Genomic DNA, 47,730 nt, shown 5'->3' with positions numbered 1-47,730 from the left:
CCTCTTCCCATTCCGAACAGAGAAGTTAAGCCCGCCAGAGCCGATGGTACTGCGGTAACACGTGGGAGAGTAGGTCGGTGCCTATCCTTACAAGCCCCCTTCAGAAATGTCGGGGGCTTTTTTTGTGGCCTGACTTTTAGGAAATATGCTCATACGGGCAACAGCGGGGCAGCGTCCCGTTACCGCAGGCCCCCTAATCCCCCGTGTGCGGGCAATACAGCCGCCGATGCCCGTCATTTCTGTTAATTTTTGTTAAAGTTTTTTTCTAAACCGCACTGTAGCTTCTTTTAATGGTTATTTTTGTATATTAAGATATACACTGAAAGAGTTAAAATGAGAGTTTATAGAATAATTATAATCGCTTTTGCCTTATTGGTTTCTTTTAATCAAGGCTATGCCCAAGATAAAAATGTCAAATTACCTCCCAATTGGTTCAATTTAGATTTAACAGCTGATGGCTATTTCGGGATCAGTACCGAGAAAGCTTATACAGAGCTGTTAAAGAATAAAAAGCCCAAGCAGAAAATTGTGGTGGCCGTTATTGATGGGGGTACAGATATTAAGCATGAAGATTTAAAGGATGTACTTTGGACCAATACGAAAGAAATTCCTGGAAACGGTATCGATGATGATGGTAATGGATACATTGACGATGTGTATGGATGGAACTTTATTGGTTCGAAAAATGGCAATTTAGCTTATGATAATTTAGAGTTAGTAAGGATAAAACGTAAGCTCGAACCTAAATATAGATCTGTTATTAGGAGTACAGTTTTAGATAGTGCAGAGAAAGAAGAATATGCGCTGTATAAAAGAGTAGTGTCCGATTTTGGGAAGAAATATGATGAGGCTAGTGCTGCATTTCCTATCTATATCGCCATAAAAAAGGTAATGGATTCGGTTGCGATGGTTAATCAGAAGAAAATCCCATCACTAGAAGATATGGAGAAATATAAGGCTGATGATGAGTTGGAGGAGTATATTAAAAAGATTGTTCGTAAAGGATCTAAAGATGAAGGAAGTATAGAGAAATTTTACGAAAGCATTCAAAAAGGACATAAAGAACTTGAACAGATGCTGAAGTATAACCTAAATGAAAAATATGATGAAAGAGCAGCGCTTGTTGGTGATGATTATGCAAATTCTAATGAGCGTATTTACGGTAACTCAGATGTGATTGGCCCTGATGCAGATCATGGTACACACGTTTCGGGAATTATTGGAGCAAATAGAAATAATGATATCGGCATTAAAGGAGTTGCGAATAATGTAAGCATTATGACCATCAGAGTGGTTCCACAAGGGGATGAGCGAGATAAAGATGTAGCCAACGGAATTAGATATGCGGTAGATAATGGAGCGAGAGTAATCAATATGAGTTTTGGAAAAGGATATAAGTGGGATAAAAAAGTAGTTGATGAAGCGATAAAATATGCGGAAGCAAAAGGGGTATTGTTAGTACATGCTGCTGGAAATGATAATCAGAATAACGATATAACAGATAATTTCCCGAATAAATATTACGACAGTCCGGAAGCTGAAGCTTATGCGAAAAAAAACAAACCGCAAGTGAGCATGTTTCCTCCAATGCCGCCTACTAATCGAATGAACGGTGGTCCGGCTCCAGCTCCCAAAAAAGATCCTTTTGCTAAGCCTGTTTTAGATAGCGCAAAATATCAACTTCCACATGCTAAAAATTGGATAGAGGTAGGTGCTAGTGCATATAAAGATAATGACGACTTAAAAGCTTCTTTCTCTAATTACGGTAAATATAATGTAGATGTATTTGCTCCAGGTTTTATGATTAATTCTACAGTTCCCAATTCAAAATATGAAGAGTTTGACGGCACAAGTATGGCAGCTCCAGTAGTTACTGGTTTAGCGGCTTTGATTTTGAGCTATCATCCAGAGTTAACAGCGGTAGACGTGAAAGATATCATCATGAAGGCGGTAACCAAAGTTGTGCGAAAAGTGAAATACAAAAATGATAAAGATGAAACCGTACGTGCTAATTTTTCAGATTTATGTGTGAGTGGCGGAATTGTCAATGCATATAATGCCTTAAAGCTGGCAGAGAATTATAAATCTTCTGCTAAATAATTCATATAAAATTGTAAATCCTCAGCTTAGCTGGGGATTTTTTTTGCGTTCTAGTTTTAATCCTTTTTCCATTATTGATGTCTATCTAAATTCACCACAAATGTAAACCACCACAAATGAAGCTATTTTACACTCTTTTGCCCATATTTTTATTGAGTATTGGCGTCAGTGCCCAAAAACTGCCAGATGTGCAAGTTAAAGGTATTTTGGTACCAAGTACTGTTCGTATCGATGGAAAGAACCTGGAATGGGACGCTTTTGCAGCAGAAAACAAAAGAACAAGTTTGTTATATACCATTGCTAATGATGACAAAAATCTTTATCTGGCCATTAAGGCAAGTGATCATGAAACCATTACCAAAATTATGGCGGGCGGAATTTCATTTACAATTAACACCAAAGGGAAAAAGAGAGAACAGGATGCATTTGTGATTACCTATCCACTTATTGTAAGGGCAAGTGGTAATCGAGGGAATATGGGGCAAAATAGACAAAGAGCTGGACAGGAACAGAGCCAAAAGGAAAGAGATTCGATTACGTTAGCGCAACGTAAAACCCAATTAGCCTCAGTAAAGGAAATTAAAGCCTTAGGATTTAAACAAATTTCCGATACCTTAATCTCTATTTATAACGAGTACGGTATTAAAGCGGTTGCTAAGATGGACGAGCAAGGGGCTTATATTTACGAAGCAGCTATTCCATTATCCTTATTGGAAATTGCCGCAGGTAGCACTAATGAAATAGCTTATCAAATCAAACTTAATGGTCTGCCTAATAACGGTAATTTTGCGATGAGAGCTAATGCAGGTCCTGCTTTTGGTGGTGGGAATGCTAGAGCTGGTAATTTTGGTAGTGGAGCGAATACGAATGCTGCTCGCCAAGATTTAATGACAGCTACCGATTTTTGGGGTAAATATGTTCTTCAAAAGTAACCTGTAGCTGCTATGAGAAATCTTAAGAATTACCTGTGTGGACTGGCGGTAGTTGCTATTTTGTTGTTAGCCAATTTAAAACTGCAAGCACAGAGTACACCTAAAGGTAAAAATGTTCCACCTCCAGTAGCTGTTAGGGAAATTAGTGGTATTGTAAAAGACACTACCGATTTGGGTGTTCCAGGAGTTACCATCAGGTTAACGTCGGAGAAAGATACCTTGGTGACCAGTACTAATCCAGATGGGATTTTCGTCTTTAAAAATGTAAAATCTGCCACTTATACGATGAGTTTTACAATGCTTGGTTATAAGCAGCAAATCAATAAATACAAGCAAAATGATGCCATTCCTAGAATTGTGATGGATCCTATTGTTTTGCGTTCTATGTCTAATACCCTAAATGAAGTAGTTATTAATGGAACTCCTTCCATTACCTATAAAACAGATACGGTGGAATATAAGGCCAGCGACTACATTGTAAGAGAAAATGCTACGGTTGATGAGCTCCTAAAAAAAATGGAAGGCATGGAAGTGGGTACAGACGGCAGTTTGGTCCACCAAGGAAATAATGTAACTAAAGCGAAAATAAACGGAAAGGTCTATGCTGGGGGAGATATAAGCACGGCTATACAAAACTTACCTGCTGAAATTGTAGATAAGATCCAAATTGTAGATGATTATGGCGATCAAGCAGCCAGAACGGGTATTAAGGACGGAGATCCCGAAAAGATATTAAATATTGTTACTCGTGCTGATAAATCTGTAGGAAATTCTGCTAACATCACCGCTGGAGGAGGTAGTAATGAACGATATGAAAGTTCGGTGTTTGGAACAAGGCTTAACGGCAATCAGAATATTGCGGTAAATTTAAGGCTAAACAACACCGTAAATGGTGTAGCAAATACGGGTACTATGGGTGGTGATGCGATGCCGAGTAATGGCGGAGGCCGAGGCAATGGAGGAAATACTGGTGGTGGTCGTGGAGGAGCAGCTAGTGGTGGTTCAGGCGGTAACAATGGCAATTCTTCGGGCGGAAGTGGTGGTACCACTAATACAGGTTCTTCAGCATTTTCATACAGAGATCAACTTGGTAAAAAAATACAAATCAATACCAACTATCGCTATAATTTCAGTAATGTAAATTCATTAAACAGTAGTTTATCTGAAATATACAGTACCAATGGAACTATTTTCTCGACCAATGAAAGCGAAAGGGATAATAAAACCAAGGGCCATAATTTTAATTTCGAACTAGAGGCAAATATCGACAGCAATAACTTTTTAAGGGTTACGCCAGAAATTAGCTATTCTTCTACTACTAATAGTAGCCTATCCAGCATAGGACAATCGGGGGCATTAATCACTCAAAATCAATTAGGCAATAGCTCAGGTAAAAACACCAGACCTAATATTGGTGCTACCGTATTCTATCAACATATTTTTAATAAGCCGCGTAGAAATTTCTCAGCTCAATTTAGCTTTAACACGTCTGATCAAGAATCAGATCAGGAACGAAATACCAAGTTCTATAAGGATGATATTAATGTGCTCGATTCTTTGGTGCATCGTTTAATTGAACGAAGAAACTTGACCAATAATTACCGAGGGAGTTTAACTTACGTAGAGCCCTTGGCTGCAAATAGTCAATTGGAATTTAATGGTCAGATTACCTACAATGGCTATGACAATAGGGCAATTACGAGCAATATAGATGCCTTGGATAATAAGCAAGTGGTAGATTCCCTCAGTAATATCTACGATTATTCTTTTACACAAGCTCGTATCGCCTTGAATTACCGTTATGGTTTATCAAACACCTCAAAGGTGCGGTTTTCAGTGGGAATTACTGGGGTACCTGCAGTGTTAAGCGGCACAAAAGTAAGTCTGGGAACGACTACCAATCGTAATAGTTTTAATTTGATTCCTATCGCCAGGTTTCAATACGCTTGGTCGCGAACCCATAGTATACAAATCAATTACTCTGGTAATGCAAAGGAACCAACTTTTGATCAAATACAACCAGTTAGAGATGTATCAAATCCACAAAATACGATTGTAGGTAATCCAGATTTGAAGGTTACTTTTAACCATTCTATTAACACCAGTTATAACAATTACATCGCCAATCAAAAGCTCAATTACTCCGTTAATTTAAATGCAACTTTTATTGATAACTCCGTAGTGAGCAATATGGTGCAGATTTTCAATAACAATAATCAACTGTTGCGCAATGAAACCCATTACGTGAACATGAATGGCAGCTATCGTATTGGCGGTAATTATTCGGTAAGCAAGCAATTGAACAACCGCAAGTACAACCTGTCTTTAAGCGGAAATGTAAATTACAATCATGGCGTTTCCATGAGTAATAACTTGGAAAGCATTACCAGTACCTGGAATATTACCGAACGTTTTGGACCTCGTATCAATCCAAATGAATGGTTGGAAGTGAATCCTAACGTGTCATATAATATTACCAAATCTCAAAATACCATTAGTACAAACAGGGTGAATACTAAAACTTTGGCCTTTAATATAGATGGTCGTTTTTACATGTGGCAATCGCTTATTTTTGGTTACAGCGCCAGTAAAAATTTTGTAAGTGGAATCGACGCCAATATCACCAGCAACCCATTAGTGATTAATGCCTATGTGCAGAAAGAATTTTGGAAGCGTAGGGCATCTATCACCTTTCAAGCTTTTGACCTTTTGAAACAAAACAATTTTGTAAACCTCAATGTTACAGATTTGGTAAAGACGGAAACTCGTACCAATGCTTTGAGCCGATATTTTATGTTGAGGGCTAATGTACGCTTACAAAAATGGACAGGAGCAAGAAACCGTAATGGTAGACCAATGATGCGTAGGGGAGATGGTAGCTTTTATCAATAACAAGCTACTTTAATCCCGCTTTTTCTTTTATGATTAGTGCACGTTGAAAGAAACTTGACCTCTTGATTTTCTCTTCGGCTTCGTTAATGGCTTTCAAGAGGTTGTTCTCATTATCAATGATTTCTTCTAGAGCGCTGTTAATGATAGACCAAACGGGAAGCATTTTTACAATCAGCTCTTCGCCTTTTGTACTTAAAGAAATAATTCGTTTGCGCTCATCGGCCTTGTCCTTTTTGGATTGAACAATTTTTTCTTTTTCTAATTCTTTTAACAGACTGATGGTTGATGGATGGCTATAGCCAATTTCCGTTGCGATTTCGACTACGCTTAGTTCTTTTTTCTGATGAAGTGTGTAAATAACTGGAAACCATTTAGGCTCAAAATTGATGTCGTATTCCTTGTATAATAAGGCACCGTCTTTACGTAACTGTTCACTCAGTACTTGTAAACGAGTTGATAAAGCTAAAGCACCTACACTATTGATAATATTCATCTTTTACCTATTTGAATGATAAACGACAAAAGACATTATCTACGGGCATAATTGGAAAAGCTTTTGGTAATTCGCTCTTTTCAATCAAAGAGAAGCCATTTTTTTCATAAAAGCGTAACGCTGCTTGTAAAACATCTTTTGTTCCCAAGTATAAGCTTTTTAAGCCAATTTCTTTGCTATAGGCCATTAAGGTATCCAATAAAAGCTGTGCAATCCCATATTCTTTGCCTCGATATTCTTTCTTCACAAACATTTTTCTAATGGCGCCAAAGTCATCACTGCACTTAATCAGACCTATGGTCCCCACTAATTCCCCATCAATTTTGGCTCCCCAAAAATGACCTCCGCCATGATGGTAAAATTCTTCAATGGTTAAAAGGTCTTGTTGGTCTTTGATCCCGATGGCGATATTGAACTCATTTTGTTGTATTGGTAAAATGATGTTAATCACAGCCTCGCTGTCATTATTGTAGATTGGAACGATGTTGATATTCATAATGTATAAAACTACGTAGTTAAATACATAAATTCAAATATTTTTTAAAATATGATGGATAATCACAATATTTCGTTAATGTTATGACATTTTCTATGTGTCTATGTGGTTATATTTTTTAATTAAATGAACCACATAGACACATAGGGGAATTAATCTATATGAAAAAGGCCTGAATAATTTTCAGGCCTCTTGTATTTTGATTAGATTTTAGAGAATTCTCTGAAATCCTGACCATCTTTAATGGCCAATAAACTTTCGTAAATCAAGCTGATTACATTGTCAACATCTTCTTTGTGTACCATTTCCACGGTAGTGTGCATGTAACGTAAAGGCAACGAGATTAACGCTGAAGGAACGCCTCCATTAGAGTATGCGAAAGCATCGGTATCAGTTCCTGTTGAACGTGATGAGGCTTGGCGTTGGAATGGAATGTCGGCTTTTTCGGCAGTTTTGATTAACAATTTATTCAAATTTGTTTGTACAGCAGGAGCATAGGATACCACTGGGCCTTTGCCCGCTGATAAATCGCCTTGCGTAACTTTGTTAATCATTGGAGTGGTGGTATCGTGGGTTACATCGGTCACGATGGCTACGTTAGGCTTAATACGATCAGCAATCATTTCGGCACCACGTAAACCAATTTCCTCTTGTACCGAGTTCACTATATACAAACCAAAAGGTAATTTTTTCTTGTTCTCTTTTAACAAACGAGCTACTTCTGCAATCATAAAACCGCCCGCACGGTTATCTAGGGCCCTACCAACATAGTAACGGTCGTTTAATACCATAAATTCGTCTTCGTAGGTAATTACACAGCCTACGTGTACGCCCAGGGCTTCAACTTCTTCTTTAGTGGTACATCCACAATCCAAGAAAATGTTTTTAAGCTCTGGAGTTTGTTCTTTTTCGCCATGACGGGTGTGGATGGCTGGCCAACCAAAAACCGCTTTTACATAGCCTTTTTCAGTATGGATATTTACACGCTTTGAAGGTGCAATTTGGTGATCGGAACCTCCATTACGGATAACGTAAATTAAACCATCATTGGTGATGTAATTCACATACCAAGAAATTTCATCGGCATGTGCTTCAATGACTACTTTATATTCGGCTTTAGGATTAATTACGCCTACAGCAGTACCATAGTTGTCTACAAAATGCTCATCAACATAAGGTTTTAAATATTCTAGCCAAAGTTTTTGACCTTCCCACTCATATCCAGTTGGTGCAGCATTATTGATATATTTCTCGAAAAACTGTAGCGATTTTTTGGTAACTACAGGCACATGTTTTTTATTTTCGTCTTTTTTCTTTGCCATAGTTTTTAATTTCTGTATGCTGGTAAATGTACATATTAAAGACTTATGATGGAACCATTTTCTTGATTTTTGACAGGAAAATCATTATATTAAACAAACTCTAAAACTTATCATTTATGAACGTAATCAAGATTTTTATTCCAGTAGCACTTTTTGTTTTAATGGTGATTGTAGCTTTAATGTGGGGCTTGCCAAGGTATAATGTTTGGCAACAAGAAATGGCAGGTAAAGCCGAAATGGCGAAGGCCGAACAAAACCGTAGAATTTTAGTAGAAGAAGCCAAAGCTCGTTTGGAGGCCGAGAAATTAAATGCTGCTGCCGAAATAGAAAGAGCCAAAGGGATGGCGGAAGCGATGAAAGTGGAGAACGGTACCTTATCTGCTACTTATAACCAGTATCTGTTTATTAGAACTTTAGAAAAATTAGCAGATAAAGGGAGCTTGCCACAAATTATTTATGTACCCTCGGAAGGTTTAACTCCTGTGATGGATTTGAATAAAACATTGCCTAAAAAATAAGCTGCATTTTAATGTAGTCTAATTGGTTTCGTTGATAAGGTGCTCCTTCCGTAACGAAACCAATTTTTGTATAAAAGCCAATGGCGTTTACTCTGGCATTGCACCAAAGTAGTTTTACTGGTTGTTGCTTACAATAATCTATTAAGTATTGCAGTAGTAGTTTACCTAAACCATTTTCTTGCTTATTAGGAAGTACAGCCATTTTTCTGAATTGTGCGATGCCATCCTTTATGAATAAGGAGACTACTCCAGTAAGTTCATGATTAAAATACAGTCCAAAGTGAGTGCCTTCAAAATCATCAGCTAACTCCATTTCCGTGATTTCCTTTTCAGGATACATGGCCTGTTGTCTAATTCGCCAAGTAAGCGAAGGAAAAATCTGTTCTATTTGGATAATTTCACTCAAGAGTTTAAGCTTTTTTATACCACTGATAAATCAACATGTTTAGGATGATGATTGCAGTAACGCCGTAGCAGAACATGGCCCAACCACCTAATGACCATAGCCATAAACCCAAGGCCGAACCGCAAGCAGCGCCCACAAAACTCACCGACATGAAAATGGTGTTTAGCCTGTTTCTGGCTTCGGGAACTAAAGTGTAGATACGGGTTTGGTTGGTGACGTGGATGGCCTGTTGCCCAATGTCTATCAAGATAATACCAACAACAAAAAGGAATACGCTATGGCCAGTGAAATAGAATAATGCCACACTGATCAATTCCAAGATAAAACCTATCATCAAGTTTTTTCGAGGATTTCCCCCACCACTTAATTTACCTACCAATGGCGCTGCCAAAGCACCTGCGGCACCTGCGATACCAAATAAGCCAATTTGATAAGCACTAAAATGATGTGGTGGATTGGAAAGATAAAGAACCATGGTGGTCCAAAAACCCATGATGACAATAAAGGCAAAGAAGTTGATGATGGATGCTTCCCTTAAAACGGGTTGGGTTTTAATATAGGAGAACATAGATCGCATCAGCTCTTTGTATCCACCTGTAAAGGTAGGACGGCTTGTTGGAAATCGTACCGCCATCAGCATCACTAGCAAAGTACAAACGCCGGCAGCAATTAAAAACATGGCACGCCAGCCCAGCAAATCACCTACTGTACCGCTAATGGCTCTTGAAGCTAAAATGCCCACCAATAAACCACTCATTACGATGCCTATGTTATGGCCTCGGCTTTCATCATCGCTTAAAGAAGCGGTGAGAGGGAGAATGAGCTGGGGGACAATAGAGCAAGCACCAATTAAAACACTAGCTATTTCGAGCACCAAAAAGCTGTGCGAAAAGCCAGCAATTAACAGTGATATGATCGCCAAAGCGGTGATGACCAAAATTTGTTTCTTGCGTTCAAACATATCGCCTAATGGCACCAAAAGAAATAGACCAATGGCATAACCAGCTTGGGTTAAGAAAGTGATGCTTCCGGCATCGCTTTCAGCCAGTTTAAACTCCTTGGCAATTAAAACGACCAAGGGTTGGCAATAATAGATATTGGCAACGATAAGACCTGTGCAAAAGGCCATTAAAATTACATCGGCACGTTTTAATGCTTGCATTTTATCCTTAAAGTGGGATATTCCCGTGTTTTTTTCTTGGCGTGTTTACTACTTTGTTTTCGAGCATTTTGAAAGCCTTAATTAGTTTTTCACGAGTTTTAGATGGCTCAATCACTTCATCAACAAAACCACGCTCAGCAGCACGGTAAGGATTGGCAAAAATATCTGAATATAATTTCTCCTTCTCCAACCATTTTTCTTCTGGGTTTTCGGCTGCAGTGATTTCTCTTTTAAAGATGATTTCAGCAGCTCCTTTAGCACCCATTACCGCAATTTCAGCACTCGGCCAAGCATAGTTCATATCGGCACCAATGTGCTTGGAGTTCATCACATCGTAGGCGCCTCCGTAAGCTTTACGTGTAATTACCGTAATACGAGGCACAGTGGCTTCACTAAAAGCATACAATAGTTTTGCTCCGTTGTTAATGATTCCGTTCCATTCTTGGTCGGTGCCAGGCAAAAAGCCAGGAACATCTTCAAAAACTAACAAAGGAATGTTAAAGCAATCGCAGAAACGTACAAATCTGGCCGCTTTTACAGACGCATTATTGTCTAAAACTCCCGCCAAATAAGCTGGCTGATTGGCTATAATACCAATACTACGACCAGCTAACCGAGCAAAGCCCACTACGATATTTTCTGCGTAAGCGGCATGCACTTCCAAAAAGCTATCATCATCGGTAACTTGTACAATCACCTCTCTAATGTCGTAAGGTTGGTTGGCGTTTAAGGGGAGCACCTCGTTTAAACTAGATCTTTCTTCATTTACTGAGTCATAAGCGATAGCAGGAGGTATTTCTTCACAGTTTTGAGGGACGTAGCTCAGTAATTTTTTAACATGGTTAATGGCATCAATTTCATTGGCACAAGCAAAATGGGTAACTCCTGATTTGGTTGCGTGGGTACTGGCACCGCCTAACTCTTCTGAACTCACTTCTTCGTGGGTAACTGTTTTTACTACGTTTGGTCCCGTTACAAACATATATGAGGTATTTTCAACCATCAAAATAAAATCTGTAATGGCGGGAGAATATACTGCTCCCCCCGCACAAGGTCCCATGATGGCCGAAAGCTGTGGCACTACTCCAGAGGCTTGTACGTTACGGTAAAAAATATCGGCATAACCTCCTAAAGAAACAACGCCTTCTTGAATACGGGCACCACCACTGTCATTTAGGCCAATGATAGGTGCGCCATTTTTCATGGCCATGTCCATAATCTTGCATATTTTTTCTGCGTGGGTTTCAGATAAAGATCCACCAAAAACGGTAAAGTCTTGAGAAAAAACATAGGTAAGTCGGCCATTTACTGTGCCATAGCCAGTAATTACACCATCGCCAAGGTATTTCTCGTTTTCCATCCCAAAATCGGTACTGCGGTGGGTTACCAACATGCCAATTTCCTCAAAACTACCTTCGTCCATTAAAAAATGAATACGCTCACGGGCAGTTAGTTTACCTTTTTTATGTTGGCTATCAATACGAGCTTGTCCACCACCCAGATGTGCTTTTTCTATTTTATCTTTTAAGATTTGGATTTTGTTGTTCATCGGTTTATATGGTTTATAGATTTGGTTAAAATTTAAAATAATGAGCTACCAGCGATATTGGAGGCGAGTAGTAAATACATTATCCTTAATGTCATTTTGGTAATTGGTTAGCTGTGTGCCATTATTATGTACATGTTCGTTATAGATCGTAAGTTTTAAACGACCGTTAAGAGCGTAGGTTACGCCGTAGCCTAAAGTACTAAATTTAATGTCGCCGGCAGTGGTGTTACTGCCTACTTTTCCGATTTCAGATTCGTCTACATCGGTGTTTGGATCATAAACATCATAGCCAACAATGGCCGTTAATTTGGTGTGGGCAATTTGTTGGGTAAACCAGATGAAATATCCATTGAAATTTCTAAGATATAAATTGGTAGTAGGTTGGGTAGCAAAACTTTGACTGGCTGCTAATCCCGAAATACTAGATGAGGCCGCTACGCCAGGTTGTTTCCCTTGGATATATTCCGACTTGAGTGTTGTACTCCCAAAGGAGTTGTTGTATTCTAATTGAAGATTGGCCCCATAATAATCTCTTCGGAAATTATAACCTACATTAGACTCATCTGTAACACTTACAAAGCCATTCTCAACAGGTTTCAAGTAAGTGTCGGTATTGCTCCTTACGGTACCTTTATAGATTGAGGCGCCAAATCCCACATGAAGTTTTTTATTGGTTAAACTGTCAAACTTAAAGTTGAGGTTTCCAATAATGTCTTTGTTTGAATCATAATCTCGTGCATTTAAACCACTACCGTTAACTACGGCTAATTCTGCAGTGATAAAATGAAGAATTTTTTTAGGCCTGTAGCTGATCATTGCTCCTAAATCCCTTTCTCTAGGCATTAAAGTTTGAAAAACACGAGCCCTTTCTGGAAAATCCCTGTAGCCTGATGAGTAGACAATGGAATAGCCAAAAGGCCGATTGAATAGACCTGCAGTAAAAAGTAATGACTTATCTTGCGGATTATGGAATTGAATGAACGCATCCATGATTCGAAGACCATCTTGGGTGCCATCAAGCTGAAATACTACGGAAGAAAATTTATCTACACGGTCTACCTTTAAGCGTCCGCGTCTTAGCATAAAGCGACTACTGGAATTTGGACTAAAGTCGCCCCCAGACCATGAGAATATACCTGGGGATTGAGCTACTTGGAACTGTGTTTGCAGATATCCAGTAATCTTAATGTCGTGTATATCATAGGATGAAGGAGCATTGTTATTCTGCGCCAACACAAAGAGAGGCAATGTAATTAGTAAACAAATGAAAAGAATCCTCATTAAATTTTGCTTCGATATGTATAAGAAAAGCTCAAAAATAAATAAAGTTTGAAAATGCCCAATAATTTTGATTTCCGCGCTATAAAATCTTTATATTACAAATTTATTACGCAATAAATTTTGAATTTAACGTTTTTCGGAATTACTTTTGGGGAAATCTAAAAAAGAAGATTTAACAAAAATGAAGCTAAGAAAAAAATATGAGCTTTGGATAGTTGCCATTTTTATGTGCGTTTTCGCATCGAAGATGGTAATTTCTGCTGCACCTATGTTTTTCAAGCATCTGGACGAAGATTTTATGGTTTCTGTAATCATGCAGTTGGAAAATGAAAACAACGGCGATGAGAAAGGAAAATCAAGCGTGAAGTTTGTAGACTATAAAATGATGTTCCAAAAAATTGATCTTAACTATGTCCACTTAGATTTAGATTGTGGCGTGCCTAGTAGCTTTATTGAGCACTCACGACGTTATGTGGATCCATACCATCCTTCGGTTCCAACACCGCCCCCTAATTTCTCTTAAGTTTTACCCGTACTATTTCCGTATGCTTAATACGGAACTGATTTGATAAAAAACTTTAGAAATTAACATAATTCTTTATGAAAAATTCGAATTCGGCTTCTATGGGAAGCGGAATAGGAAAATACTTGCAAAAGAGGAATTTAAAAGCCGATTTGCCCGCAAGTATTGTAGTGTTCTTAGTGGCTTTGCCACTGTGTTTGGGAATTGCTTTGGCTTCTGGTGCACCTTTGTTTGCCGGTTTGCTTACTGGGATTGTAGGTGGCGTAGTAGTGGCTTCCATTAGTGGTTCGCAGTTAAGTGTGAGTGGGCCTGCCGCTGGTTTAACGACCATTGTTTTGGCTTCTATTACCAGCTTAGGAAGCTATCAGGCGTTTTTAATGGCCGTAGTTTTAGCAGGTGTATTCCAACTTATTCTGGGATTAATCAAGGCTGGTACCATTGGTAACTATTTCCCTTCAAGTGTTATTGAAGGAATGTTGGCAGGTATTGGTATATTGTTAATTATGAAACAGTTGCCGCATGCTTTAGGTGTGGATAGCGATTTTTTTGGTGATGAAAGCTTTTTCCAAAAAGATGGGGAAAATACTTTTTCAGCATTAGGGAATGCACTTCAACACTTTAGCATAGCTGCTATTGCAATTAGTGTACTTTCTATTTTGGTATTGGTATTTTGGCCTAAATTTAAGAAACTGGCGGTAGTTCCTGCTCCTTTGGTAGTGGTTGCTTTAGGCATATTGGGAGCCATCTTGTTTAGCGGTTCATCAAGTGCCTTAAAAGATAGCCAAATGGTGAAAATCCCAGAAGTAAATAGCGCAGCGGAGTTTTTTGGCTTGTTCACCATGCCTGATTTTTCTACCATTTTAGACTCTAAGGTACTAATGGTGGCACTTACTATTGCAGTAGTTGCTAGTTTAGAAACCTTATTGAGTTTAGAGGCGGTTGATAAAATCGATCCTTTGAAAAGAGTATCGCCAACCAATCGAGAATTGGTTGCGCAAGGCGTAGGTAATATTACGAGCGGTATGTTAGGGGGCTTGCCAATGACGGCTGTAATTGTACGAAGTTCAGCAAACGTTAATGCTGGAGGCCGTACCAAGGTTTCGGCTATTTCACATGGTTTATTGCTATTGCTATCATTACTATTCATTCCTTCGATCATCAATATGATTCCGTTATCTTGTTTGGCAGCCATTTTATTGGTTACTGGGTATAAGTTAGCGAGAATATCTCTGTTCAAGCACATGTATCACAAAGGTTGGGACCAATTTATCCCGTTTGTAATTACAATTGTAGGTGTAGTAGGTATTGACTTGTTGAAAGGTGTTGGTATTGGTATGGCTGTTTCAATTTTCTATTTATTGAGAACTAACATGCGCAATCCCTTCTTTTACCGAGTACAAGAGGAAGGAAACAAAAAGAACATCAGGATCAAGCTCGCGGAAGAAGTATCATTCCTAAACAAAGCTTCTATTCAGGTGTTGTTATCTGGAATTCCAAATGAAACTAATGTGATTATAGATGGCGCTAATTCTAGATATATCGATCCAGATGTGTTGGAAGCAATCCACAACTACAAACATAATGCTTATACAAAAGGGATTATTGTTACTTTAGAGAATATTAAGAAAACTTACTCGGTACCAAAAATTAATACAAAAATTGTTGAACAAAATTAAAAATAGAGATAAAATAATGAAAGCACATACTTTAGAAACGCAAGCAACCATCACTCCTGAAAGGGCACTTGAAATACTAAAAGAAGGTAATGAAAGATTTGTGCAAAATTTAAAAGCCAACAGGGATTTACTATCACAAGTAAACGATACAAGAGCAGGACAATGGCCATTTGCCGTAATATTAAGCTGTATCGACAGCCGTACCTCTGCAGAGTTGATTTTTGACCAAGGATTGGGTGATATTTTTAGCGTGAGAATTGCTGGAAATTTTGCGAACCAAGATATTTTGGGGTCTATGGAGTTTGGCTGTAATGTGGCAGGTTCTAAACTGGTTGTTGTTTTAGGGCACTCTAAATGTGGTGCTTTAAAAGGAGGGCTGGACGCAGCTGCAATTAGAGAGATGGGAATGGAAAACCTTACACATTTGGTAAATCATTTTAATCCAATTATTGAGGAGATCATTAATGAAGGCGAAGAGCGTTCGTCTAAAAATGATGATTTGTTGGAAAGATTGAACGTACAGAATGTGAAGCAAACCATTGCAGATATCCGCAGTCAAAGTTCCACTTTAAACCAATTGGAAAAAGACGGTAAAATTAAAATAGTAGGCGCTAATTATAATGTAGAAACCGGCGTTGTAAGCTGGTTATAACATTTAATTGCTTGAAAAATTTTTAATCAAAGATTTGGATGCCAAAGCTTCAAGTGCTGAGGATGTTCCTACTTTGTTTAAAATTGACGCAAAATAGTTGTAGGTTTAGTAGTATATAATGTTGGAGAGGGTGCCTGGCGTTTGGGCATCCTCTTTTTTTATGTAATTATTAGCCACATAGACACATAAGGGTGCATTGAAAAGTCGTACAGAGCTTAATAAGTTGTTTTTTGAAAAGCAGGGACAGCAACTTCTATTAAAGCAAGTCGGGCTTTACGCTACAATCTTTTTGACCGCTTTTCTGTCATTCCGAGGAACGAGGAATCTACTTCTGATGTGCAAGAACTTACAGATTCTTCGCCAACGCTCAGAATGACAATCAAAAGAACAAAAAGGATTTTCGCTGCGATCCCATTTATGAAACTCAAGCAAGTAAATTGAAAATCAACGAAGTTAAGCCTAATGATTATTAATGTTATTGAACCTGCTATGTGTCTATGTGGTTCATTTAATTAGCTTTTGCGCTGAATTCACAATGAGAAATATAAACACATAGGCACATAGGGAGATTGTTTTCATCCCTTAAATAGTAAGTAGAAGTAATAACTTTCTCTATTTTTTGCGTTGAATTAAGTAGTAGCATCCATATAGAAACAACATCCATATCGGAATTAGCTCTACAGACATTTTTAATCCTGTAAGCCACATTACGATCAATATGCCCGCTAAAAAGAATAGGCAGATGTAATTACTAATCGGATATAGAAATGATGGAAACTTCGTTTTTTGCGATTGATGTGCTTTCCTGAATTTAATATGGGTATAGCTAATCATCAACCAGTTGATCACAAGTGCCGATACTACGAGCGACATGAGTATGCTTAGCGCTTGTTCTGGGATAATTTTGTTGATTATAATACAAATAGCGGCAAATACTGCAGAAACTAGGATGGCCATTACGGGCACGTAGTTTTTGTTTAGTTTAGATAGAAACTTTGGCGCATTGCCTTGTTGTGCTAATCCGTAAAGCATACGGCTGTTGCTGTAAACACTGCTATTATATACAGATAGTGCTGCAGTAAGTACAATGACATTCAAAACGTTGGCAATTAACTTCGTAAAGTTGATGTTCTGGCCAAAAAAATCAAGTTGAAAACCATTAAGTCTTTCAAAAACCATCACAAATGGACTGCTGCCGTCAGTAATGCTTTTCCATGGTGATAAAGAAAACAAGATGATCAAGGCGCCAACGTAAAAAATTAAGATCCTATAGATAACTTGATTGGTCGCCTTGGGTATGTTCTTCTCAGGATTTTCAGCTTCTGCGGCAGTGATGCCCACAAGTTCTAATCCTCCAAAAGAGAACATGATAAGTGCCATGGCTGCTAAAAGTCCTTCGTAGCCCCCAGTTCCATTAGCGCTAAGCCAGCCTTTTGGAAAGAAGCCGCCGTCGTTCCACAGATTCTTTATTGTTGCCTGTTCTCCACCTGTACCGCTTAACAACAGGTAGCCACCAAATATAATCATCGCTATAATAGCAACTACTTTCACAATGGAGAACCAAAACTCTGCCTCGCCATAAACTTTTACAGAGGCAAGGTTGAGCATGTTGATCACTACAAAAAAGAAAGCACTAGAAGCCCAAAGCGGTATTTCTGGCCACCAAAACTGTACATAAATGCCAATTGCTGTTAGCTCAGACATGCTTACCAAAATATAAAGCATCCAATAATTCCAGCCAGAGGCAAAGCCTGGAAAAGGTCCCCAATATTTATAGGCAAAATGACTAAAACTACCCGATACTGGTTCTTGGACTACCATTTCGCCAAGCTGACGCATAATGAAAAACGCAATGATGCCAGCAATGGCATAGCCTAAAATAACAGATGGTCCAGCCAGTACGGCTGCAGGACCAATGCCCAGGAATAAACCAGTACCAATTGCTCCGCCTAGGGCGATTAGCTGTATATGTCTATTTTGTAAGCCTCTTTTTAGATCGTTTTTATTGTCGGTATTTTCCAAGGTTAATGATTTTGAAGTTGTCGAGTTTTATTTTGGGTGCTAAAATACTCTTTTGAATAAAGAAAGCCCCAAAATTTTGGGGCTTTCTGTTGCTATATGTTTAATAAAAGAATAAACTAATTAAAGTCAAGATTAGTCTTTTGCTAAAAACGGATAAGTATAATCCTTTGGTGGATCGAAAGTTTCCTTAATCGTACGTGGAGATACCCAACGTAATAGGTTGATCATTGAGCCTGCTTTATCGTTAGTGCCGCTACCTCTAGCCCCGCCAAATGGTTGCTGGCCTACTACTGCTCCAGTACATTTGTCATTAATGTAAAAGTTTCCGGCTGCATTACGTAATGCATGAGTAGCTTTGTCAATCGCATAACGATCTTGGGCAATTACCGCACCTGTTAAGGCGTAGATAGAAGTGGTGTCGATGATTTCTAAAGTTTTATCGAAATCTTTATCATCATAAACATATATCGTTAATACAGGGCCAAACAGTTCTTCGCTCATGGTCTTATATTTCGGGTCGTCTACCACTAAAACAGTAGGTTCAATAAAATATCCTTTGCTCTTGTCGTAGTTTCCGCCAGCAATAATTTCAACACCTTTGGCTTTTTTTGCTTCGTCAATGTACTTCGCTAGTTTGTCAAAAGATTTTTCATCGATTACTGCATTGATGAAATTGCTGAAATCTTCGGTTGGACCCATTTTCAGGGTTGCCAAATCTCTCAATAGATATTCTTTAATTTGAGGCCATTTGCTTTTTGCAATGTACACCCTCGAAGCAGCAGAGCATTTTTGACCTTGATATTCGAAAGAGCCTCTCAAGATTGCGGTACTTGATACTTCGGCATCTGCTGAACCGTGAACTAGGATGAAATCTTTACCACCAGTTTCGCCTACTATGCGAGGGTAGGTTTTGTATTTGTGGATGTTGCTGCCGATAGTGTTCCAAATGTCTTGGAAAACTCCAGTAGAACCTGTGAAGTGAATGCCGGCAAAATCAGGGTGAGCGAAAATCACATCGCCAGCATCAGGACCTTTAGCATAAACAAGGTTGATTACGCCATCAGGCAATCCGGCCTCTTTAAAGATTTGCATAATTAAGCTTGCCGCATAAATTTGTGTATCGGCAGGTTTCCAAACTACTACGTTGCCCATCATGGCCACACATGAAGGTAAGTTCCCGGCAATGGCTGTAAAGTTAAAAGGAGTTAATGCAAAAACAAAGCCTTCCAATGGGCGTTGCTCTACTCTGTTCCAACTACCCCTTGGAGAAACTGGAGGTTGTTGCTTGTAGATTTCGGTCATATAGCTTACGTTAAAACGCAAGAAATCTATCAATTCGCAGGCAGAGTCTATTTCAGCTTGGAAAGCATTTTTGCTTTGGCCTAGCATGGTTGCCGCATTTAATTTGTATCTGTATGGGCCTGCAATTAAATCAGCAGCTTTTAAGAAAATAGCGGCTCTTTGTTCCCAAGCTAAATTTTCCCAATCGGCTTTTGCAGCTAATGCAGCATCAATGGCTTGTTGTACATGTGTTTTACTGCCCCTGCTAAAGGTGGCTAAAACATGTTGGTGGTCGTGAGGAGGAGTGATATTGATTTTCTCATCGGTGAACACCTCTTTGTTTCCAATATACATAGGGATGTCTGTTACTTTAGATCTTCCCTCGGCTAATGCCGCTTTTAATAATTCTCTTTCCTTGCTTCCTGGTGCATAACCCAAAATGGGCTCGTTAACAGGGGCTGGAACGTTAAAAAATCCTTTAAGCATAATAAGTAGTAATTTTCACAAATATAGAGGTTTAATTTTGATAGCTGGTTATTGATGGGGAATGATTATAGATTATTATGATGCGATTGCTAAATATCTCGAATGGTGGTTACTATCAGTGTTTTGTATGGATGAAACTGATTTGTGAATAGAGGGGGTAGTAATGCGATTTTAAAGTTGTTTGAATAAAAAAACAATAAAATAATCCCCATTTTTTTGGTGTAAGCCAAGATTTATCTATTAGAGAAAAAAGTTGTAACGTAATCTTTCTTTTTTTATTGTGATTATGTTTAATTTTATTTTTAAATCGCTCTCTCATAGATAAATAGTTCTTTAACCAGATAAATTATGAGAAAAACTCTACTCAGAGCACTACCTATGCTGTTTGTTGGATTGTTAGTTGCCCTTCAGGGCATACATGCGCAAACAAATTATTACGTAGACCCTGTTGTAGGGAATGATGCCAATGCTGGAACATTAATAGGGTCACCTAAGCGGAGTATTCAAGCCGCTGTGGATGCTGCTGCTTCTGGGGATATTGTTACGTTAGCCGATGGTACTTATTCGCCTGTAGGCGCTGTTGCTGGATATTTTGTGAATATCAACAAATCTTTAACTATTCAGGGGACTTCCAGAGCAGGTACTATTATTGATGGAACGGTGGACAATTATATTACGGCTACGAATTACGGATTTAGAATTGCTGCCAATGATGTTTCGATTTCTAACCTTACGGTAACTAATTTTGAAAGAGGTATAGGGTTAGATGTAAATGCTACAAACGTTTTTGTGAACGACGTATCGTCTAGCGGAAATTACCGATATGGTTTTTATGCCAATAAAAGTGCTTCCAACTTGATCATAAGGTTTTCAACTTTTAACAACAATGGAAATAAAGGTGGTGTTCCAGTGGCAAGCAGCGCCAGAGGGATTATGTTCCAAAGCTCTACTGCAAATTTTGAGGGTGTTGAGGTGAGTTATAATGACGTATCCTTTAACCAATTGGTAGGGATTGATTTTGCTGAGTCTGCATACACTAACGGGATTAAAGTAATAGAGAATACTGTAAGTTCAAACGGAGATTCGGGTATTGGAATGTGGTTAGGTAACAACAATCTGGCATCAGCTCAAACTTCTATTTCTAGAAATATTATCACGTTAGCCAATAACTCTAGGTTCGGAATTGAAATCAAAAATGTATTGGCGTCGGGTGCTAGCTCAGGAAACGGTGCGGTGGTGGTTTATCAAAACACAATTACCCAAACGGGTACTCCGACTGATACTAGAGATTTTGCCGCCATTGCTGTGCTGAGAAGAAAAGATATTTACGCAAACATTAACGACCAGCCTTTTGGTGCGTACATCACAAGTAATATCATTTCAAATATTAAGGGCTCGGCACCTAATGAGGGGGATGGTTTTGGTATTGTGGTGGGCGGTACGGGACACACCATTATTGGGAATACAATTACTGGAACAGAGGTGGCTATACAATTGCAGAAGGGTAATATTGGTTATAATAATAATGTTGGTAATAGTCCAAGTGTCCCAGGAGATGCCAATACTTTATATTTTGATAGGGATAACTCGGCTGATGCCTGCGCTTATTTGAGTGGAAATAACCTGAGCTCAAATGCGACAGATTTCAGAATGGTAACCAGTGCCGTTGCTTCTAGTCCAGTTGCGCCAGAATTAGTGGCGAGTAATACCGCCACTTCGGTGCGTTTTTGTTCTATTCAATCGGCTATTGATGCTCCTTCAACACTTGCGGGCAATACCGTCAATGTTTTTGAAGGGACACATAGCTTAACTACGGGGATCAATATTACGAAAGGAATTACTTTGCAGGGTAATGGAGGTTTTTTGGCAAATAAGCCAATCATTACTGGTGGTGACGTCGCAAATAAAGCACTGATTTATGTAGCGGTGCCGAATGTGACGATTTCGAACTTACACCTTCGGTTTCAAGAGAGTAATTTTAATAATGCGACCACTACGACTACGGCGGGTTATGGTATCAAATCAGGGCCAACAGGTAGTTTTAATAATTTAACCATTACCGATAATTTAATAGAAGGTACCAATACCAGCTATGTATTTAATAGTGCGGCAATCTTTTTAGGTGTTCTAAATACCAATGGAAACGATAAGGTGACCATCTTAAGAAATACCGTTGGGCATACCGTGGTGGGTAATGCTTTGGGTAGGGCTGTAAGGGCATCTAATATCAACGGGAATATAGATGACAATAATTTCAAAGCTCATTACGCTACAATACAAGCGGGAGATATGAGCGGCGGAGCACTGATTGTAAATAATAATACCCTACAGGGTAAGTTGGCCATGAACGGGTATGTCAGTCCAGGCAATAAAATCACGAACAATGTCATTACTTCGGGCGGAAATGCTGACGAAATGGGGCAAACAGGTGCCGACAGACAGCCAGCACTAATTGAGGTAATTTCGACCATCAATCCTGGTTCAACAGTTGAGGTTTCAGGAAATACCTTGAATGATTTTAAGCTTTTGGGAATGGCGGTGTTTTATTCGAGCAATGTGAGTGTCATTAACAATACTTTTAATCCACTTTCGGGAAGTTCAAATACGGTTGGGCTTTATTTCGATACCAAAACAACAAACTCGGGAACTCCCGGTGCAAAATCGTTTTCAAACTTAATTGTAAAACAAAATACCTTTAATGTGCCTACTCCTTTGGGTGCGGGACACGTGGGCATTAAGTTTGCCAATTCTTATAGCGATGGAGCTTTAGCCCCACTAACAGGTGCTGTTATTGGTGGCCCAGGTACTGCCGCTAATATTTTCTCGGCTAACCTGAGTGAGTACATCAGGCTTGACGACAGGCCGGCAGGAACTACGGCAGCTGACCCAATTTGGTCTTCTCCGTATTATAATTCAGCTGCGGTTACCAATATCTTGCCTTTCTCTTCAAATATCGTTGCGGAAATGAACGTTTATGGCACTTATGATACCAGAACGGATAGGACTCAAGCTTCTTTTACAACAATAAAGGCTAAAATTCATGACAAGGGCGATGTGCCGGGTTTAGGCGAGGTGATTTTGAATCTTCCGGTAAGAAATGTGAATACGACCGAAGGTTTCGCGACAATACAAGAAGCTATCGACAACTCGAATACGCTAAATGGACATGTGATTAATGTTGAATCAGGAACTTTTACGCTCACTTCTGCAATTGTAGTAAATAAGGAGGTAACGTTAAGAGGTAACAGCATGATTTTGTCCGACAAGCCAATCATCAATGGTAGTACTGGACCAATAATTACTACGGGAGATAGAAAAAATGCACTTATTGAAATTAATGCCCCAAATGTGAAAATCAGAAACTTCGAGTTCCAGATTAATCAGGAGCCAACCTATATTGGTATCGCCAGTACAACCACTGATAATTTCAATAATCTAGAGATTTCCGACAATGTGTTCAAGGGCACCAAGACGCAGAGTGTAGGTGGTTACGAATGGTATAGTCACGCTATAAGATTGGGGAGGAATGACGTTGGTGTTCCGAATAATGCGATTAACGTAGTACGTAATACCGTCACCTATGCTAATTTATTGGCTCCCGAATTGTTTGGAAGAGGTATTTACGCATATAATACCTATGGGATTATTGGTGGCTCGCCTGCTGATAAAAATAATATTGTTGCGGTGTATGGATTGCAGGCAGGCAGCATTGGAGATGGTGTTGGTAATAACTTCGAGTTCTCCTATAATGACCTTCCAGTTGGTTTAGTGTCTGTACTATATGCAAAGGTGGGTAATCATAAGATTAACAATAACAACATTGGTGCTGGCATTCCAAGTTTGGGCCAGGCAAACTTAATTGTAAGAATGTTGGAGGTGAAAGGAAGTAGAACGGCAAATGCAAACATCGAAGTAGCCAATAATGTCATTACCAATTATGCTAATATTGGAATTTTCGTACAACGTTCAAACAATGTAAGTATCAAGGGCAATACTTTAACACCATTTACAGGAGCTACAGCCTTCAGTTCTATTGTGTTTTCAAGTAAAGAGGGAACTACAGGGGCGCAGAGCCCGGTTACTTCAAATAATCTGTCTATTACTGGTAATACCTTTAATGGCACAGGAGGTGTTGGTATAAGTTTCTATAATCATAATGGGTCTGCTGCTGTAAAACCTATTTCCAACGTGAAAATCGGTGGCACTGATATCGATAAAAATATATTTGCTGCTAGTTTGGGCACGTATGTCTTTTTGGATGGCACAACTTCTGGAACTTCGGCGGCCTATGGAACGCTTTATGATGTGGCACAAGATGGAACAAATACTACCAATATCTTCCCTTTTAATGGCGATATAGATGCTTCCTACAATGTATTTGGGGCTATTAATAGTGGAACGGAAACCAATTTTGATAACTTGGTGGGCGTTAAGGCCCAGATTGTAGATGGCGTGGATAACGGCTTGACGGGATATGTGAACATTCAGCCGCAAAAAGCCTTTATTGGAACTTTAGCAACCTTGGACAACGCTTTAAAAACAGTGCCTGATGGATTTACGGTAGTGTTAAAAAATGACCCAGCCATATATGCCACTTTAGGCAATAGAACGCTTAGCAATGCGCATACTTTTGCCATTGACAATAATGCTGTTAGCGAAATTATTTTTGGAGATGTTAGCTTGTCGGCTTTAGCCAAAACAATAACTTTTAACCAGCCGGTAAAAGTAACAGGGAATTTTGTGGTGACCGAAGGTAAGGTAAATGCTGGGGCAGGGTTAACACTTGATGCTGCTAAAACTATCAATTTTGATCTTAGCAAGCCGCAAAATTTCATCAACGGGAAAATTAAATTACTTAATGTAGCCAACGGTACTGCAACTCGTTTGGTGATTGGTAAAGGTACTGCGTCTACGGCCATTGGGCTAACGGATGTTGTAGGTACAGCTTCCGATTTTGAGCTAGAATATTTTCCAATGTCTTATGTTAATGTCACTAATTTTAATCCGGCGGCATTGGGTTATGTTCATAATAAGGAGTATTGGACGATTAATAAGCTGAGCGGCAATGCCCAAGCTAAAGTAGGATTAACCACTTACGATTTTACAACTTCTGGCTTTTCGAGTTTTGCTACGCTGGATGCTGTGGTGACAAGGTTTGATGTTGGTGGTAATGAATGGGTGACTGCTGGCAACGATAGCTATTCCGTGATTGGCAGCACTGGAATGATTACTTCTGGCCTGAACACTGATTTTGGTACATTTACCTTTGCGAAAACCCCAGGAGTGTTGCCAATAGCCTTGGTTGATTTTACAGCGAAAGCCTCCATTAATGGAGCATTAATTAAATGGACGACAAGTTCAGAACAAAACAATGTGAAGTTTGAAATAGAAAAAAGCTTGGATGGTAAAAACTTTAGCGTAATTGATAGCAAACCGGGAAAAGGTAATTCAACTTCTTTGTCTAGCTACGAGGCGATAGATGCCAGTTTCAGGCAATCTGCCTATTACAGATTGGCCCAAATTGACCGTGACGGAACTCGAATAACCTTTGATAGGCTTACCAGATTTGTAAAAGGCCTTGAGCAAGAACTTTCTGTATTGGCATACCCTAATCCGGTTACCACTAAGCTTTATGTAAGTTTAGAGTCATCAACCAAAGAGCATGTTAAATTGCTGCTTACCGATATGGCTGGAAGGACCGTAAAAACAAAAAATGCAGATAATTCTGGAGTGGTAGAGTTAGATGTGGCTGGAATTGGTTCTGGTTCTTATGTCTTGCAAATCATTAAAGATAGTGGGAATGTATCAAAAAAGATTGTGAAACTTTAATCCATAATTAATAACAGTAATGAAAAGGAGGGGCCTAGCTTCTCCTTTTTTTTGTATAAAATGATTTGAAATTTTAAAATATTAACACTGTTAATTATATTTGCTTCGTCATGAGCGAAACAAATACAAAAAGCAAGCGCCTCAAACATAAAGAGGACCTGAGGAGAAAGATTTTAGAAGTGGCCAAAGAGCTGTTTCTAAAGCATGGCTATGATTCCATTTCTATTAGAAAAATTGCTGATAAAATTGGCATAAGCCCTACCACCATTTACCTCTATTATCAGGATAAAAGCGATGTGATCTATGCCCTGCACCAAGAAGGGTTTAAAATGCTTGCTACGCAATTTGCGGTGCTCAGAAATGTAGAAGAACCTTTCGAGAGATTGAAGGCAATGGGTAGGAGCTATATTGAATTTGCAATAGAAAATCGTGATTTTTATGAGCTTATGTTCATTATGCGGGAACCCATTGAGTTTGTAAACAAGAATTACGCCTGTGAATGGGAAGAGGGTGGTGCGGCCTTTGAAGCTTTGCTGGTTACGGTTGCCGATTGTAAAGCAAAGGGTTATTTTAAGCAGGCAGATTTGCACGCTATGTCGTTGTATGTTTGGGCTACCATTCACGGTATTTGCTCGTTAAAGTTGCAAGGACATTTGGACCATGTGGTGAATGCCCACTTTCCAGAAAAGGAACAGCAACTTAGTTTGGAGATGGCTTTTGACACCTTGGTGTTAAACTTGAAAAGTATTCAATAATGATGTTAACACTGTTAATTAAAATGAAAAATATTTGCTTGATGTTGATGCTTGTTTTTGCTGCTTTCTCTGTGAATGCGCAGCAAGTATTGCAAACATATATTGATACCGCTTTTAAGAACAACATGGTACTGCAGCAAAAAAACGTATCGTTAGAAAAAGCGCAATATGCTTTGAAAGCGGCTAAAGGATTGTTCCTGCCTTCGGTGGCTTTTCAAGCGGGTTATCAAACTGCCGATGGAGGTCGTAACATTCCATTACCCTTGGGAGATTTGCTCAATCCAATTTACAGCACTTTAAATCAAATTACTGGCGCTAATAATTTTCCAACCCTGCAAAACCAGACTATTAATTTCTTACCTAAAAACTTTCACGATGCCAAAGTACGTACCACCGTGCCTATTATCAATACCGACATTATCAATAACAAGCGCATTACTGAACAGCAATTAACTTTAAAGGAATTTGAGGTGCAAATTTATAAGCGTGATTTGGTGAAGGAGGTGAAAACAGCCTACTACAACTATTTAAGTGCGCTTGCTGTGGTTGATGTTTATAAGTCTGGATTGCAGTTGGCTAACGAAGGTCTTCGGGTAAATCAAAAACTGCTGGAAAACGGAAAGGGCCTACCTGCCTATGTGCTCCGTTCGCAAAGTGAAGTGGAAAGCGTAAGGGCTACCTTAATTGATGCAGAACAAAAAGTAAATAATGCTCGCCTATACTTTAACTTTCTTTTAAACAGAAATGCCGACGATGCAATTACTGTAGAGAAAGATGATAAAAATGATTTGGCTAAAGTGCAGGGCTTGTTGGCTAGTTTGGATATTTCGGGACAACGAGAAGAGCTCAAAGCATTAAATCAAGTGGTGGGCATTAATAAAACGGTTCGAAAAATGAATAGCCAGTTTGCAGTACCGAGATTGGGAGCCTTTTTGGATTTGGGAACACAATCAGAAGGATTTAAGTTTAATTCCAATACCCGCTACTATATGCTAGGTCTGCAATTGGAAATCCCGATTTTTTCTGGGAATAGAAATAATAACCGAATTAATGAAAGCAATTTGGACTTGAGGAATGCCGAACTCAATGCGAATCTAGTAGCGCAACAATTAAGTCTATCTGCGAAAACCGCACAAAATAATTTACGCTCAGCCTATCAGACCTACCAATCATCCCAAAAACAATTTGAAGCAGCCTCTACCTATTTGCGCTTAATAGAGAGAGGGTATCTGGCAGGAGCAAATTCCTTTGTAGAGACCATCGATGCACGGAACCAATATACTTCGGCACAAATACTAGTGAACATTAATTTATACAAGGTGCTAATGGCCATGGCCAATATTGAACGCGAAACAGCATCCTATACGCTAAACTAAATTATGAAAGTAAATATTATACAAATCAGCCTCAGCCTTGCCTTACTTATGTTATTTGCCTGCAAAGGAAGTGACAAAAGAGAAAAGGCAATCGTTCAACAAGATACTATTCCGGTAAAGGTAATCTCGCTTTTGGCCGAAAATGCAGATGGAGAGGTGGCCACTTCTGGTTATTTCACCACCAACGATGAAACATTGTTGTCTTTTAAAAACGGTGGCGTCATTAATCGCATTTATGTGAAAGAAGGAGATAAGATAAGTAAAGGACAAGTACTGGCGACGGTGAACCCTACGGAAATTAGCTCACAAGCCCAACAAGTTCAGCTTTCCTATCAAAAAGCGTTGCGTGATTACGAACGTGCCGACAAACTTTACAAAGATAGCGTAGCTACTTTGGAGCAATTGCAAAATGCCAAAACAATGCTCGATGTTGCAAAGAAACAATTGCAATCTGCCAAGTTTAACGAAAGTTATACCTCAATCAACGCAACAGCGAACGGTTACGTGCTAAGAAAGCTGGCTAGCGAAGGTCAAATTGTAGGTCCTGGTACACCAGTGCTGCAAATTAATGGTGCTAGCGAAGGTAATTGGGTGTTGAAAGTTGGTTTAAGCGACAAACAATGGTCGGCTTTAAAAGTAGGAGACAGGGCTGTGATTACTGCCGATGCATTGGCGGGCAAAACCCTGCAAGCCAAAGTCAGTAGGAAATCAGAAAGTATTGACCCGCAAAGTGGAACTTTTGGTTTGGAGTTGTCCTTAGCCGAGCCAGTAAAAGGCTTAGCTGCGGGAATGTTTGGTAAGGCGAATATCTATCCGTCGAAAAAACAAAGTGCCTATGTAATCCCATATGATGCTTTATTGGATGGTGGCGAAAATGAAGGTTATGTATTTGTAACCAACGATAATCAAGTGGCTAAAAAAGTGAAAGTGCAGTTGGGAGCAGTGCAAAAAGATAAAATTTCCATCACGGGTGGATTAGAGGAAGCCAGTTCTGTCATTATTTCTGGTAGCGCCTATCTTACCGATGGCTCAAGAATAAAGGTGATTAAATAATATTTTTTACGCTTAAAATCGACCGAAAGCAAATGAAAATCTCAGATTATGCAGTAAAAAATTATCAGTTCACCTTAATCATGGTGTTAATGGTAATGGCCTTGGGAATCACTACCGTTTTTAACATGCCAAGGGCCGAAGATCCTGATATGAACCCGCCTAATTTTCCAGTAGTGGTGGTATATCCAGGGGCGAGCCCTAAAGATATGGAAGAGCTGGTGGTGAAACCACTGGAAAAACGTATTTACGGATTAGACGATATCAAGACCATCAAAACCAACATTAGGGATGGTTTAGCCGTCATTATTGTGGAGTACAAATATGGTGGTAATGTTGATGATAAATACCAAGAGCTGGTAAGAGAGGTGAATAGCGAAAGACCTAGCCTGCCACAGGAAATTTATAGCATGGAGGTGCAAAAAATAACACCATCCGATGTAAATATCCTGCAAATTGCTCTGGTATCGGAAAATGCCTCTCGCGACAAACTCAAAAGTGCTGCGGAAGATTTACAGGATAGGCTCGAAAAAATACCTTCACTCAAAAACGTGGAGATTATGGGTTTGCCCGATCAGTTGGTCAAAGTGGATTTAGACTTGGAGAAACTGGCGCTGTTACGTATTCCAGTAACCCAAGTTTCCAATGCCATACAAAGTGAAGTGGCCAATATTCCTGGAGGAAGCATTGATGCTGGTAATAAATCTTTCAATATTAAAACCAGCGGCAACTATCAAAGTTTAGACGAAATCAAGAATACCATTGTAGCCAGTGCCTCGGGCAAAAATACCATACTCAAAGAGGTGGCAAATGTGTATTTTGATTATTCGCAAGAGAAGCACATTACACGTTTAAATGGTTTCCGAAGTGTATTTGTCGTGGCGGCACAAAAAGCGGGCAGCAATATCACGAAAACCCAAGAAGCTTATTTGCCAGTGCTTGATTCCTTCAAGAAAACTTTGCCCAGCAACATCGACCAACAGGTAATGTTTGACCAGGCCAACAATGTCAATACTCGACTTGGCGGTTTGGGCTTCGATTTTCTGATTGCCATCTGTTTGGTGCTCATCACCCTATTGCCGCTTGGTACCCGTGCTTCATTAGTGGTAATGGTATCCATTCCTTTATCCTTGGCTATTGGGATTATATTGATTAACCTGCTTGGTTTTAGTCTTAACCAATTGAGTATTGTGGGCTTGGTTGTTTCTTTGGGGCTACTGGTTGATGACAGCATTGTGGTGGTGGAAAATATAGAACGATGGATGCGTGATGGCCACGACCGGCTTACGGCAACCCTAATGGCCACCAAGCAAATTGGATTGGCCGTATTGGGGTGTACTGCGACCTTGGTGATTGCCTTTATGCCCTTAATGTTCATGCCAGAAGCTTCGGGCGAATTTATCAGAAGTTTACCTGTAGCGGTAATCTGTTCGGTAATTGCCTCCATGCTGGTGGCTTTAACCGTAGTGCCTTTTCTATCGAGTAAACTTTTAAGACCACATGCTGATGTAAATGGCAATATCTTTTTGCGTACCCTGCAAAAAATCATCCATGGTTCTTATGCCAAATTATTGGATAAAGCTTTGCATAGGCCTTACTTAACCATCTTGATTGGTGTGGGTATTTTCTTGGGAGCATTAGCTTTAATTCCTGTCATTGGTTTTAGCTTGTTTCCTTCATCGGAAAAACCACAATTTATCATTACGGTATCTACGCCTTTACAATCGAACTTGAAATATACCGATTCGATTGCCAAACAAATTGAGAAGGAAATCAAGGATATTCCAGAAGTAAAATACTTTGCCTCAAATGTAGGTAAGGGTAACCCGAGGATTTACTATAATTTGCTGCAAACCAACGAACGTAGCGATTTTGCGGAAATTTTTGTACTGCTTCATCCAGATGTAAGGGCCGATAAAAAAGTGGCACTTATTGAAAAATTGAGAGCTAAATGGTCGCCATATTTAGGAGCCAAGGTAGAAGTGAAAGATTTTGAACAAGGCCAACCAATCATTTCGCCAGTAGAAGTACGGGTGTTTGGTGAAAACTTAGATACCTTGCGTCAACTGGCAGGGAGAGTGGAGGACCTGTTGCTTAAAACCGAAGGCACCATCTATACCAACAACCCATTGAAGAATTTAAAATCTGACATCAAGGTAGACATCAATAAAGAAAAAGCTTTGGCCTTGGGTGTGCCCATGGTGAATATTGACCGCACCGTAAGGATGGCCATTGCAGGTTTTGAAGTGGGTAAATACTTAAATCCAAAATCAAGTGGCGACGATTATAGCATTTTGCTTACCACTAAATATTCATCGGAGCCAACTTTGGGTGTTTTTGATAATCTTTACGTCAATAACGTACAAGGAACAGCTATTCCATTGGCGCAATTGGCAAGTTTAAAACTCGAAACTTCAGCACTAAGCATTAACCATCAAAACAAGGTGCGCACCATTTCGGTGAATTCATTTGTTCAAAAAGGTTATTTAAATGATAAGGTGATTAAAGATGTAGAGGCCCAAATGAAAAAAATGAAACTTCCCGAAGGCTATCATTTTGAAATGGGCGGCGAAGTCGAAAGTCGTAACCAATCCTTTGGTGGTTTTGGCAGCATTATTTTGGTTACGCTGTTCATGTTCATTGCGGTGTTGGTATTGGAATTTAAAACCTTTAAAAGTACGCTCATTGTACTATCGGTAATTCCGTTGGGTATAGTTGGGGCTGTACTTGCGCTAATGGTTACTGGAAACTCACTTTCATTTGTGGCTACCATCGGGATTGTAGCATTGGCGGGCATTGAGGTGAAAAACACCATTCTATTGGTTGATTTTACCAATCAGTTACGAGCAGAAGGTAAACCGCTAAATGAAGCGATTGAAGAAGCAGGAGAGGTGCGTTTCTTGCCAATTATTCTTACTTCGTTAACGGCAATTGGAGGTTTACTACCTATTGCCTTGTCCAGCAATCCGCTGATTTCCCCTTTGGCCATTGTCATGATTGGAGGCTTAATCAGTTCAACCCTGCTTTCTAGAATTGTAACGCCAGTGGTGTACAAATTGATGCCGCCAAACATTAAGAAAATGGAAGATTAATTAAATCGCTGTAACTTTAAGCATAGCGCTGATGAGGCGTTCCAAAAATACAAAGCCTTTGACGGATAAGTCAAAGGCTTTGTTGTTAGTTCCCCTCTCTGGCTACGCCATCTCTCCCAAAGGGAGAGAAAAGAAACACCGCAACTCTCTCCCTTTGGGAGAGATGCCCAAGGGGCAGAGAGGGTTCGTAATATTTGATAGTATTATCTCTCGCTTCGTTCTTCCATGTTTAAATCGGTATCAAACGGGCTTTTTGTAAACGGATAAATGGATTGTTTGATAAATCCTTTGGGATAAGAGGCTTCATGTACGCCAGTTCCCGCTGGCCATTTTTTGTCAGGCAAATAATAGGTGCCAAACATCATATCAATAAAAGGAAAGATGGAAGCAAAATTATGTCCGTAATATTTTGGGTCTTCACAATGGTGCCAATGGTGGTATTGAGGTGTGGTAAAGATGTATTTGATGAAACCAAAGTTGATACGCGTATTGGCATGGATAAGTACCGCATGTACAGCTATAAACACAATGTATACGTTAAACACCGTAGATGAAAAGCCTAGAATGTAGAGCGGAATAAAAGTCATCGCCCGAGTGAAAAAGATATCTATAAAGTGTGTTCTGCTACCTGCAAGCCAATCCATGTTTTGAGTGGAATGGTGGATAGAATGGAAGCGCCATAAAAATACCTTGGTATGAAAAAAGCGATGTGCCCAATATTGGAACAAGTCGGTAGTGAAAAATGCCAAGAACAACGCGAGGATAAATGGTAAACCTTGTACCCAAGTATGTAAATTTTCTAATCCAATCCAACCAAAGAATAGTACCGCAGGTTTTTGGGTAACAATACCGAAAAACTGAATAAATAAATGGCTAATGACAAAGTAGGTTAAATCGGTACGCCATTCCTCATGAAACTTTGTTTGTGATTTATTTTTAGGGAAAAATAGCTCCAAGGGAACAAAAATGGCCACCATTAACAATAGGTCTAAAATCATCCAATCCAAACCAAAATGCCAGTCTGTTTTCACAACATCTCTGCCGTTTAAGGTCAATGCACCTAAAATAATGGCCAAGCCAGTAATGGCAGTGCCTGTTAAGGCTAATTTTATTTTCTTGCTTAATAATAAACTTAGGGCAGCAAAGAAGAATGAAGCGATTACGCCGAAAATCATCAAGGCTTCCGCAATGCTTTTGGTGTAAACTTCCCTAAATTCTGGGGTCGTCAATTGCTCTGGATATCTGAAACAGAATACCGCAAGCAATACCAAAACGGCTAAAAAAATAGAAAGATACCCACTAATTTGCCCTTGCCCTACTTTAAGGCGTTTATTTGTCGTCATATGGTTTGAAGTGTTTGTTTCAATAATAGTAAAATTGCAGCAGATTTTAAACCGTTCCAATAAATGACCCATAATTGGCGGTAAGAAACTGTTTAAATTTCATTCAAAGAATGACACGAATGGCGAGGACGCCATTCTTTGGGCCAAGGCGACGTTTGGCGTCCTTGCCAAACACCACTTGTAAAAAAACAGATTATTTTCAAACAGTTTCTAAGCCTCTCCCCAAAAATAAAAGCACAACATGGGCTAACCTTTAGTGCAAATATTCAGTATTTTTGTGCTGCTTATATGTTGAAATACCTACGCCTATTACTGTTGCCTTTTAATTTGGTGTATGCCTTGGTGGTATACCTGCGCAATAAGTTTTATGACTGGGGTGTTTTTAAATCGACGAGTTTTGAGATTCCGATTATCTGTGTAGGCAATTTGGCCGTTGGCGGTTCGGGAAAAACACCTACTACCGAATATTTGGTGCGCTTATTTAGCGAATACAAAATTGCCATTTTAAGTAGGGGCTATGGTCGTAAAACCACTGGATTTATTTTAGCTGGGCCAAAGGCTACTGCCGAAACCATTGGCGACGAACCTTTGCAGTACTACCACAAATTCAGAAACGTTACCGTTGCCGTTTGTGAAGATAGGGTGAAGGGTATCCATGAACTGAAAGCCAATCATGATTTGATTTTATTGGATGATGCCTTTCAGCACCGAAGGGTTAAAGCAGGATTTAATGTGTTGCTATTTGAATTCGCGAAGCTGCAAAACATGCAATGGCTATTGCCAGCAGGAAATTTGCGAGAACCATTTTCGGGCATTAAAAGGGCACAAGCAGTATTGGTGACCAAATCTCCTGTTGAAATCACACCGGCCACGAGAAAAAAAATGTTGGACAAACTTCAGTTACAGTCCAATCAACAATTGGCTTTTTCGCACATCAATTACCAAAAACTAAGGCATCTTTACACAGCAGAAGAAACAGCATTTGAAAAAGACCAGCACCTGTTTTTATTAACTGGAATTGCCAATCCAACGCCGCTGATACAGTATCTGGAAGAAAAGCAATTGAACGTTCATTTGTTCGAATATCCCGACCATCATCATTTTACGGAAAAGGAAATAGCACAGTTGGTAACTGCCTATCAGCAATACCCAGCAGCAAAAAAAATAATCGTGACCACAGAAAAAGATGGACAACGCTTATTAACTAACAATTTAAGAGATTTACTATTAAATTTGCCTGTATATTATCTGCCCATTGCCATTGAAATCAATGCAGAAGACAAGGCAATTTTTGACCAAAAAATATTAGACTATGTTGCAAGCACTAAATGATTCGATAAAATACATTAAAAATAAAATAGGTGATTTTGAACCTGAAATAGGAATTGTACTAGGCACAGGATTAGGTGGCTTGGTGAACGAAATTGAGGTCGCACACAGTATCATGTATGCCAGTATTCCCAATTTTCCTATTTCTACGTTAGAGTTCCACTCAGGTAAATTGATATTTGGTACCCTTAAAGGTAAAAAGGTAGTCGCCATGCAAGGTCGTTTGCATTTTTACGAAGGCTATAGCATGCAGCAAATTACCTTTCCTATTAGGGCCATGAAACTATTGGGTATCCAATACCTTTTTGTATCTAATGCTGCGGGTTCCCTAAATCCTGAATTTAAAAAAGGCGATTTGATGATCATTAACGACCACATCAATTTACAGCCAGAAAGCCCGTTGAGGGGAATCAATAACAGTGATTTTGGTCCACGTTTTCCCGACATGAGCCAGCCCTATCAAAAAGAGCTGATCGCAAAAGCAGTAAAAATTGCCGAGGAAAAAAATATTACCTGCCATCAGGGCGTTTATGTTTCGGTAACAGGGCCAAATCTAGAGACCAAAGCCGAATATAGATATTTACGTATCATAGGCGGCGATGCAGTAGGAATGAGCACAGTACCTGAAGTAATTGTAGCCAACCACATGAGTATTCCCGTTTTTGCCATTTCAGTATTAACAGATGAAGGTTTTCCTGAAGATTTGAAGCCTGTAAGTTTAGAAGAGATTATAGAAACTGCAGCCAAAGCAGAACCCAAAATGACCGAAATTTTAAGCCAGCTTATTTCAACTCTATAATGCAGAAATTATTTGTTGCTGTTTCTTTCTTCTTGCTGTTAGGTGTTGCCAAAGCTTTTGCGCAAGACCTAAAAACATCCATTGCGGGTAATAAAGAGCTCGATTCGCTTCGTAAAAAAGAGCAAAATTCACGTGACTCGGTTGTATTTAATGCCAAGTACATTAGATATACTACTCGTAAGCTTACCAAAGACAGCATACAAACTATTCCATTAGATACTACGCTAACGGGAATACAACAATTTAGCCCCATAGCACAACCCCGTAGACCAACCGTAGGTACAGGATTGGTAGGTTTGGCCGCCACATCATTGTTATTTGAGCCGGTAAAAACCATTGGTTTTGAAACAGGTTTTCACTCGTTAGACTATTATAAGTTTACCCACGATGACGTAAAATTTTATCGTGCACGTACGCCGTTTACCAGCCTGTCTTACATTAGTGCCGGCGACAATGTGCAGTTGCTTAAAATTATCCATTCCCAAAACATAAAACCCAATTGGAATTTTGGGGCCAACTTTAATCGTATTGGTGCAAATGGTTTTTATCAGCACCAGCGTGGCGACGACCTTAATGGTGTGCTCTTTACTTGGTACCAAACCAAAAATAAAAGATATAACATTTGGGTTGATGCCGTTTTTAATACCTTAAAGGCCGAAGAAAATGGCTCCATTCTTAAGGATAGCATTATTTTTGCCCCAGCAGGAAATAACTTGGCCACTAAGGAGGCTGAACCTGTACGTTTCAAAAATGCACGCCAACTTTATAGAGACAACTCACTCATGATTAGGCAAAGTTATTTTGTGGGCCGTATTGATAGCACCGAGAACAGTAACAACCAAAACATATTACCTACCAATAAAATTACCCATACGCTAACCTACACCAATAGCTCTTACAGCTTTAAAAAAGACGAAGAAGATGCTTATAATGTATTGCCTGCACCACGTAACCTTAGTACATTCACTAATGACACTACTAATGTAAAGCACCTGCAAAATGAGTTTATCTATAGCTTCTTCTTAAGGGCCAAAAGCAGTTCGGTAATTAAAAACGAATTGAAGATAGATGCGGGTATCAGGTACGACATGTATACCTTTAAGCAACAGATGTTGCAAAAAGATAAAACCCTGTTCTACGCTCGCGATTTTAATGCACAAAACACCACTATATTAGGAGCATTGGGTTATCGTTTCAGCAACAAGGTAGATGTAAACCTAGATGTGCAACAGATTTTACAAGGCTTTAACGCAGGCGATTATTTGTACGAGGCCAAAAGCAATATAGCATTAAGTAATAAGGCGGGAAAAATTGTCATGAGCGCCTACACCCAAAACAAATCTCCGGAAGAAATTTACAACCGTTATTTTGGGAATTACTACGATTGGAACGAGCGAGCTAATCTATCTCGTACAAAAACTACCAATTTTACCTTCACTTACCTTAACGATTTTCTGAAACTTGATGCCAGCGCAGCCTATTACCTAATTAGTAACTATCTGTATTTTGCACCGTCGCCAACGGTAGCCAAGTCTATTATACCTGTACAAAATAGCAGTGAAATTAGTCTCCTGCAAATTAAAGTTGGTAAGCAGCTAGATGCAGGGAGCTTTCACGTCACTGCATATGGGGTTTATCAAAAAACAGACCAGCAACGCATTTTACGTATGCCAGAAATTTACCTGTTTGCTAGTGTATATAAAGACCAAACTTTTTTTAAGTTTCTGAAGACCCAAATCGGCTTCGATGTATTTTATAACGATACCTACTTGGCTAAATCGTATGCTATTGCTGCTAGTCAATTTTATAATGGTGACGACATTACCTTTAGCTCAAAACCAGTGGTTGATGCTTGGATAAAAGTAGGCTTACGCAGGGCCAATCTTTTTGTGAAATACCAGTATGCTAACCAAGGCTTATTCAACAGGGGTACTTATACTGTAAACCGTTATCCGATGCCTGATCGCTTATTGCTTTTTGGCCTAACTTGGAATTTTTATGATTAATTAAAGCACCCTTATCATTCCGAGCGTCCTTGTCATTCCGAGCGTAGCGAGGAATCTCAAAAGAAATGGCACAGACTTAACGAACTTCCAAAAGCTTTGCAAGTCGTATAAAAGTTTAACTACTTTTTCGACTGTATGAATTCATCTCTTGCTAATATTTCGAAAAGCAATTTCAAAATAGCTATTTACGGATAGCCCTGCTTTACGCTACAATCTTTTTGTTATCGCTCATAGCTGTACATTTCTGTCATCCTGAGCTTGTCGAAGGATAATCATGGCAAGAACGCTTCGACAAGCTCAGCGTGACAAACAAAAAGTATTTTCGCTACAATCAGGTTTAGTTCGCAGCTACAGTATCTCTTTTTAAGATGGTAGGTGCTTAATTTAAAACTGTGAGGTTTTTTCGTTTGCACAGCCTCATATGGAACTTCAATTGCCTCAGTGTCATTCCGAGTGTAGCGAGAAATCTCTAGAAACAGCGCTTGTGGATAGCACAGACTTACGAAGTTTTAAAACTTCGTAAGTCTCAGTAAGCCTCATAAAAACCATAAGTCTTATAGAAATATACGTTATTTTTTTGAGCGCATGGCTTTTACCACTTTCACCGCTTGCTGGTCTAGGTAATCGCGGTACTCCGGAGTGTTGCAGCCGTATAAAGCAATTTTACCTTCGGCATTATGATGTATGCCCCAACCGTAACGTTTACCCAACGCCGATGCTCTTAAACAAGCTTGACCTTTGGAGAAGAAATTTTGTCTTGCTTCCTCTAGTTCATCCCTAGTAATATCATTGCGCTGTGCAAATAACGTAAAAAGCACTTCGTCTGAGGTGTACCGATAAGGATTTTTACCAATCATTTCCAGCTGTTGCCCGGCGGCCGTTTTTTGCCCTCCTTTCTCCGCAGGAATTTCTCCCTTTGAAGCAGGACAGTCATCTGCAATGGCAATAAAGGTGTTGTAGTAATTAGTGGTGTGAGTTTTCATTTTTAGTGCTACTTGCAATTTTACCAGCAAAATAGGCAACAGGTAGATAAGCACCAATGAGGTCAACAAGGGTAAACCAAATTGGTGAAGGTACCATCATCACCATATAAACACCACCAGCTAAGAAAAATAAGCCAATAAACATGGCCAAAACCATTTTATGGGCAGCAATTCGAGCGCAAATATAAGCGCCAACAAAAGTTCCAATAGCATGTGCCAAAAACGGGAAAATATAATGTTTGGGCTCAAACAAATGCATACTTGCTTTTAGACCTTCAACAGTGGTATTGTCGGCACCCGCTGGTAATGGAATAATGCTCTGGCTTACCATAATGATGGCCATGTTAACCATACTGCCAATCACGAGGCCAGCAATCACAGCCAATATATTTTTTAAAATTGGATTCATCACATTTTATATTTGGTTCTTATTATTTCGAAAGTACATTGATAGCTTCCAATTTTGAATTTACGAAATTGATTTGGCCAAGCTGATTACTTTCTGAAATAAAATTGCTCATACTTTTGCTGGGATATTTGCTAAAATCGCCAACAATTGCCAATCGCATGCGATAATTAGAAAATTTCTGTAAAATTTCACCTGCTATTTTAGTGCTTAGATCAAAGAATTTAGGTGTGATATTTTTTTCGTAAATAAGGGCGCTGTCAAAACCCTGATAATAGATGTTACCAATTAAATCTACACCATCTTCAATACTATTGATCACTAGCTCATCGGCTACTATTTCTGCTATATTTTCATTTATACTGATGATATCCATACTTCAAATATAAGACTAGAAGTAAAATACTGTACAAAAAAAGAGCGCCCATAGCATTAAACCATGGACGCTCTTATGATAGGCAAACTATTAATTAGAACGAATAGCCAACAGTAAAGCCCCAAACTCTATTGGTTGCTTTGCTATCACCATTTCTACTGTCTTTAGGAACCAAGTTGCTTAGACCTAGGCCATAGTTAGCTCCCAATGTAAAACCGTTATTTAAGCGATATCCTAACCCGAAGTTAGCTCCAAAATCGGTGCTACTCATATCATCATCGGTTTTATTACCAAAGTTCAAATTGTTGGTCTCACTGCTAGAAGTACTACCTGCAGGAGTGGTCACCGTTGTATTGGTTTTGGTTTTACCGTCAATGTTGAATCCTATATATGGCCCTGCACTAATTTGTAAAGCCCCAGAGGTTCCAGTAGGAATACGAAGCACAGCATTTACTGGAACTTCAATAGCCATTACATCGGTTTTTATTTTACCGCTGGTAGTGGTACTTCCCGAAGTACTGCTACCTTCAATTTTGGTACCCTTGTTTTGCAACGAAACTCCTGGTTGGATAAAGAAGTTATTACCTACTCCAAAATCCCCGAAAACTGTGACATTATAGCCCACGTTTTGTTTAGTGTTGTCGTTTAAGGTACTCGAACCATCAAAACCGCTATATCTGATGGTACTTAAGTTTACTCCAGCTTTAACTCCGATGCGAGCATCACTACCACTCATGGTAGTTTGGGCAAAAGCTGCACTAGCAGAAAATAAAAGAGCGCTTCCTAATAATATCATCCTTTTCATAGCAATTCATTTTTATAGTTGAAACCATTTTCAACACTTGCTAAAGTCCAAAAGCTATGCCAATTATGATTTTAAAAAGACCTGAAACACACTTAAAACATGCTAAAAGCTCTATTTTAAGCATGTTTTAAGTGAAAAATACAGGAGTGCCAAAAAATGTAACAGGGTGTTTACAAAAGCAGACAATTTGTGCGGCATTCTGGAGAAATCTAATGATTAAACAGTGCCAAAAATGTCGAACTATTTCAATTTAATTTCCCTTTGGATATTGATTTGTTCCAAGAAATATTCATCGTGTGAAACCACAAGTAAAGTGCCTTCGTATTCATTAATGGCCGCAGTTAATATCTCTACGTTCTGTATGTCGAGATTATTGGTTGGCTCATCTAAAACAATAAGGTCAGGTGCATGATTACCCAAGGTTAGGCAGCATAACATTAATCTCATTCTTTCGCCACCGCTAAGTTTTGCACATGGTTTGTCCCAATTCGATTTCCCAAATAGAAAGCGGTTGAGCCTTGTTTTTACTTCGTGCTCCTGTAACGTTGCAGTATTAAAGTGCTGCGCCTGTTCATAAATATTTAGAAGCGGATTAATGAGCGAATAGTCTTGGTCAATATACGCGGCATTTACCTGCGTGGCCTTTAGTTGTCCTACACTAGTCTTCAAATTTTCCAGCAATAAATGAATTAAGGTTGTTTTCCCAGAACCATTTGAGCCTTTAATGGCTAGCCGTTCTCCACTTTTTATTTGAAAATGAAGGCTTTCTTGCCAAAGGTTTTGTTGGTTATAGCAGTGATTAAGGTCAATCGCTTCGAACAATACTTTGCCCTTATGCAGTAGGCTGTGGTTAAAACCGAACTTCATTTTATCAGCATCTGGTAATTGGCTGCGCAATGTACTCAACTCTTGAGCTACTCCGTCAACCTTATCGGCGTGTACCTCTTTCATTTTAGAAGTACTATTTTCCGCGTTATTGCGCAAGGTATTCATCATGATGCGGGCTACACCGGCTTTTTCCTGTTTCTTTTTACCCTTTGCGTCCTGCTTTTGCTGCCGCTCTAGCGTTTCTCTTTCTTTTTCCTTCGCTTTGCGAAGTGCCTTTTCTTTACTGTTGATGTCTTGCTCCAAAGCATTTTTGGCAAGTTGTTTTTGCTCCGTGTAAAAATCATAATTGCCACCATAAATGCTAATGCCCTGTGGACTGAGTTCACAAATGGAATCTAGAAGATTTAATAGTTGCCTATCGTGGCTAATCACCAGTAAGGTGCTTTTGGTACGTCGTATAAACTGATATAAAAGTTGCCTTCCGGAAATATCTAAATGGTTGCTGGGTTCGTCAAGTAAAACCAATTGCGGACTATAAATATTAATACCCGCTAAAAATACCTTGGTTTTTTGTCCGCCACTTAAGGAGGCCATGGATTGCTGTAAGTCTATATCCTGTAGCTGCCATTGGTCTAGAGCTTCCAAACAACGTTGTTCAATGGTCCAATCGTTGTCAAGGTTTTCAAAGTATTCGTCGTTGGCATTGCCATTTAATATTTCCAGTAATGCGGTGAGTTTGTCATTTACCCCCAAAGCCTCGGCCACCGTACAATGGTTATATTGACCAAATATTTGCGGCAGGTAGTAAGGAACAGTCTCTAAGTGTAAATGTCCAGCATTGGGCATTATTTCACCAGCTATTAGTTTGAGTAGGGTTGATTTTCCTACACCATTATTGCCAATTAAGGCTATTTTCTCATGTGGATTTACTGTAAGATTTAAATTGCTAAACAGTAATTCCTTATTAGGATGTCTATAAGTAATTTGTTGTAAGCTAAGCATGAAATTTCTTTCTTTAAAGATGAATGGATAGCAAGGCAGATGTACTTGCGGTCTTTAACGAAATAGAAAAGAAATTAATCCTACATGCTCATGTTTTTTGATTTTGGAGCTGCAAATATAATAAAAAGTGTTTAATGCGAATAATTTTTGCTTGAAATTGGTTTTGACAGCTCAAAACCTAGACTCCCTTTTATTTGTTCTGCGTTGATTTTAGTTCCAAATTGCCTATTGGTAAAACTGACAAGTGATAAGGTTAACAGGCAAATGATGACCAACAGACCGAAAAAGCTTTTTGGAGTATAATAGTCTATTATGCTTGCTCGCCATAATAGGTAAGCTATTAAAAAGGAGAGCATAATACCTATGGATATAAACAATGATAAAAGCCAAAAAGGAAAAGTTAATAAGGCAATATAAGGCGCCTCCAATACAAACCATAGGAGTGTTGGTACAAATAGGGCATAGAGAATAATGATAATTTTAGGCCGCTTTTTACCAGCTTCGTCTAGGAAACGCAAACTATTGGCGGTTACATCGAAAATATCCAGTAAGCTCATGTAAAGGCTTTAAGTTTTCTGTGGTTTTTTCTTCGCCGCAGGAAACAGCACATTATTTAAAATGAGACGATAGCCCGGTGAAGTGGGATGCAGGTTCAGATCGGTAGGTGGGTCGTTTACCTGATGCTGATAATCTTCCGGATCATGCCCGCCATAAAAACTGAACTGTCCTTTACCTATTTCACCGTGCAGGTAGCGCACTTCGGCACCGGCTTTATTTTCACCAAGTACGGTAATGCTAGGTTTAACCAAACTTTTACGGAAAGCGGTGGTTTGCCCCATAAAGCCTTTAATCACCTTTTCATGGTTTTGGGTAAGCATGGTAGGTACCAAATCCCACTTGGCAGAGAAATCAAACAAAGTGAAATAATCATTGCTTTCGTTAAAGCCGGTACGGGTTTGGGTTACATCTATATCCGAAAACTCATAGTTATAAGGGTTCATGTCGAGCTGAAAGTTGGTAAAGGCAACGCTTTTTCCATAATCAATTTTAGCTTGGGCATTGGCATCCATCCCATCGCCGTCAAACATGCTTTCTAAAATATCTACGCCTTCGGCCGCTAAGGCAATATCAAAACTGTCGGTACCCGAGCACATGGCAAACAGGAAGCCTCCTCCAACACAAAACTCCTTAATGCGTTTGGCTACGGCCAGTTTCATTTGAGAAACTTTCTTAAAGCCATTGCGTTTTGCCGCTGCTTCTTGGTATTTAACGTCTTCCTGATACCAGGTAGCATTTCTGTAGGAAGACCAAAATCTGCCATATTGCCCGGTAAAATCTTCATGGTGCAAGTGCAGCCAATCGTAGGAAGTCAATTTATCTTTCAGGATTTCATCATCATAAATAACATCGTAGGGGATTTCGGCATAGGTAAGCACTAGGGTTACGGCATCGTCCCAAGGAAGTTTGCTTTTTGGAGAGTAAACAGCGATTTTAGGGGCTTTTTCCAGTTTTACCATCTCCATATTTACGGCGGGATCGCTAATTTCGTTAAGCATGGCGTTCACTTTTCCATCAGGTAGCACTTCATAAGAAACACCTCTGATTTTACACTCATCTTCAATAGCCTTAACCTGTTTTACCAAAAAACTACCTCCACGGTAATTGAGTAGCCAGTCAACTTCTACCTGTTGCTTGATACACCAATAAGCAATTCCGTAGGCTTTGAGGTGGTTCTTTTGGTTCTCATCCATGTAAATTAAAATGGATGCGGCTTTGCCTGCCAAATGAAATAGCAGCAATAGCACCAATAGCATATATTTTTTGCCTAGCATATACGAATGTAACTTTTTTAGCCCGATTTTAACATATTAACGTGAAAGTTGAATGGGATTGTATTGTTAAATTGTTTGATAACTGTATTGTTCAGGAGTGGCTGAAATTCCATTTACAGACCTTATAGGTTTTAAAGTTCATAAGGCCCAAAGCAAAAGCCCCATTATCTTATCATCTCATCATCATCTTATCACATTTAATTTATTTGTTTAAATTTGCACTCTTATATAAAAAATAGAAAATGGGTAAAGCAATTATAAAAACGGTAAAAGGCGACATGACCGTGGAGTTTTATGAAAAGGATGCTCCTAAAGCTGTTGCAAACTTTAAGAAATTGGCTAAAGAGGGCTTTTACGATGGAGTGACTTTCCACCGTGTAATTCCTAATTTTGTGGTACAAGGTGGTTGCCCTAACTCTAAAGATGGCGCCGCTGGTATCCCTGGTACTGGTGGTCCAGGCTATAAAATTGATTGCGAATTAGATGGTGATAACCAGTACCACGATAGAGGTGTGCTTTCTATGGCACACGCTGGTAGAAACACAGGTGGCTCTCAGTTTTTCATTTGCCACAGCAGAGATAATACCGCACATTTAGACCGTAACCACACTTGTTTTGGTAAAGTTGTTGAAAATGTTGACCTTGTTGATGATATTCGTCAGGGCGATAAAATTTTGACGGTAGAAGTAATTGAAGACTAAATGCGTTGAGCGTTTGGAGTTTGGCGTTTTCAAGCGCTTTACACCTACGTTAGCCGCTTAACAAATAAAAAAGATGAATTTAAGAGGAATTGTATCTGTTTCTGGTAGACCAGGTCTTTTTAAGCTGATTGGACAAAATAAGGCTGGATATGTTTTGGAAAGTCTTGATGCACAGAAATTAAAGATTGTAGCCAACTTGTCGAATACTAAATTGGCTTCGTTAGAAGATATCACCATTTATGGCGAAGACGATGAGTTGAAGCTTACAGATGTATTGGCCAATATTGCAGCAACCAAAACTGCTGTGCCAGATTTAAAGGCTGACGGAAATACGTTGAGGAGCTTCTTTAACGAAGTGGCTCCAAACCACGACCAAGAGAAAGTTTATGCTTCGGACATGAAGAAGATTTTAACTTGGTATAACTTGTTAAAGGATATGCCTTTGTTTACAGAAGCTGCACCAGGTACTGAAGAGGCTGCGCCAAAAGTGGAAGATAAAGTTGAGGCTAAGCCGAAAGCTGCTCCTAAAGCGAAAACAGCTAAGGCACCAACTGCTAAAACTGCGGCTCCTGCCAAAAAAGCAACTATGCCAGCTAAAAGAGGAGCTTAATCTTCTAAAGGCTTTTGAAATAGAAAGGTGTCAATCCGAATAGGGTTGGCACCTTTCTCTATTTTTATGCGAAGAAATACTTGTAAATGTACCACAGCACTACTAATGCTACTGCGATGATTAATATGGCATTGATATATTTTTTCTCTTTAGAAGTGTCGGTCCTGAATTTATAATTCCTCTTATAATCGCTTGGTAATTTCATAATGCCTCCTTTTTTATATTGTGATGTTTTGGTTGGGGATATTCCATAATATTTTTGCAGTAAATAGCTTATTCATGATGATAAGGTTCGTTTTTCAATATCGTAAACGCACGGTATAACTGTTCCACAAAAAACAGCCGTACCATTTGGTGTGAAAAGGTCATGTCTGACAGGGAAATGCTGCTATTGGCTCTTTTGTAAACGCTTTCATCAAAGCCATAGGGACCGCCAATAATAAACACCAAGTTTTGCACGCTGCCCACCATTTGCTTATTAATGTACTGCGAGAATTGCACGGAGCTGTATTTCTTGCCTTTTTCGTCCATCAGTATTACCACATCGCTATTGTTCAGCTGTTTTAAAATTAACTCCGCTTCTTTTGTTTTTTGTTGTGCCTCGGTCAGGTTTTTACTGTTCTTAATGTCGGGAATAACCGTAAAACTGAAGTTGATGTAGTGCTTTAACCGATTAAGGTATTTGTCAATGCCCTCAATTAGATATTTGTCTTCAGTTTTGCCGATGGCAATTAGGCTAATCTTCATCTAGTCTTTTATCTTTACAGCTTACAAAATTGCTTTGTTCAAAAAGGGCTGGGCGAAACAAGTGTGCTGTTTCTGCGTCCATATTCAACAAGCGTTTATAATTTCTTCAAAGATAATGTTAAATACCGAGCAAGATAGATTAAAACAATACGAAGGTTCAGCAAAGTTACAACAGGAACTTATTTCAGCACTAAAAAAGCAGATTGACCAGCTGTCGATGGTTAGGGTAGCTTTGCTATTGGTTGAAATTGGTTTTTTTGTGGGCTTAGCCAGTTCAAACACTGATACGGCTATTGCCATTTGGAGTGTGCTTCTGCTGCTGCCAATTGCTGTGTTTGTGACAGTAGTGAAGCGACAAAACAAATTAGAAAACCAATATAATTTTCATAGAAACTTACTTTGGATATTTGAAAACGAAATAGGCATGCTCCAAGGAAAGCCAAACGGCTACGATGATGGGACTGTATTTGAAGATGAACAGCATCCCTATCTTTCTGATTTGGATATTTTCGGTAGGTCATCTTTATATGCTTTGGTGAACAGAGGCGCAAGCAAAATTGGGGTGGAAACCCTAGCCAAGCATTTGGCGACCGATAGCAACAAGGAAACCATTTTGGGACGCCAACAGGCTATCGCGGAATTAACAACACATATTGATAGTACGTTCGATTTTAGGGCCAACTTAAGAGGACATGAATTAAATAGGATTGAAGAAATTCAACATAAATTAAACCATCAGTTAGTAAAACAAGTTGCTTTTACAGCTAATCAGTTTTTACAGTTTTACGTGAAATTGGTGCCCTATCTCATGCTGTTGCTTTTTTTAGCAGGCTTGGTTTTTGGCGGCAAGGTATGGGGTGTTTTTGGTTTAATGGCTTTTGCGAATGCAATGCTCACTTATCGATACTCAAAACAGATTACACAAGTTTATTACGGCTTTAGTGGAAGCTCTAATTTGTTGAGCAGTTATGCTGAAGCCATAGCATGGACAGAGCGGTATGATTGGAAAAGCAACTATATTAAGGGCCTGTTCCATACACAGGAAAAGGTAAGCGGACATATTAAAGCCTTGGCAAAAATTATTGTGGAGTTTGATGCCAGGTTAAATTTCCTATTATACGCCATCCTAAATTTCTTTTTACTATGGGATCTGAAATGTTGTATTAAGCTGGGACACTGGAGTAGTCATGCTGGCACAAAGGTAGCAGTTGGGTTAGACCGTATTGGTTATTTTGAAGAGTTGATTTCAATGGCTACCCTGCATTATAACCAGCCGCAATGGGTTTTTCCACAAATAAATGAAGGATTCTCGTTAATGGCTCAAGCCCTGGGGCACCCCTTAATCCCTGTTGAAAAACGCGTAGATAATGATTATGTGTTGGAGAAAAGCCCTACGGTGGATATTATCACGGGCTCAAACATGGCAGGCAAAAGTACTTTTCTGCGTACCGTGGGTATCAATATGGTGTTAGCTTATGCTGGAGCTCCCGTTTGTGCTACGCAAATGGAACTATCTATTTTTAAGCTGCTTACCTACATGCGGATTAAGGATAATCTGATTGAAAATACGTCGACCTTTAAAGCGGAGCTGAACCGACTTAAAATGATTTTGAAAGAGGTGGAAGTGCATTCGAATGCTTTTGTACTGATTGACGAGATGTTGAGAGGAACCAATAGTAAGGACAAGTTTGATGGTTCAAAAGCCTTTATTGAAAAACTGATTGTGCTACAAATACCCACTTTGTTTGCTACACACGACTTGCAACTTTCGGAGCTCGAACAAAAGTATCCTGCCGCTGTGCGCAATTTCCATTTTGATATTCAGTTGATAGGTGAGGAAATGGATTTTGATTACTTGATGAAGCACGGACCTTGTACTAAGTTTAATGCAGCGATTTTATTGAAGCAGATAGGGTTGGGGTAGTTTTTTTTCACTTTAGATGTTTATTCTTTTACCACCTTAGACATCTTAGAACATTTTAGTTTTTTGGCATGCGCTTAGGTGAATTAGGGTGTCTTAGATGTTTAATTTTATTCTTTTACCACCTTAGACATCTTAGAACATTTTAG

Annotated in this window: 37 protein-coding genes and 1 rRNA gene; 19 read left to right on the top strand and 19 right to left on the bottom strand. The window is 39.2% G+C overall.

Annotation, left to right across the window (positions count from 1 at the left end; translation table 11 throughout):
* The 4 genes from rrf to ABDV71_RS19660 form a co-directional block, all read left to right on the top strand.
* Positions 1 to 86, top strand: a 5S ribosomal RNA gene (rrf, locus tag ABDV71_RS19675); the annotation flags it as partial.
* Between the two features lie 247 nt (positions 87 to 333).
* Positions 334 to 2,100 (top strand): S8 family peptidase, encoded by a 1,767-nt coding sequence (locus tag ABDV71_RS19670; protein WP_343535629.1) that lies wholly within the window; start codon positions 334 to 336, stop codon positions 2,098 to 2,100.
* A gap of 116 nt (positions 2,101 to 2,216) precedes the next feature.
* Complete coding sequence (locus tag ABDV71_RS19665) at positions 2,217 to 3,032, top strand: hypothetical protein (protein WP_343535627.1); 816 nt, start codon at positions 2,217 to 2,219, stop codon at positions 3,030 to 3,032.
* A gap of 12 nt (positions 3,033 to 3,044) precedes the next feature.
* Complete coding sequence (locus ABDV71_RS19660; RefSeq protein WP_343535625.1) at positions 3,045 to 5,924, top strand: outer membrane beta-barrel protein; 2,880 nt, start codon at positions 3,045 to 3,047, stop codon at positions 5,922 to 5,924.
* Between the two features lie 4 nt (positions 5,925 to 5,928).
* Here ABDV71_RS19660 and ABDV71_RS19655 read toward each other — a convergent pair whose 3' ends face one another.
* From ABDV71_RS19655 to ABDV71_RS19645, 3 genes are all read right to left on the bottom strand, one after another.
* The gene (locus ABDV71_RS19655) at positions 5,929 to 6,417 is read right to left on the bottom strand and encodes a MarR family transcriptional regulator (protein ID WP_343535623.1); all 489 of its coding nucleotides are present in this window, start codon (positions 6,415 to 6,417) and stop codon (positions 5,929 to 5,931) included.
* A 7-nt stretch (positions 6,418 to 6,424) separates the two neighbouring features.
* The gene (locus ABDV71_RS19650) at positions 6,425 to 6,913 is read right to left on the bottom strand and encodes a GNAT family N-acetyltransferase (RefSeq protein WP_343535621.1); all 489 of its coding nucleotides are present in this window, start codon (positions 6,911 to 6,913) and stop codon (positions 6,425 to 6,427) included.
* A 203-nt stretch (positions 6,914 to 7,116) separates the two neighbouring features.
* On the bottom strand, positions 7,117 to 8,235 hold the full coding sequence (locus ABDV71_RS19645; protein ID WP_343535619.1) for a M42 family metallopeptidase: 1,119 nt from the start codon (positions 8,233 to 8,235) through the stop codon (positions 7,117 to 7,119).
* Positions 8,236 to 8,351: 116 nt separating this feature from the next.
* On the opposite strand from ABDV71_RS19645, the gene ABDV71_RS19640 reads away from it, so the two are divergent.
* Positions 8,352 to 8,753, top strand: a complete 402-nt coding sequence (locus ABDV71_RS19640; protein ID WP_113649063.1) for a hypothetical protein — start codon at positions 8,352 to 8,354, stop codon at positions 8,751 to 8,753.
* On the opposite strand, the gene ABDV71_RS19635 is transcribed toward ABDV71_RS19640, so the two are convergent.
* Genes ABDV71_RS19635 through ABDV71_RS19620 form a run of 4 tightly spaced genes read right to left on the bottom strand, consistent with a single transcriptional unit; the run spans position 8,743 to position 13,151 of the window.
* Positions 8,743 to 9,159, bottom strand: a complete 417-nt coding sequence (locus tag ABDV71_RS19635; protein ID WP_343535614.1) for a GNAT family N-acetyltransferase — start codon at positions 9,157 to 9,159, stop codon at positions 8,743 to 8,745. The two genes, ABDV71_RS19640 and ABDV71_RS19635, sit on opposite strands and share 11 nt — an antisense overlap.
* Positions 9,160 to 9,163: 4 nt before the next feature.
* A complete protein-coding gene (locus tag ABDV71_RS19630) occupies positions 9,164 to 10,321 on the bottom strand; it encodes an MFS transporter (RefSeq protein ID WP_343535612.1) in 1,158 nt (385 codons plus the stop codon).
* Between the two features lie 7 nt (positions 10,322 to 10,328).
* Positions 10,329 to 11,870 (bottom strand): acyl-CoA carboxylase subunit beta, encoded by a 1,542-nt coding sequence (locus ABDV71_RS19625; protein ID WP_343535610.1) that lies wholly within the window; start codon positions 11,868 to 11,870, stop codon positions 10,329 to 10,331.
* 45 nt (positions 11,871 to 11,915) lie between these two features.
* Positions 11,916 to 13,151 (bottom strand): porin, encoded by a 1,236-nt coding sequence (locus ABDV71_RS19620; protein WP_343535608.1) that lies wholly within the window; start codon positions 13,149 to 13,151, stop codon positions 11,916 to 11,918.
* 181 nt (positions 13,152 to 13,332) lie between these two features.
* Here ABDV71_RS19620 and ABDV71_RS19615 point away from each other — a divergent pair, with 181 nt between their 5' ends.
* From ABDV71_RS19615 to ABDV71_RS19605, 3 genes are all read left to right on the top strand, one after another.
* Positions 13,333 to 13,674, top strand: a complete 342-nt coding sequence (locus tag ABDV71_RS19615) for a hypothetical protein (RefSeq protein ID WP_343535606.1) — start codon at positions 13,333 to 13,335, stop codon at positions 13,672 to 13,674.
* Between the two features lie 77 nt (positions 13,675 to 13,751).
* Positions 13,752 to 15,350: a SulP family inorganic anion transporter gene (locus tag ABDV71_RS19610; RefSeq protein ID WP_343535604.1), complete on the top strand. Its 1,599-nt coding sequence runs from the start codon at positions 13,752 to 13,754 to the stop codon at positions 15,348 to 15,350.
* A gap of 16 nt (positions 15,351 to 15,366) precedes the next feature.
* Positions 15,367 to 16,002: a carbonic anhydrase gene (locus ABDV71_RS19605; protein WP_343535602.1), complete on the top strand. Its 636-nt coding sequence runs from the start codon at positions 15,367 to 15,369 to the stop codon at positions 16,000 to 16,002.
* Between the two features lie 612 nt (positions 16,003 to 16,614).
* Here the strand turns inward: ABDV71_RS19605 and ABDV71_RS19600 are convergent.
* Positions 16,615 to 18,024: an amino acid permease gene (locus tag ABDV71_RS19600; RefSeq protein WP_343535601.1), complete on the bottom strand. Its 1,410-nt coding sequence runs from the start codon at positions 18,022 to 18,024 to the stop codon at positions 16,615 to 16,617.
* Between the two features lie 132 nt (positions 18,025 to 18,156).
* Positions 18,157 to 19,791: an L-glutamate gamma-semialdehyde dehydrogenase gene (gene pruA, locus ABDV71_RS19595; protein ID WP_343535599.1), complete on the bottom strand. Its 1,635-nt coding sequence runs from the start codon at positions 19,789 to 19,791 to the stop codon at positions 18,157 to 18,159.
* Positions 19,792 to 20,139: 348 nt separating this feature from the next.
* Between pruA and ABDV71_RS19590 the strand changes: the two genes are divergently transcribed.
* The 5 genes from ABDV71_RS19590 (at position 20,140) to ABDV71_RS19570 (ending at position 31,893) form a co-directional block, all read left to right on the top strand.
* On the top strand, positions 20,140 to 25,620 hold the full coding sequence (locus tag ABDV71_RS19590) for a T9SS type A sorting domain-containing protein (RefSeq protein ID WP_343535597.1): 5,481 nt from the start codon (positions 20,140 to 20,142) through the stop codon (positions 25,618 to 25,620).
* 110 nt (positions 25,621 to 25,730) lie between these two features.
* Positions 25,731 to 26,375 carry a TetR/AcrR family transcriptional regulator gene (locus tag ABDV71_RS19585; RefSeq protein ID WP_343535595.1) on the top strand — a complete coding sequence of 215 codons (645 nt, stop codon included), beginning with the start codon at positions 25,731 to 25,733 and terminating at the stop codon, positions 26,373 to 26,375.
* Positions 26,376 to 26,398: 23 nt separating this feature from the next.
* Entirely contained in the window at positions 26,399 to 27,751 is a 1,353-nt protein-coding gene (locus tag ABDV71_RS19580) for a TolC family protein (protein ID WP_343535593.1), read from the top strand.
* A gap of 3 nt (positions 27,752 to 27,754) precedes the next feature.
* A complete protein-coding gene (locus ABDV71_RS19575; protein WP_343535591.1) occupies positions 27,755 to 28,804 on the top strand; it encodes an efflux RND transporter periplasmic adaptor subunit in 1,050 nt (349 codons plus the stop codon).
* Between the two features lie 32 nt (positions 28,805 to 28,836).
* Positions 28,837 to 31,893 (top strand): efflux RND transporter permease subunit, encoded by a 3,057-nt coding sequence (locus ABDV71_RS19570; RefSeq protein ID WP_343535589.1) that lies wholly within the window; start codon positions 28,837 to 28,839, stop codon positions 31,891 to 31,893.
* 203 nt (positions 31,894 to 32,096) lie between these two features.
* Here ABDV71_RS19570 and ABDV71_RS19565 read toward each other — a convergent pair whose 3' ends face one another.
* Positions 32,097 to 33,236 carry a sterol desaturase family protein gene (locus tag ABDV71_RS19565; protein ID WP_343535587.1) on the bottom strand — a complete coding sequence of 380 codons (1,140 nt, stop codon included), beginning with the start codon at positions 33,234 to 33,236 and terminating at the stop codon, positions 32,097 to 32,099.
* A 288-nt stretch (positions 33,237 to 33,524) separates the two neighbouring features.
* On the opposite strand from ABDV71_RS19565, the gene lpxK reads away from it, so the two are divergent.
* Genes lpxK through ABDV71_RS19550 form a run of 3 tightly spaced genes read left to right on the top strand, consistent with a single transcriptional unit; the run spans position 33,525 to position 37,370 of the window.
* A complete protein-coding gene (gene lpxK, locus ABDV71_RS19560; RefSeq protein WP_343535585.1) occupies positions 33,525 to 34,568 on the top strand; it encodes a tetraacyldisaccharide 4'-kinase in 1,044 nt (347 codons plus the stop codon).
* Complete coding sequence (locus ABDV71_RS19555) at positions 34,549 to 35,364, top strand: purine-nucleoside phosphorylase (RefSeq protein WP_343535583.1); 816 nt, start codon at positions 34,549 to 34,551, stop codon at positions 35,362 to 35,364. Before lpxK ends, ABDV71_RS19555 begins: the two co-directional genes overlap by 20 nt.
* Positions 35,364 to 37,370 carry a putative porin gene (locus ABDV71_RS19550; protein ID WP_343535581.1) on the top strand — a complete coding sequence of 669 codons (2,007 nt, stop codon included), beginning with the start codon at positions 35,364 to 35,366 and terminating at the stop codon, positions 37,368 to 37,370. The genes ABDV71_RS19555 and ABDV71_RS19550 overlap by 1 nt, the downstream gene beginning before the upstream one ends.
* 569 nt (positions 37,371 to 37,939) lie before the next feature.
* Here the strand turns inward: ABDV71_RS19550 and ABDV71_RS19545 are convergent.
* From ABDV71_RS19545 to ABDV71_RS19515, 7 genes are all read right to left on the bottom strand, one after another.
* Entirely contained in the window at positions 37,940 to 38,353 is a 414-nt protein-coding gene (locus tag ABDV71_RS19545) for a DUF6157 family protein (protein ID WP_343535579.1), read from the bottom strand.
* Positions 38,334 to 38,762 carry a hypothetical protein gene (locus ABDV71_RS19540; RefSeq protein WP_343535577.1) on the bottom strand — a complete coding sequence of 143 codons (429 nt, stop codon included), beginning with the start codon at positions 38,760 to 38,762 and terminating at the stop codon, positions 38,334 to 38,336. Before ABDV71_RS19540 ends, ABDV71_RS19545 begins: the two co-directional genes overlap by 20 nt.
* Positions 38,763 to 38,784: 22 nt before the next feature.
* Positions 38,785 to 39,135 (bottom strand): DUF4180 domain-containing protein, encoded by a 351-nt coding sequence (locus tag ABDV71_RS19535; protein WP_343535575.1) that lies wholly within the window; start codon positions 39,133 to 39,135, stop codon positions 38,785 to 38,787.
* A 94-nt stretch (positions 39,136 to 39,229) separates the two neighbouring features.
* Positions 39,230 to 39,940 (bottom strand): porin family protein, encoded by a 711-nt coding sequence (locus ABDV71_RS19530; RefSeq protein ID WP_343535573.1) that lies wholly within the window; start codon positions 39,938 to 39,940, stop codon positions 39,230 to 39,232.
* A gap of 240 nt (positions 39,941 to 40,180) precedes the next feature.
* Positions 40,181 to 41,770 carry a ribosomal protection-like ABC-F family protein gene (gene abc-f / locus ABDV71_RS19525; RefSeq protein WP_343535571.1) on the bottom strand — a complete coding sequence of 530 codons (1,590 nt, stop codon included), beginning with the start codon at positions 41,768 to 41,770 and terminating at the stop codon, positions 40,181 to 40,183.
* A 131-nt stretch (positions 41,771 to 41,901) separates the two neighbouring features.
* Positions 41,902 to 42,327, bottom strand: a complete 426-nt coding sequence (locus ABDV71_RS19520) for a hypothetical protein (protein WP_343535569.1) — start codon at positions 42,325 to 42,327, stop codon at positions 41,902 to 41,904.
* A gap of 9 nt (positions 42,328 to 42,336) precedes the next feature.
* Positions 42,337 to 43,521, bottom strand: coding sequence for an asparagine synthetase B (locus ABDV71_RS19515; protein ID WP_343535631.1), 1,185 nt, complete (start codon positions 43,519 to 43,521; stop codon positions 42,337 to 42,339).
* Positions 43,522 to 43,844: 323 nt separating this feature from the next.
* Here ABDV71_RS19515 and ABDV71_RS19510 point away from each other — a divergent pair, with 323 nt between their 5' ends.
* Both ABDV71_RS19510 and ABDV71_RS19505 read left to right on the top strand, forming a co-directional pair.
* Positions 43,845 to 44,303, top strand: a complete 459-nt coding sequence (locus tag ABDV71_RS19510; RefSeq protein ID WP_113664151.1) for a peptidylprolyl isomerase — start codon at positions 43,845 to 43,847, stop codon at positions 44,301 to 44,303.
* A gap of 73 nt (positions 44,304 to 44,376) precedes the next feature.
* Positions 44,377 to 44,913 carry a DUF5606 domain-containing protein gene (locus ABDV71_RS19505; RefSeq protein ID WP_343535566.1) on the top strand — a complete coding sequence of 179 codons (537 nt, stop codon included), beginning with the start codon at positions 44,377 to 44,379 and terminating at the stop codon, positions 44,911 to 44,913.
* A 64-nt stretch (positions 44,914 to 44,977) separates the two neighbouring features.
* Here ABDV71_RS19505 and ABDV71_RS19500 read toward each other — a convergent pair whose 3' ends face one another.
* Both ABDV71_RS19500 and rlmH read right to left on the bottom strand, forming a co-directional pair.
* Complete coding sequence (locus ABDV71_RS19500; protein WP_343535564.1) at positions 44,978 to 45,118, bottom strand: hypothetical protein; 141 nt, start codon at positions 45,116 to 45,118, stop codon at positions 44,978 to 44,980.
* Positions 45,119 to 45,186: 68 nt separating this feature from the next.
* Complete coding sequence (gene rlmH / locus ABDV71_RS19495) at positions 45,187 to 45,660, bottom strand: 23S rRNA (pseudouridine(1915)-N(3))-methyltransferase RlmH (RefSeq protein WP_343535562.1); 474 nt, start codon at positions 45,658 to 45,660, stop codon at positions 45,187 to 45,189.
* A gap of 115 nt (positions 45,661 to 45,775) precedes the next feature.
* Here rlmH and ABDV71_RS19490 point away from each other — a divergent pair, with 115 nt between their 5' ends.
* The gene (locus ABDV71_RS19490; protein ID WP_343535560.1) at positions 45,776 to 47,584 is read left to right on the top strand and encodes a DNA mismatch repair protein MutS; all 1,809 of its coding nucleotides are present in this window, start codon (positions 45,776 to 45,778) and stop codon (positions 47,582 to 47,584) included.
* Positions 47,585 to 47,730: the final 146 nt, after the last annotated feature.

The organism is Pedobacter sp., from assembly GCF_039594775.1.
Taxonomy (GTDB): domain Bacteria; phylum Bacteroidota; class Bacteroidia; order Sphingobacteriales; family Sphingobacteriaceae; genus Pedobacter.
The sequence above is the reverse complement of the archived record's forward strand: the minus strand, read 5'-3'. Positions and strand labels throughout refer to the sequence as shown.

Bases quoted from the DNA above. Each gene is read 5' to 3' on its own strand.
- ABDV71_RS19670 (WP_343535629.1), top strand. From the start codon at position 334: ATGAGAGTTTATAGAATAATTATAATCGCTTTTGCCTTATTGGTTTCT.
- ABDV71_RS19665 (WP_343535627.1), top strand. From the start codon at position 2,217: ATGAAGCTATTTTACACTCTTTTGCCCATATTTTTATTGAGTATTGGC.
- ABDV71_RS19660 (WP_343535625.1), top strand. From the start codon at position 3,045: ATGAGAAATCTTAAGAATTACCTGTGTGGACTGGCGGTAGTTGCTATT.
- ABDV71_RS19655 (WP_343535623.1), bottom strand. From the start codon at position 6,417: ATGAATATTATCAATAGTGTAGGTGCTTTAGCTTTATCAACTCGTTTA.
- ABDV71_RS19650 (WP_343535621.1), bottom strand. From the start codon at position 6,913: ATGAATATCAACATCGTTCCAATCTACAATAATGACAGCGAGGCTGTG.
- ABDV71_RS19645 (WP_343535619.1), bottom strand. From the start codon at position 8,235: ATGGCAAAGAAAAAAGACGAAAATAAAAAACATGTGCCTGTAGTTACC.
- ABDV71_RS19640 (WP_113649063.1), top strand. From the start codon at position 8,352: ATGAACGTAATCAAGATTTTTATTCCAGTAGCACTTTTTGTTTTAATG.
- ABDV71_RS19630 (WP_343535612.1), bottom strand. From the start codon at position 10,321: ATGCAAGCATTAAAACGTGCCGATGTAATTTTAATGGCCTTTTGCACA.
- ABDV71_RS19625 (WP_343535610.1), bottom strand. From the start codon at position 11,870: ATGAACAACAAAATCCAAATCTTAAAAGATAAAATAGAAAAAGCACAT.
- ABDV71_RS19620 (WP_343535608.1), bottom strand. From the start codon at position 13,151: ATGAGGATTCTTTTCATTTGTTTACTAATTACATTGCCTCTCTTTGTG.
- ABDV71_RS19615 (WP_343535606.1), top strand. From the start codon at position 13,333: ATGAAGCTAAGAAAAAAATATGAGCTTTGGATAGTTGCCATTTTTATG.
- ABDV71_RS19610 (WP_343535604.1), top strand. From the start codon at position 13,752: ATGAAAAATTCGAATTCGGCTTCTATGGGAAGCGGAATAGGAAAATAC.
- ABDV71_RS19605 (WP_343535602.1), top strand. From the start codon at position 15,367: ATGAAAGCACATACTTTAGAAACGCAAGCAACCATCACTCCTGAAAGG.
- pruA (WP_343535599.1), bottom strand. From the start codon at position 19,791: ATGCTTAAAGGATTTTTTAACGTTCCAGCCCCTGTTAACGAGCCCATT.
- ABDV71_RS19590 (WP_343535597.1), top strand. From the start codon at position 20,140: ATGAGAAAAACTCTACTCAGAGCACTACCTATGCTGTTTGTTGGATTG.
- ABDV71_RS19585 (WP_343535595.1), top strand. From the start codon at position 25,731: ATGAGCGAAACAAATACAAAAAGCAAGCGCCTCAAACATAAAGAGGAC.
- ABDV71_RS19580 (WP_343535593.1), top strand. From the start codon at position 26,399: ATGAAAAATATTTGCTTGATGTTGATGCTTGTTTTTGCTGCTTTCTCT.
- ABDV71_RS19575 (WP_343535591.1), top strand. From the start codon at position 27,755: ATGAAAGTAAATATTATACAAATCAGCCTCAGCCTTGCCTTACTTATG.
- ABDV71_RS19570 (WP_343535589.1), top strand. From the start codon at position 28,837: ATGAAAATCTCAGATTATGCAGTAAAAAATTATCAGTTCACCTTAATC.
- ABDV71_RS19565 (WP_343535587.1), bottom strand. From the start codon at position 33,236: ATGACGACAAATAAACGCCTTAAAGTAGGGCAAGGGCAAATTAGTGGG.
- lpxK (WP_343535585.1), top strand. From the start codon at position 33,525: ATGTTGAAATACCTACGCCTATTACTGTTGCCTTTTAATTTGGTGTAT.
- ABDV71_RS19555 (WP_343535583.1), top strand. From the start codon at position 34,549: ATGTTGCAAGCACTAAATGATTCGATAAAATACATTAAAAATAAAATA.
- ABDV71_RS19550 (WP_343535581.1), top strand. From the start codon at position 35,364: ATGCAGAAATTATTTGTTGCTGTTTCTTTCTTCTTGCTGTTAGGTGTT.
- ABDV71_RS19545 (WP_343535579.1), bottom strand. From the start codon at position 38,353: ATGAAAACTCACACCACTAATTACTACAACACCTTTATTGCCATTGCA.
- ABDV71_RS19540 (WP_343535577.1), bottom strand. From the start codon at position 38,762: ATGAATCCAATTTTAAAAAATATATTGGCTGTGATTGCTGGCCTCGTG.
- ABDV71_RS19535 (WP_343535575.1), bottom strand. From the start codon at position 39,135: ATGGATATCATCAGTATAAATGAAAATATAGCAGAAATAGTAGCCGAT.
- ABDV71_RS19530 (WP_343535573.1), bottom strand. From the start codon at position 39,940: ATGAAAAGGATGATATTATTAGGAAGCGCTCTTTTATTTTCTGCTAGT.
- abc-f (WP_343535571.1), bottom strand. From the start codon at position 41,770: ATGCTTAGCTTACAACAAATTACTTATAGACATCCTAATAAGGAATTA.
- ABDV71_RS19520 (WP_343535569.1), bottom strand. From the start codon at position 42,327: ATGAGCTTACTGGATATTTTCGATGTAACCGCCAATAGTTTGCGTTTC.
- ABDV71_RS19515 (WP_343535631.1), bottom strand. From the start codon at position 43,521: ATGGATGAGAACCAAAAGAACCACCTCAAAGCCTACGGAATTGCTTAT.
- ABDV71_RS19510 (WP_113664151.1), top strand. From the start codon at position 43,845: ATGGGTAAAGCAATTATAAAAACGGTAAAAGGCGACATGACCGTGGAG.
- ABDV71_RS19505 (WP_343535566.1), top strand. From the start codon at position 44,377: ATGAATTTAAGAGGAATTGTATCTGTTTCTGGTAGACCAGGTCTTTTT.
- ABDV71_RS19500 (WP_343535564.1), bottom strand. From the start codon at position 45,118: ATGAAATTACCAAGCGATTATAAGAGGAATTATAAATTCAGGACCGAC.
- rlmH (WP_343535562.1), bottom strand. From the start codon at position 45,660: ATGAAGATTAGCCTAATTGCCATCGGCAAAACTGAAGACAAATATCTA.
- ABDV71_RS19490 (WP_343535560.1), top strand. From the start codon at position 45,776: ATGTTAAATACCGAGCAAGATAGATTAAAACAATACGAAGGTTCAGCA.